General features: G+C 40.4%; 66 protein-coding genes, 1 pseudogene and 1 CRISPR repeat array (1 of these 68 running past the window's edge). Of the genes and pseudogenes, 25 read left to right on the forward strand and 42 right to left on the reverse strand.

Annotated features, from left to right (window positions below; all coding sequences use genetic code 11):
* From L8106_RS19835 to L8106_RS19900, 15 genes are all read right to left on the reverse strand, one after another.
* On the reverse strand, positions 1-277 hold a 277-nt coding region (locus L8106_RS19835; RefSeq protein ID WP_009786210.1), incomplete at its 3' end, for a DUF6943 family protein.
* An 85-nt stretch (positions 278-362) separates the two neighbouring features.
* Positions 363-605: a hypothetical protein gene (locus L8106_RS19840; RefSeq protein ID WP_009786211.1), complete on the reverse strand. Its 243-nt coding sequence runs from the start codon at positions 603-605 to the stop codon at positions 363-365.
* Positions 602-1,105 (reverse strand): SLOG family protein, encoded by a 504-nt coding sequence (locus tag L8106_RS19845; protein WP_009786212.1) that lies wholly within the window; start codon positions 1,103-1,105, stop codon positions 602-604. The genes L8106_RS19840 and L8106_RS19845 overlap by 4 nt, the downstream gene beginning before the upstream one ends.
* A gap of 97 nt (positions 1,106-1,202) precedes the next feature.
* Positions 1,203-1,742, reverse strand: coding sequence for a hypothetical protein (locus L8106_RS19850; protein ID WP_009786213.1), 540 nt, complete (start codon positions 1,740-1,742; stop codon positions 1,203-1,205).
* Positions 1,743-1,851: 109 nt separating this feature from the next.
* Positions 1,852-2,199, reverse strand: coding sequence for a hypothetical protein (locus L8106_RS19855; RefSeq protein ID WP_009786214.1), 348 nt, complete (start codon positions 2,197-2,199; stop codon positions 1,852-1,854).
* Position 2,200: 1 nt separating this feature from the next.
* A complete protein-coding gene (locus L8106_RS19860) occupies positions 2,201-2,536 on the reverse strand; it encodes a DUF5674 family protein (protein WP_009786215.1) in 336 nt (111 codons plus the stop codon).
* Positions 2,537-2,639: 103 nt separating this feature from the next.
* Complete coding sequence (locus L8106_RS32415) at positions 2,640-2,798, reverse strand: hypothetical protein (protein WP_009786216.1); 159 nt, start codon at positions 2,796-2,798, stop codon at positions 2,640-2,642.
* A gap of 83 nt (positions 2,799-2,881) precedes the next feature.
* Positions 2,882-3,334: a hypothetical protein gene (locus L8106_RS19865; protein WP_009786217.1), complete on the reverse strand. Its 453-nt coding sequence runs from the start codon at positions 3,332-3,334 to the stop codon at positions 2,882-2,884.
* Positions 3,335-3,345: 11 nt separating this feature from the next.
* Positions 3,346-3,831 (reverse strand): hypothetical protein, encoded by a 486-nt coding sequence (locus L8106_RS19870; RefSeq protein ID WP_009786218.1) that lies wholly within the window; start codon positions 3,829-3,831, stop codon positions 3,346-3,348.
* A 99-nt stretch (positions 3,832-3,930) separates the two neighbouring features.
* The gene (locus tag L8106_RS19875; protein ID WP_009786219.1) at positions 3,931-4,263 is read right to left on the reverse strand and encodes a hypothetical protein; all 333 of its coding nucleotides are present in this window, start codon (positions 4,261-4,263) and stop codon (positions 3,931-3,933) included.
* A gap of 57 nt (positions 4,264-4,320) precedes the next feature.
* Complete coding sequence (locus L8106_RS19880; protein WP_009786220.1) at positions 4,321-4,545, reverse strand: hypothetical protein; 225 nt, start codon at positions 4,543-4,545, stop codon at positions 4,321-4,323.
* A 91-nt stretch (positions 4,546-4,636) separates the two neighbouring features.
* On the reverse strand, positions 4,637-4,858 hold the full coding sequence (locus tag L8106_RS19885) for a hypothetical protein (RefSeq protein ID WP_009786221.1): 222 nt from the start codon (positions 4,856-4,858) through the stop codon (positions 4,637-4,639).
* Positions 4,859-4,969: 111 nt separating this feature from the next.
* A complete protein-coding gene (locus L8106_RS19890; RefSeq protein WP_009786222.1) occupies positions 4,970-5,206 on the reverse strand; it encodes a hypothetical protein in 237 nt (78 codons plus the stop codon).
* 110 nt (positions 5,207-5,316) lie between these two features.
* Positions 5,317-5,529 (reverse strand): hypothetical protein, encoded by a 213-nt coding sequence (locus tag L8106_RS19895; protein ID WP_156803758.1) that lies wholly within the window; start codon positions 5,527-5,529, stop codon positions 5,317-5,319.
* 176 nt (positions 5,530-5,705) lie between these two features.
* Positions 5,706-6,071, reverse strand: a complete 366-nt coding sequence (locus tag L8106_RS19900; RefSeq protein WP_009786224.1) for a hypothetical protein — start codon at positions 6,069-6,071, stop codon at positions 5,706-5,708.
* A gap of 91 nt (positions 6,072-6,162) precedes the next feature.
* On the opposite strand from L8106_RS19900, the gene L8106_RS31680 reads away from it, so the two are divergent.
* Positions 6,163-7,509: a glycosyl hydrolase 108 family protein gene (locus tag L8106_RS31680; RefSeq protein ID WP_009786225.1), complete on the forward strand. Its 1,347-nt coding sequence runs from the start codon at positions 6,163-6,165 to the stop codon at positions 7,507-7,509.
* A 64-nt stretch (positions 7,510-7,573) separates the two neighbouring features.
* On the opposite strand, the gene L8106_RS19915 is transcribed toward L8106_RS31680, so the two are convergent.
* Positions 7,574-7,867: a hypothetical protein gene (locus L8106_RS19915; protein WP_009786226.1), complete on the reverse strand. Its 294-nt coding sequence runs from the start codon at positions 7,865-7,867 to the stop codon at positions 7,574-7,576.
* A gap of 47 nt (positions 7,868-7,914) precedes the next feature.
* Here L8106_RS19915 and L8106_RS19920 point away from each other — a divergent pair, with 47 nt between their 5' ends.
* The 3 genes from L8106_RS19920 (at position 7,915) to L8106_RS29835 (ending at position 12,546) form a co-directional block, all read left to right on the forward strand.
* Positions 7,915-9,237 carry a hypothetical protein gene (locus tag L8106_RS19920; RefSeq protein ID WP_009786227.1) on the forward strand — a complete coding sequence of 441 codons (1,323 nt, stop codon included), beginning with the start codon at positions 7,915-7,917 and terminating at the stop codon, positions 9,235-9,237.
* A gap of 13 nt (positions 9,238-9,250) precedes the next feature.
* Positions 9,251-11,932: a hypothetical protein gene (locus L8106_RS33825; RefSeq protein WP_009786228.1), complete on the forward strand. Its 2,682-nt coding sequence runs from the start codon at positions 9,251-9,253 to the stop codon at positions 11,930-11,932.
* Between the two features lie 83 nt (positions 11,933-12,015).
* Positions 12,016-12,546: an HU family DNA-binding protein gene (locus L8106_RS29835; RefSeq protein WP_009786229.1), complete on the forward strand. Its 531-nt coding sequence runs from the start codon at positions 12,016-12,018 to the stop codon at positions 12,544-12,546.
* A gap of 236 nt (positions 12,547-12,782) precedes the next feature.
* Here L8106_RS29835 and L8106_RS19935 read toward each other — a convergent pair whose 3' ends face one another.
* From L8106_RS19935 to L8106_RS19975, 8 genes are all read right to left on the reverse strand, one after another.
* A complete protein-coding gene (locus L8106_RS19935) occupies positions 12,783-13,196 on the reverse strand; it encodes a DUF1257 domain-containing protein (protein ID WP_009786230.1) in 414 nt (137 codons plus the stop codon).
* A 202-nt stretch (positions 13,197-13,398) separates the two neighbouring features.
* Positions 13,399-13,599: a DUF2997 domain-containing protein gene (locus L8106_RS19945; RefSeq protein ID WP_009786232.1), complete on the reverse strand. Its 201-nt coding sequence runs from the start codon at positions 13,597-13,599 to the stop codon at positions 13,399-13,401.
* A 66-nt stretch (positions 13,600-13,665) separates the two neighbouring features.
* On the reverse strand, positions 13,666-13,914 hold the full coding sequence (locus L8106_RS19950) for a hypothetical protein (RefSeq protein ID WP_009786233.1): 249 nt from the start codon (positions 13,912-13,914) through the stop codon (positions 13,666-13,668).
* Positions 13,901-14,284 carry a hypothetical protein gene (locus tag L8106_RS19955; RefSeq protein WP_009786234.1) on the reverse strand — a complete coding sequence of 128 codons (384 nt, stop codon included), beginning with the start codon at positions 14,282-14,284 and terminating at the stop codon, positions 13,901-13,903. Before L8106_RS19955 ends, L8106_RS19950 begins: the two co-directional genes overlap by 14 nt.
* A 2-nt stretch (positions 14,285-14,286) precedes the next feature.
* Positions 14,287-14,601 (reverse strand): transcriptional regulator, encoded by a 315-nt coding sequence (locus L8106_RS19960; protein ID WP_009786235.1) that lies wholly within the window; start codon positions 14,599-14,601, stop codon positions 14,287-14,289.
* A gap of 61 nt (positions 14,602-14,662) precedes the next feature.
* A complete protein-coding gene (locus L8106_RS19965) occupies positions 14,663-16,222 on the reverse strand; it encodes an AAA family ATPase (protein ID WP_009786236.1) in 1,560 nt (519 codons plus the stop codon).
* A 58-nt stretch (positions 16,223-16,280) separates the two neighbouring features.
* Positions 16,281-17,300 (reverse strand): hypothetical protein, encoded by a 1,020-nt coding sequence (locus tag L8106_RS19970; RefSeq protein ID WP_009786237.1) that lies wholly within the window; start codon positions 17,298-17,300, stop codon positions 16,281-16,283.
* A 90-nt stretch (positions 17,301-17,390) separates the two neighbouring features.
* Positions 17,391-17,666 (reverse strand): helix-turn-helix transcriptional regulator, encoded by a 276-nt coding sequence (locus L8106_RS19975; protein ID WP_009786238.1) that lies wholly within the window; start codon positions 17,664-17,666, stop codon positions 17,391-17,393.
* Positions 17,667-17,890: 224 nt separating this feature from the next.
* Here L8106_RS19975 and L8106_RS19980 point away from each other — a divergent pair, with 224 nt between their 5' ends.
* On the forward strand, positions 17,891-18,184 hold the full coding sequence (locus L8106_RS19980) for a hypothetical protein (RefSeq protein ID WP_009786239.1): 294 nt from the start codon (positions 17,891-17,893) through the stop codon (positions 18,182-18,184).
* Between the two features lie 263 nt (positions 18,185-18,447).
* Here the strand turns inward: L8106_RS19980 and L8106_RS31685 are convergent, their stop codons facing one another.
* Positions 18,448-18,672 (reverse strand): hypothetical protein, encoded by a 225-nt coding sequence (locus L8106_RS31685; protein WP_009786240.1) that lies wholly within the window; start codon positions 18,670-18,672, stop codon positions 18,448-18,450.
* Between the two features lie 966 nt (positions 18,673-19,638).
* Here L8106_RS31685 and L8106_RS19985 point away from each other — a divergent pair.
* The gene (locus L8106_RS19985; RefSeq protein ID WP_009786242.1) at positions 19,639-22,602 is read left to right on the forward strand and encodes a DUF3987 domain-containing protein; all 2,964 of its coding nucleotides are present in this window, start codon (positions 19,639-19,641) and stop codon (positions 22,600-22,602) included.
* Between the two features lie 61 nt (positions 22,603-22,663).
* Positions 22,664-23,776: a hypothetical protein gene (locus L8106_RS19990; RefSeq protein WP_009786243.1), complete on the forward strand. Its 1,113-nt coding sequence runs from the start codon at positions 22,664-22,666 to the stop codon at positions 23,774-23,776.
* Between the two features lie 14 nt (positions 23,777-23,790).
* Here the strand turns inward: L8106_RS19990 and L8106_RS19995 are convergent, their stop codons facing one another.
* Positions 23,791-24,588 carry a PD-(D/E)XK nuclease family protein gene (locus tag L8106_RS19995; protein ID WP_009786244.1) on the reverse strand — a complete coding sequence of 266 codons (798 nt, stop codon included), beginning with the start codon at positions 24,586-24,588 and terminating at the stop codon, positions 23,791-23,793.
* 412 nt (positions 24,589-25,000) lie between these two features.
* Between L8106_RS19995 and L8106_RS20000 the strand changes: the two genes are divergently transcribed.
* From L8106_RS20000 to L8106_RS20025, 6 genes are all read left to right on the forward strand, one after another.
* Positions 25,001-25,792 carry a ParA family protein gene (locus tag L8106_RS20000; RefSeq protein ID WP_009786245.1) on the forward strand — a complete coding sequence of 264 codons (792 nt, stop codon included), beginning with the start codon at positions 25,001-25,003 and terminating at the stop codon, positions 25,790-25,792.
* The gene (locus L8106_RS20005; RefSeq protein ID WP_009786246.1) at positions 25,789-26,220 is read left to right on the forward strand and encodes a hypothetical protein; all 432 of its coding nucleotides are present in this window, start codon (positions 25,789-25,791) and stop codon (positions 26,218-26,220) included. Before L8106_RS20000 ends, L8106_RS20005 begins: the two co-directional genes overlap by 4 nt.
* 136 nt (positions 26,221-26,356) lie before the next feature.
* The gene (locus L8106_RS20010; RefSeq protein ID WP_009786247.1) at positions 26,357-27,295 is read left to right on the forward strand and encodes a site-specific integrase; all 939 of its coding nucleotides are present in this window, start codon (positions 26,357-26,359) and stop codon (positions 27,293-27,295) included.
* A gap of 200 nt (positions 27,296-27,495) precedes the next feature.
* Positions 27,496-28,356, forward strand: coding sequence for a hypothetical protein (locus L8106_RS20015; RefSeq protein WP_009786248.1), 861 nt, complete (start codon positions 27,496-27,498; stop codon positions 28,354-28,356).
* A 99-nt stretch (positions 28,357-28,455) separates the two neighbouring features.
* Entirely contained in the window at positions 28,456-29,355 is a 900-nt protein-coding gene (locus L8106_RS20020) for a GIY-YIG nuclease family protein (protein ID WP_009786249.1), read from the forward strand.
* 158 nt (positions 29,356-29,513) lie between these two features.
* Positions 29,514-30,131: a hypothetical protein gene (locus tag L8106_RS20025; protein WP_232228536.1), complete on the forward strand. Its 618-nt coding sequence runs from the start codon at positions 29,514-29,516 to the stop codon at positions 30,129-30,131.
* 42 nt (positions 30,132-30,173) lie between these two features.
* Here the strand turns inward: L8106_RS20025 and L8106_RS30855 are convergent, their stop codons facing one another.
* Genes L8106_RS30855 through L8106_RS20050 form a run of 5 tightly spaced genes read right to left on the reverse strand, consistent with a single transcriptional unit; the run spans position 30,174 to position 34,161 of the window.
* On the reverse strand, positions 30,174-30,845 hold the full coding sequence (locus tag L8106_RS30855) for a thermonuclease family protein (RefSeq protein WP_009786251.1): 672 nt from the start codon (positions 30,843-30,845) through the stop codon (positions 30,174-30,176).
* 41 nt (positions 30,846-30,886) lie between these two features.
* Positions 30,887-31,222 carry a hypothetical protein gene (locus L8106_RS20035; RefSeq protein WP_009786252.1) on the reverse strand — a complete coding sequence of 112 codons (336 nt, stop codon included), beginning with the start codon at positions 31,220-31,222 and terminating at the stop codon, positions 30,887-30,889.
* A gap of 43 nt (positions 31,223-31,265) precedes the next feature.
* The gene (locus L8106_RS20040) at positions 31,266-31,733 is read right to left on the reverse strand and encodes a hypothetical protein (protein ID WP_009786253.1); all 468 of its coding nucleotides are present in this window, start codon (positions 31,731-31,733) and stop codon (positions 31,266-31,268) included.
* Positions 31,734-31,772: 39 nt separating this feature from the next.
* A complete protein-coding gene (locus L8106_RS20045) occupies positions 31,773-32,279 on the reverse strand; it encodes a hypothetical protein (protein ID WP_009786254.1) in 507 nt (168 codons plus the stop codon).
* Between the two features lie 37 nt (positions 32,280-32,316).
* Positions 32,317-34,161: a nuclease-related domain-containing DEAD/DEAH box helicase gene (locus tag L8106_RS20050; protein ID WP_009786255.1), complete on the reverse strand. Its 1,845-nt coding sequence runs from the start codon at positions 34,159-34,161 to the stop codon at positions 32,317-32,319.
* 249 nt (positions 34,162-34,410) lie between these two features.
* Between L8106_RS20050 and L8106_RS29845 the strand changes: the two genes are divergently transcribed.
* Together L8106_RS29845 and L8106_RS20060 are read left to right on the forward strand one after the other, a co-directional pair.
* Positions 34,411-34,911: a hypothetical protein gene (locus L8106_RS29845; RefSeq protein ID WP_009786256.1), complete on the forward strand. Its 501-nt coding sequence runs from the start codon at positions 34,411-34,413 to the stop codon at positions 34,909-34,911.
* Between the two features lie 168 nt (positions 34,912-35,079).
* Positions 35,080-36,144 (forward strand): MmcB family DNA repair protein, encoded by a 1,065-nt coding sequence (locus tag L8106_RS20060; RefSeq protein ID WP_009786257.1) that lies wholly within the window; start codon positions 35,080-35,082, stop codon positions 36,142-36,144.
* On the opposite strand, the pseudogene L8106_RS20065 reads toward L8106_RS20060, so the two are convergent.
* From L8106_RS20065 to L8106_RS20090, 6 genes and pseudogenes are all read right to left on the reverse strand, one after another.
* Positions 36,141-36,499 (reverse strand): annotated as a pseudogene (locus L8106_RS20065) (tyrosine-type recombinase/integrase); the annotation flags it as partial. The gene L8106_RS20060 and the pseudogene L8106_RS20065 overlap by 4 nt on opposite strands.
* 279 nt (positions 36,500-36,778) lie before the next feature.
* On the reverse strand, positions 36,779-37,162 hold the full coding sequence (locus tag L8106_RS20070) for a hypothetical protein (protein WP_232228537.1): 384 nt from the start codon (positions 37,160-37,162) through the stop codon (positions 36,779-36,781).
* 526 nt (positions 37,163-37,688) lie between these two features.
* A complete protein-coding gene (locus tag L8106_RS20075) occupies positions 37,689-38,351 on the reverse strand; it encodes a hypothetical protein (RefSeq protein ID WP_009786263.1) in 663 nt (220 codons plus the stop codon).
* A gap of 145 nt (positions 38,352-38,496) precedes the next feature.
* Positions 38,497-38,982 carry a hypothetical protein gene (locus tag L8106_RS20080; protein ID WP_009786264.1) on the reverse strand — a complete coding sequence of 162 codons (486 nt, stop codon included), beginning with the start codon at positions 38,980-38,982 and terminating at the stop codon, positions 38,497-38,499.
* Positions 38,983-39,152: 170 nt separating this feature from the next.
* The gene (locus tag L8106_RS20085) at positions 39,153-39,395 is read right to left on the reverse strand and encodes a hypothetical protein (protein ID WP_156803761.1); all 243 of its coding nucleotides are present in this window, start codon (positions 39,393-39,395) and stop codon (positions 39,153-39,155) included.
* A 40-nt stretch (positions 39,396-39,435) separates the two neighbouring features.
* Positions 39,436-39,729 (reverse strand): hypothetical protein, encoded by a 294-nt coding sequence (locus tag L8106_RS20090; protein ID WP_009786266.1) that lies wholly within the window; start codon positions 39,727-39,729, stop codon positions 39,436-39,438.
* Positions 39,730-39,941: 212 nt separating this feature from the next.
* On the opposite strand from L8106_RS20090, the gene L8106_RS20095 reads away from it, so the two are divergent.
* Together L8106_RS20095 and L8106_RS29850 are read left to right on the forward strand one after the other, a co-directional pair.
* Positions 39,942-40,391 (forward strand): Hsp20/alpha crystallin family protein, encoded by a 450-nt coding sequence (locus tag L8106_RS20095; protein ID WP_009786267.1) that lies wholly within the window; start codon positions 39,942-39,944, stop codon positions 40,389-40,391.
* Positions 40,392-40,693: 302 nt separating this feature from the next.
* Positions 40,694-41,512 carry a hypothetical protein gene (locus L8106_RS29850; protein WP_009786268.1) on the forward strand — a complete coding sequence of 273 codons (819 nt, stop codon included), beginning with the start codon at positions 40,694-40,696 and terminating at the stop codon, positions 41,510-41,512.
* A gap of 111 nt (positions 41,513-41,623) precedes the next feature.
* Here L8106_RS29850 and L8106_RS32430 read toward each other — a convergent pair whose 3' ends face one another.
* Positions 41,624-41,845 (reverse strand): hypothetical protein, encoded by a 222-nt coding sequence (locus tag L8106_RS32430; RefSeq protein WP_156803762.1) that lies wholly within the window; start codon positions 41,843-41,845, stop codon positions 41,624-41,626.
* Between the two features lie 63 nt (positions 41,846-41,908).
* A complete protein-coding gene (locus L8106_RS20105; protein WP_009786269.1) occupies positions 41,909-42,124 on the reverse strand; it encodes a hypothetical protein in 216 nt (71 codons plus the stop codon).
* Positions 42,125-42,499: 375 nt separating this feature from the next.
* Here L8106_RS20105 and L8106_RS32435 point away from each other — a divergent pair, with 375 nt between their 5' ends.
* The 8 genes from L8106_RS32435 to L8106_RS20140 all read left to right on the forward strand — a co-directional run bounded on the left by L8106_RS32435 (position 42,500) and on the right by L8106_RS20140 (position 52,403).
* Entirely contained in the window at positions 42,500-42,658 is a 159-nt protein-coding gene (locus L8106_RS32435; RefSeq protein ID WP_009786270.1) for a hypothetical protein, read from the forward strand.
* Between the two features lie 371 nt (positions 42,659-43,029).
* Positions 43,030-44,628 (forward strand): type III-B CRISPR-associated protein Cas10/Cmr2, encoded by a 1,599-nt coding sequence (locus L8106_RS20110; protein WP_009786271.1) that lies wholly within the window; start codon positions 43,030-43,032, stop codon positions 44,626-44,628.
* 62 nt (positions 44,629-44,690) lie between these two features.
* Positions 44,691-45,668 (forward strand): hypothetical protein, encoded by a 978-nt coding sequence (locus L8106_RS20115; protein ID WP_009786272.1) that lies wholly within the window; start codon positions 44,691-44,693, stop codon positions 45,666-45,668.
* 158 nt (positions 45,669-45,826) lie between these two features.
* Entirely contained in the window at positions 45,827-46,633 is an 807-nt protein-coding gene (locus L8106_RS20120) for an RAMP superfamily CRISPR-associated protein (protein ID WP_009786273.1), read from the forward strand.
* Between the two features lie 2 nt (positions 46,634-46,635).
* Positions 46,636-47,040 (forward strand): hypothetical protein, encoded by a 405-nt coding sequence (locus L8106_RS20125; protein WP_009786274.1) that lies wholly within the window; start codon positions 46,636-46,638, stop codon positions 47,038-47,040.
* The gene (locus tag L8106_RS20130) at positions 47,033-48,652 is read left to right on the forward strand and encodes a hypothetical protein (protein WP_009786275.1); all 1,620 of its coding nucleotides are present in this window, start codon (positions 47,033-47,035) and stop codon (positions 48,650-48,652) included. Before L8106_RS20125 ends, L8106_RS20130 begins: the two co-directional genes overlap by 8 nt.
* A 111-nt stretch (positions 48,653-48,763) precedes the next feature.
* Complete coding sequence (locus tag L8106_RS20135; RefSeq protein ID WP_009786276.1) at positions 48,764-50,329, forward strand: hypothetical protein; 1,566 nt, start codon at positions 48,764-48,766, stop codon at positions 50,327-50,329.
* A 4-nt stretch (positions 50,330-50,333) separates the two neighbouring features.
* Positions 50,334-52,403 carry an AAA family ATPase gene (locus tag L8106_RS20140; protein ID WP_009786277.1) on the forward strand — a complete coding sequence of 690 codons (2,070 nt, stop codon included), beginning with the start codon at positions 50,334-50,336 and terminating at the stop codon, positions 52,401-52,403.
* 78 nt (positions 52,404-52,481) lie between these two features.
* Here the strand turns inward: L8106_RS20140 and L8106_RS32440 are convergent, their stop codons facing one another.
* The 3 genes from L8106_RS32440 to cas1 form a co-directional block, all read right to left on the reverse strand.
* Positions 52,482-52,649 (reverse strand): hypothetical protein, encoded by a 168-nt coding sequence (locus L8106_RS32440; RefSeq protein WP_156803763.1) that lies wholly within the window; start codon positions 52,647-52,649, stop codon positions 52,482-52,484.
* A gap of 83 nt (positions 52,650-52,732) precedes the next feature.
* Positions 52,733-54,107: direct repeats of the CRISPR family, unit length 36 nt; unit sequence GTTTCCATTAATTCCACTATTCCGAAGAATAGCGAC.
* Positions 54,108-54,284: 177 nt separating this feature from the next.
* The gene (gene cas2 / locus L8106_RS20145) at positions 54,285-54,563 is read right to left on the reverse strand and encodes a CRISPR-associated endonuclease Cas2 (RefSeq protein ID WP_009785114.1); all 279 of its coding nucleotides are present in this window, start codon (positions 54,561-54,563) and stop codon (positions 54,285-54,287) included.
* Positions 54,564-54,566: 3 nt separating this feature from the next.
* Positions 54,567-55,454: the 3' portion of a CRISPR-associated endonuclease Cas1 gene (gene cas1 / locus L8106_RS20150; protein WP_009786280.1), read on the reverse strand. 105 nt of this gene lie beyond the right edge of the window; 888 of the gene's 993 nt are visible here — the last part of the coding sequence; its start codon lies beyond the right edge, outside the window — the gene reads right to left on this strand; its stop codon occupies positions 54,567-54,569.

Here is a 55,454-nt window from a genome sequence, read left to right on the forward strand (position 1 = left end):
CATCATTAATTCGTAAATGCTGCCAAGTAATTGCCCCACAAGAGTAAGTTTGCCAGAGTCCAGATTGCCAAATAAATTCGCAGAGATAATAGCTATATTTTGGGTCAAGATATTTTGGAGCCAACATCCCAAAACAGCCTTTCTTATATTCTCGGATAGGCTTGCCCAATTGTTCTTTTGTTCCCTTGTTAATTAACCAAAAATCCGCAGCAAGGAATGCAGAGTGAATCTTCCAAAGATACGGATGTCGTTCAAAGTGTTTAATTTCTGACTGCATCTCAATTTCCAGTAGAGAACTGAAAAAAGAGGCGGTAGATCAGAATAAAAAAGACCCCACCTTGCGATGGAGCCTGCCGAAACTTTTAGGGAATTGCCGGATAATACCGTCTGGTTTTATGACCTTTCCTTAAAGGAACCAACTGAGAATAAACCAAACGCTTTTCTTCCAAAATATAAAGTTTAGCTTTGGCCGCACCCCCATCTGGAAATTCTCCATAAATCTCGCCGATTTCATCAAGTATTTCCGGTAAGTTCATCCCTGGCTTGGATTTAACCAACATCAGAAGTTTGAATTGTTGCTCCGTCAGTTTTAGAGATTGATTCATAGGTCAAATGATAATTGTTGATGTTGGGGTTCAAAAGTAATTTCCTGAGTTTGTGGATTAAAGATGATTATCGGTAACTTTGCCTTACGTGCCATTTGAACTGTTAGAAAAGTTCCTGAGCCAGTTGTTGAATAACCATCCCAAATCGCTAAACCTAAACTTGAATGCTTGACCATAAACTGATTTCGCGCTTGCATCACTCCCGGTTTATATTTAGGATAGAGAACTTTAATTTCATTAGCATTAACCAGTAATTTTCGGTAATGAACTTGTTGGTCAATTGTCCATAGAACCGATTGATTTTTGCAAGGAATAATTGCTTGCCAATCCAAATTCATTTCACTCCAAATAGAAGCTGCTAGCTGGTCTGTACCAAGTGCCATGCCAGATAAAAAAGTTATGATTCCTCGCTCAATAGCAAGATGAGTAAGTTGTCGAATCCCTTGTTGAGTATGTCTAAGATGAATAACGCGATGTCCTGTAATAAATGCCGTATTCATTAATGTTGAGTATACTTAAAAACAACAAATTAATAAAACGGTAGACAATAAAAAAACCTCCCCAAAGGGAAGGTCTATAAACTTTAAAGCACTTAACTTACAAGATACTATTATAACCTTTCTGTTCGTTCAACTGCCAGAAAACTAAACTAAATCTTTCGGGAGATTTAATCTGTTTAACTCCATGAAGAACTTTACAGTTAAACTCAAGGATATTGCCATCTTTCAGGAGATAATCTGTTGGGTTAGGTTCGCCATAACTAAAGATAGCTTCCCCTAAATTGACTAATATCGCTTTCGGTTTTGCATAGGTATGATCTCGATGAAGCCCAATCCTTCCATCACTAACCTTACCGTCATTAAGCTTGCCTCCAAAAGTCAGCAAACCAATGTTACAACCCGGATAGATTCTCTGACTAAAGTTCCAGATTCTGTTATCAAAGTAACTTTTGGTCAGCTTACCGTTTCTGAAATCAACCTCATGGAAAAGCCAAAGTCGATAACGGCCTTTCGCATAGTTACTTGTATCAGCAACGAGTTTATCTTTCATGCTGCGACACCAATCTTTCAAAGCTTCGGGATTTTGAACTTGATTAATTCGCTTCAAGTCAGTTGGAAATCCTAACTTATGGGTCATGGCAGATTACCTCAAAATATCATTCCCTTTCTGCGGTAGTTGCCTAAAAAATAAGCCTCCAATTATTCAGAAGCTTACTTTGAATTTCTACAAGTATCCTTTGCAAATATTAAGTCAATAAACCCGACCAATCTAATACCTTATCCGACCAAATACCGGAAGCTTCCGACAATTTACGGCGCTCGTCAATATCAGTCCAAAGTTCCTTAATTCTAGATTCCCATTGAGAAAGTTGAATTTGCAATTGTACTAATTCGGCAGCTATTTCTATTTCGGCTTCTGCTGCTGTCCATTCGATAAAGAACTTGCTTTCGGTGAGTAATTGTTCGACAACAATACAGTTGGTATGGTCAAGACTGCAAGATTTTATTCGAGCCAAATTAGAAGCTAGGTTTCCCAACCGAATCGGTAAATTATCCTGCAAATATCGATGTTTTAAAGATTCCCAATTTCTCATTTTATTTATTAGCTAGTAAACCTTTAATAATTTTAGCAACCGAATCCTGAATTAGGGGGTCTTGAATGATCATCGAACGATTATTTTGACAGGGGCGGATATTAATTAAAGATTCATGTTCGATTCGTTGACTTGTCGGATACCAGTTAGCGCCCCAAATATTGACTTGTTGGCATCCGTATTCTAATAATACCTTTTCACAATCGGCGTGTAGTTCTCCACCACCCGCTAAAATGCCCCGTTCAATATCCACCGCAACTTTAATATAGCTGCCAAAAGTTTCTAACATTTCTTCAGTTTGTGTGTCCGTTGCAGGTTTGGTGATTAAGTAAATCATGGTTTCAGTAAAGAATGAGAACAGCAATTTATCTGGGTAATTTATCCGTTTTCAAATTAAAAAATCCCTGGTTTCCCAGAGATTTATTCGCACTCAGAACTCTCTAAAATTCAAAGTATTCTAAATCACCGTATTCATCCCTTTGTGGTTCATTTAGTGATTCACTTGTTGGTTCACATTCAGCTTCAAGTTCTTCCCATTCATCAGGAGAATTATCGGGAACTAAGCGCAAAATTCCATTAACTTCTACCCAATTATCCATTGCATTTCCCAAGAAACATCATGCTCGGAAAACGGTAGAAAAAAAATAAAGCCTAGAGTTTTCCCTAGACTTTCTTGAATTAACTAACCCAGAACAACTCGAACTTTATCTTTCATTTGCTCGATATTGCGTTTGGTTCCGCGAGACTTACCATCCCAAATAGCAAGTGCATAGTCAGCCTGGGAGTGCATGGCAATATCCCGCTTTGTATAGCCGCCGAGAACGTTAACAGTCTTCCACCCGCCGATATTATTTCTCAAGACACGGGAATAGAAAACTGTAACTTTCTGATAATTACAACTATACAAATAAGCTTGAACTAAACTATCAATTCCATAAGCATCCCCAATCAGGATTTCAGAATTGAGTTTGATAAGTTTATTAAGCCGAGACTTCATTTCAGCATTAAGAGATTGAATAGAACGAGAGCCAGAAATTACAACTTTCATCTTCTTAATTTTAGAAACATCTTCCCCTGAGAGCGGTAGTTTATGATGATGGGTAAAAAAATAAGCCTCAAATAGAGACTTATTCATTTAATTTATACTTAATCGCCAGGCATATTATACTTGCTCAAAAACTGGTTACGGCCTTGGAGGTCATAGTCATATTTCTTGAGTTCAATGAGTAAATATTTAACAAAATTGATTGCTCTCAAGATTACCTCAGCGTGTTGTTGATAGCCTTCTTCATATACAATTATGGTTGGGACATCGAGTTGGTTATCCTGTAGTGCAAAATTATATAATTCAAGTGCTATCTGTTTATGAGCGGGGAGTTTTGGAGAAATAGAACTATACCAATCCCAGGGGCGAATTTTCACTCCTTCCCAAATAAGTTGCCGGAGTTCTTGGGCGGTTTTATTCCATTTAAAGAAGTTATACTCCTTTACTTTCTCTGAACGATGCTTCCCAATCATAAGATAGCGATAACCAACAATATCGTCATCCTCGGGAAATTCATTCATATTCCAATAGTCAATCATGTCTTCGGAATAAATATGAATGGTTGTGCTTAGGAGATTATTTTCCATTTGCTCGATAGCCTAAAAACATCACTTCCCTTTGCGGTAGCTTTCCCTTAACTATCTATAAAAAAAGAAACCCCTATTTCTAGGAGTTTCCGTGTTCAATTAGTACATAGGCTCGTCAGTTTCAGCAGTTTCTTGGTATTGCTGATTGCCTGATGCACCGGAATTCTGAGATTTACTTTGGTAGTATTTCTCGCGAATTGCCATCAACTCTTTCTCAGTATACTCAAGTTCTTGAATGAACTCTTTCAACTGAGGAAGTGTCATCTCGTGGACTTCATGTTCAGACCATTCTTCATCAAAAAGCTTGTAGAGTTTAAGCCCTTTGAGTTCGCTATCCTTATTCTCCGATTTCCAAGCAGACCAAGCCAGGATACGGAGAGCATCAACCAGAGTAGTTTTCTGTTTGGTTGATTTGGAAGGAATAGTAATCATAGAAAAAGTCCAAAAAACATCATTTTCTTTTTGCGGTAGCCGTCTCAGAAGTAATTGTTATTTAAGTTCAATTTCCCATACTGAATATCGAGCAAAACAAATTGTTAAACCCGGAAAATAGACTAACACTCCATCTGAGAATATTCCAAATACAATCCCCGTCATTCCCCGATAATTAATCTTTCCTGTTGAGTCTAATCCAATAATTCGGACTTTCGCACGTTTCTTGAACTTAGGGTAAAGCGGTAACTCCAATTGAGTAAATTCAGGTTGCTTTCTCATGTTTAGTTTCCTAATAAAAAAAGCCCCCGCTTGGAGGCTCAATGTTAGGCTATTTAAATTAAAAACTATGCAACATTCTGTTCGATAATATTCAATCAATCGCCAAAATAAGGAAAACCTTCATTTGTTCAAGATTTTCTAAGCCACGCTCAGTTAGAGAACTGCTAAGATTACTCAGTTCATTAACCTTCTCAATTGCATATTCATAATTATTATCATTGTCAGGATTAATATTCAAGATTTCACAGAACTTATGAAAGTGTAAGTTCCATTGCAAAGTATTGATAATTGTCACTAACTCAGAAGTTTCCATGATAATTTCCCTCAAAAAAGAACTAAAATCTAGAAACGGTAGTAAATAAAAAAGCCCCTATTTAGAGGCTCAATGTTAGGCTATTTTTTATCCATTATCTCCAAGAAGCAACTACGCAACATTTTGATTGTTAGTGTGATAATATTCAATCAACTTTTCAATGTTATCATTACCGAGTTTGTTCATAGATTTAGTGACCTCGCTGAACGCATTAAACTTCTGGACTGCGTAGTTATATGTGCCACTATTTTCTTCACCAACTTCAATTTCTAGAAGCTCGCAAAATTGGTAGAAATCCAAGTTCCATTGCAAACTATTAATGATTGTTACAAACTCATAAGTTTCCATGATAATATTTTCCCAAAAAATCAACTAAAACATTAAAACGGTAGGAAATAAAAATCCTTAAAGAAATCTTATTACTACTCTATAAAAATAAAGAATAAGCACTAAATAAATTATTTTAAAATCAAATTTGGATAACAGCCCGATTTTAAGACTTGAGACTGAGTTAAATACCCTTTCTTAAAAGCTTGTTCAATTCCCCTTGAGATTACTAACCAATCCAAAGCTATCATTAAATAAGGCACTGTACTATTGCTAGAACGCTCTCCAAAATCATATTCCCAAACTCTGGGTTTAACCAATGCAACAGCAAAACCAATATTCAATAGCACCTACAACCCAAATAAGCTCTAGCTTCCCTGTTCTTGCATCCGCCTTCACCCACTTAATCACAACGTCCTTCTCTGGCAAGAATTCACTCCTTTCATAAGATATCAATCATAAAAAAATAGCCAATAACATTATCTGCTATTGTTGCAAATAACGCTATTGACTTGCTATGTTATCTCAGAGCTTTAATTAATTCTCGAACCGATTGAGAGCTTAGTTCTCTGACCTTGAACTCAAGTTTAAAGTTGGGGTTACGCTTTGCAGGGCGAAGTTCTTCGCAGTGACCATCAAGGGTTTGGGTAATATTCTTGAGTTGGGAATATTCTGTTTTAGACTTACAGCCAATGTAGGTAATAAAGCTCGTAAATCCTGACTCATCTTCCGGGATTTCAGACCAGCCCCATTGATTGCTGAAAGTTCCGCAGATTACCACCCGCTTACTGAGTTGGATAACTTGGTAATTTCCATGTGGACTAGACTTTAGAACTTTCCCTTCAATTCCTGCAAAAGTAACTGTCATGTTAGGATAATTACTCATGGATAATTTCTCAGAAACATCATTCTCAGACTAGCGGTAGAGAGGTTACTGTAGAATTATCTCTACCCTTTTTTCTTTCACCTTTTTCATCATGTCAAGTCACAATTATCTAACTACAGCTTTAAAGTTTACTTTGAAATGGGAGGGAGGCTTATCCAACCATCCGGCTGACCTGGGAGGATTAACAAACTATGGAATTACGCAGCAAACCTACTCTGTTTGGAAAGGTAGAAAGCAGAATTGTGTTTCCCAGATTTCCCTCGAAGAAGCCAAACAACTTTACTGGGAGGAATACTGGCTAAAAGCAGGATGCGACCAATTAATACTACCCTTAGCGATTGTTCACTTTGATACGGCGGTGAATTTTGGCGTTAGAGGAAGTATCCAATTTTTGCAAGAAGCGATTGGTGGATTAACAATAGATGGTATTTTCGGGCCGAATACTCAAGCTGCTTTAGTCGAGAAAAATACCTTTGAAACTGCTGAATTGATTGTCAAGAATCGAATAAAATATCGACATAAACGAGTTCAACAAAATTCATCTCAGCGTGTATTCCTAGAAGGTTGGCTGAATCGAGATAATGATTTACTGAGTTTTATCTCAAACTTAAATTTTGCAAGTTCAAACTCTACATCAAACTCAATACCAAACTCTATTAAAATGCTAACCCTCAGAACCATTCAACCCACCATTCTGAAACTTAAACCTATTCAATCTACTGAGTTAGAAAACTCTGAAAAACTATCAGTTAAAGAACGAGTATTTTCTATTAATTCCTACGAATCTATCAGGAGGCATATTAGAGTTAGCGTTGATGAAGACAAAGACCCTTTTAAAGGTAAACCAATCTGGTATGTATTCGATGAGCATTGTGAAATCTATGATAAAGATATAAGAATTTATCCAAAAGTTTATCCCACACAGTTTAAACTAGAGGTTCCTTTCAAGCCTCAGACTGATAATGAATTTAATCCCACAGGGTCGTGTAATGTGACATCAATTGCAATGTGTTTAGAATACTTTAATGCACCCAGAAAATCTGAATATTCACACATAACGCAATTTGAAGATGAGCTTTATAAGTATGCTCTAGATAACAACTATTCTCGGCACATTCCCTATGATTTAGCCCAAATTGTTAGAGACTATGGTTGCCAAGACAGGTTTAGTGATATTGCTTTGATGTTTGAAGTGAGAGAATGGATAGCCTCTGGAAATCCAGTTGTTATTCATGGGTATCTTACAAGCTATGGTCATATCATCGTTGGGGTTGGATATGATGAAACTGGCTTGATTGTACACGACCCCTATGGTGAATGGTTTAAGAGTGGGTATCGAACTGACTTGAGTGGCGCTTTCCTGCACTATTCCTATGGGCTTATTGAAAAAGCTTGCATTCCTGATGGTAACTTCTGGGTTCACTTTATTTCTAGATAAATTAAAATAGCAAAGGCTCATACTCACCCCTGCTATTTGCTTATCTGCACTATGTTTTCTAAGACTATAAATGAGCTAAGATTTGCCCAATTTTGTTATAGTCTTCATCTCGGTTATTGTCATAATTTCCATAACCTTCACCGCAGTAATACATGACTCCAAATTCACTAAAATCACCAGGCATGAAAATAATGCAGTGATGGCGATATAGCTGAAACAACTTCCCCAGATGAGGTTTAATGTATTTCTGATTATAATCAAGTTTTTCAGAAAAAGCTTTCAACCGTTGAGAAGCAGTAAGCCGGGGTTTATTATCCGATTTTACCTTAGACCCAAACTTGGGTGGAATCCGAATCATTATTTAACACCAATGAATGACAGTCAAAATTTTATAGCGGTAGAAAAATGAGATTAACTTACAATTACTTAAAATCTAGAATTAGAAATAATAAATGGCTAGGGAAAGATTCGCTTTTAATTAACTCTGAAACTTTAAGCTTAGTCAAAGGTCAACTTGATAATATTCCTGCTATTAATCTTCTAAAGAATGCAGTTAGTGGAGTTGGATTAACTCTATTTTCGGAGCTTATAGAAGAAGCCATTGCTATTACAGATATTGGTGTGGCAAGTAGTCTATTAACGCTAGAAAGTTGTTATGCCATTAATAGAGCATTTAATAGCAAAACTCACAATCCTAATAGCTATGGAAATGAATTATTAGTGAGATACTCAACAATTCCTTCTTCTCAAGATTTATATCAATCTATTCTTGAAAGCTGGAATGAAACCTTAAATATTCCTCAAGCTCATGCTCAGGTTAATGAAATCAGAACTCAAGTTGGAAATATTCAGCCTACAATTAATCAAAAAATATCAAGTTTAGAATCCTCCTTTGGGGAAAATTATATTACCTCTCAAATCAATCAAATCACCTCTCAAATTAATAATACACTTAATCCAAAAATCAAGGGTAGACTAAGAACTCAAGTCAGTAGACTGAGGAGAACTCTAACTGAAATCGGAGAGCCTGCAAATATTCCAAATGAACCTTTTAATATCACTAATATAGATTATATACCACCGAATTTATCACCCAGAACTGTAGATATTATAAATTTATTTAATCAGCTTGCGAGTTGGTTTTTATCGCTATTTTCCTTCTCTGAACCTGTGGTTAATATTCTCAAATATGCCGTGAGTTCAGTGGTTTGCAAAGCCGTTAATCTCGTAGGAGCAAAAGCTTGTCGGTACTTGGCAGCAGGAGGGTTAAAGGCAGCCCCTCAGCTTATCCCCTCTGTTGCGAGTTCAAGCGGAACTTTATTTTCTGGAGCCTGGGCTTTTCTATCTGCTTATGCTCCTTATATTGCCGTTGTTGGGATATTAATTTTAGCAGCACTGAAGTGGAGTAAAGAAACTGAATTGGGAGACTTTATTTATGTTTTGGGTATGCAGCCGGAAAGAGAACCAGACCTCGCCTTTGCCAGAGTGACCGAGTTTAAGGAAGCGCAAACTAGAGCTTATATTCTTCAGCTTGCCAATAAAATGATAGATGAAACGAGGAAAAATTATGATAACCTCTATGCTTTTGTTTTAGATAGTGATAATCAAGTTAACATCTGTCTAAACTTAAAAAACCTATCAGTGCCAATGCCGATTACTGATAAAACAATTATTACAACAATCTGGGAAAGTTTCAAACCATTTCTCGATGAATTTGATGAGGATTAAGGAGAATTTGAGAATGCCTATTATTTTTGAAAATATTCGATATTCTGACAGTGGTTCTGAAGGCAAAATTAACACTGTTGCAACCTTTAGTATCTGGAAATGCAAAGAAAAACGTTGGAGCAAAGCCCCCTCTGTAGTTCTGCGAAATACCATGCTTGCAGCCCTTCATCCTACCAAAGAATTCTGCATTGGAGAGATTGAAAAAAACGAGAAAAATTCCAGGGTTTTAGATGCTTTCAAACCTCGTAGAATGAGTCATCCCTTCTTCCTTGATTTAGCATCAAACTCTAGAACACATGGAAGATTTACCTTTACCCAAAAGTCTACAATTGGCAAGAATTACTACGGTGAAGATTGGAAAAGAATTATCTACGGCAGCATTTTACACACAGGCTGCAACCGAATGTTTTACCGTGAAATGAAGTACATTATCGTCGATGATGAACATAGAACTCATACGGGAAACCCACAGGATGACCCGATTAATAAAACTCACTGGGATACCGGAGATTCTCACGCAAAAGCAAGTATTACTCTGATGAATCTTCTAGAAGCCTTCCCCGATATTGAAGGAGAAATCCCGTTCGACCCCACTGACCCCGAAGAAATAGACCCCGACTTCGGACTAGAACCAGATGAAAAAGTTAAGCCGCTTTCTCCTCCCATTGCTTTGCAGTTTAGAGCTAGCCTCAGAAATGAATGGGTTGCAAAGGGTACTATTGCCCACAATCCTGCTCTTGATAACACAGAATATGACCTTGTTATTCCCCTATCTTCACTCAAAGGAAATAAACCCAGTTTAGGCAATCATGAGGGAAAAATTCTCATTGGCGTTGTCCACGAAGCTGAAGAACGACGGGCAAAACCAGGGTGGATGCTCTGGCAATGGTTTGATTTCCAAACCCTAGAACAAGATGGCATTATCAGCAGACTAGAGGAGAAATGTCAGAATCTAGCATCGGCATTTAATTCGATTCAAAACCTTGCTGAAATTATGCGAGTAGATTTACAAGAAGCTCAACAGGAACTCGCTGATTTAGAGGATAATCCAGACTCAGAGGCAGAATATGCTAACATTGCCGTTCGAGTGATTCAGGCTGATAGAAATGGTTTATTACTATTACATCCCTACATTGTCAAAAAGGTAAAAGAACGCTGTCAGCAAATGTGGAAAAATCTCGCCAAAGCTGCTGGGGTAAGATTCTATTCTGTGATGTGCCAACCTGACCAATACTTTGAGATTTATCAACTTAAAACATCCTCTGGCATGAAATATAATCCCAAAGCTTTCTGCTCAAAGTCTTTTAAAAAGGGAGATTATATCGTATTTTGTAATCCCATGCGGCACTGGGGCGATGTCCAAGTTTGGAAGAATAAACACGAAGGGGCATTTCGGAAGAATCTAGGAGTTTTAGCAGCAACTCGTGAGCTTTTACTAGAACTAGGACGAGACACGGATGGAGACTTTGTGCAGCTTATTAATACTGATACTTACCCAGGTTTGGCAAATGCGATCGCCAAGTTTCCTTCTCCTCCCTCTGTGACAAAATTCCCAAAGGTGCCATTAGTGGGGAGTTTTCAGCAAATCGCAATTAATTCCATGAATGACTTAACAGGAGTTGTAGCATCTCTACTGGGTAGAGCTAGAGCAATGGGGGCTGAAAATATTGTGTTGAAGATACCCGGTGAAAGTGAGATGAGAATCATTGATTTTCTATCCCAGGAACTTCAGATTGCGGTTGATAGTTTGAAATCTGCTTATCCGAATAATGAAAAAGGGTTAGATGTAGTTAAAGATTTCCTCAATGAAATTGGGGCTGATATTAAATGGCTAGCTGACCTAAAATCCGATGAGTGCTATAGAGATAGACCTTGTTTAATTAATCCAGAACTCACTGATACTGTTACTCGAATTATTAAGTTAGTAAATTCCCATTGGCGCTCACCGAATCTCAAGGAAGATTCTACCCCTCAGAGTTACCAAAATGTTTTATTCAGTACAGTAGAAGTAGACCCATTTCAATTGCAGGCTGCAACCCAACATCGGGATGAATATCGGTCTGAGATGGGCAAAGCGATTCAATATCGGGAACTCAATGATGGGGATGATCGGTTGATTAAACAAGTAGCAGAAAATGCGCGAATGAGACGAGATGAACTGCTCACAACTCCCAAAATAAATGGTGAACTCTACACTGGAGAATCTTGGGCCGCAGCCTATTGGAGAGCTTCTCATACTGCCCACACGGGAACGGCTGGTTTAGTATTTCTACTATTCCCTGATGAAATTATCGCTCAATTAAACAATGTGAAACTGCCAGAAGCTTTAGTGATTAATTGCTACGCCGTGCAATACGGTTCATGGGCAACTCCAAGACGCGCACCCTGGAGAGGTCAAGAGGTCGATGTGAGATGCTATATGCCCACAATTACGGGGAAAAAATATTTAGCCCTGGAGATGAAATGGGATGAGGCTAAAACTCAAATTGGCTTTCATCACCTCGGATTGATTGGGGATAAATCGGCTGCTTATGTTCTGCCAGGGTGGACAAAACGAATGAAAATCTATAGCACAGCCTTTGAGAATGATAGATATCCAAGAAATCATTCAGCCACAGATAAAACAACAAGAATTCATCTCTTTGACCTATCCATGAGCGAAGAACAAATTAAAGATTTTCTGGATACTAAATAATCTATATTGACGTTAGTTATTGAAAAAGATTACAATCAGTTTGCACAGGAAAACATACAATCAACAGATTACCACTGAAATCAATGGATACCAGTTACATTCAGAAGTCTACTGGCTTCTCAGAAGGAATTGTCAATGCTGTAATTGATTCTTTTATCAAGTTCATTCAGCTAGAACTTCGTTCCGGTAATGAGGTAAAAATTCCTGACTTCGGCGTATTTTACTCTAAAGAACTGCCTGAACGACAATCCCGCAATCCGCGCACGGGAGAATCTATTATTGCTAAACCTAAGACCAAACCCAAGTTTAGATTCTATGATAGCTTCGAGAAAATGATTCAGGATAATCCCCAAGTTTTTAATCAACCTGATTCTCAACCCTTACCTAGCCTAAAACAAACTGCACCACCACCTGTTCCACCCATTCCTCCCGTTCCTCCCGTTCCTTCTAAGACTTGGCATATTGCTTCATCGGATGGCAAAACGGAAAAAGCTTTACAGTCTGAACTCAAAGACAAAATTACTCCCGATACTCTCGTTTGGTCTGAGGGTATGGAAGGCTGGAAAGCAGCCAAAGATGTTGCGGAGTTAAGTTATTTGCTTCAAGCTGCTTAGTCTGAATTCTTTGCTCTTAGTTCTAGATTCCCTGCTTCCCTCCAGGGATTTTTTATTGCATAAAATTCTTAGTTTAAATTACAAAAATTAAATTACAAAAAAAACCAGAATTCTAGGTTTCAAAGTTTATTTGATTTTAGCAGCATTTTTAAAATAAAAAAGACCCCGAATGGAGTCTGAACTTTTATTGGATTCTGATGATCTACAAGCTATCTATTTCAAAGATTATGCTATCATCATGCCCACTTCCCCGCAATAATCTTTACCTGCCCATTTTCTTCGATTTGAGACTCGATATCAAACCCCTGAGACTGAAGACTATAAAGGGTATTTTCACGCGCATACCAGGGTAAAAGCTTCTGCATGAACTCTTTCGCATCATACTTGCTACCATCACGGGTTAGAAACTCATACTCTCCCGTTTCTGTTACCTTAAACCCAAAATCATACCCTCCCTGAAAGTTCTGCTTTCTCCTGATAACAAACTCTGCTATCTTGCTATTACCAAATGGGTCTTGAATAGCGTTATTGTATTCGAGATATGCTCCGGTGAGAATGCCATCTAGTTCGTCAGATATCATGGCTTGGAGAACTTGGTCAAGAACAACTGAATTCTTGATAGTAGTCTTGATGTGAGTTAGGTGTGACATGATTTTCCTCTCTATTTAAGAAATAAATTCCAATATCCTGAACTCAGGTAAAACCAAAGGTAGCGATTAAAGCGTTTATTATACTGACCTAAGACTACCTTTTTCCAACAGTCAAAAGCGTTTTTTGCAATTCTAAAACCATCTACAAAGTCGTAGTATGAATTCCAAAATCGCCAATAGCAGTCCCAGTAAATAGATTCTATCATTCGCTTATCCACAGTTTTTCATCCTCTACTAAAACAGATTCTTGATAATATTCGCTTAAGATTTCCTGAGACTTTACTTGCCCCAGTTCTTGTTCGAGTTCTTCGGTAACGGCAGTACAGTTAGAACCAGAAGCGATTACTTTCTCAGAAATGGTTGCATCTGGGTTGATGGTTAATTCAATCTTGTAGTATTGCATGGTTGTTTATGTTAAGGTTAAATAATCCCCCAACTAATCACTTGTTCTGGCTAAGGGATTGTAGTGTTATTTCCGCAGTTTAGAGAGTCTTTCTCTGCACCAGTTCATTGCTTTTTGATTCAATGCTAACTGCTCAGATTTAGTTTTACCCAGAGTTGGGTATTTTGGATTTTCTTTGTTGATAATGACCAGAGCTTTAATTAATCCTCTCCTTTCCCCTTTCAAATAGCTGTTACTGGGATTTAAGCTTAGGCTTCTCTCAATTTCTTGAAGCTGAGAAGTAATCTTCATCTTAACATTTTCAAGTTTGTTCATTGTTTTCTTCGGTAAGTTCAGTAACTAACCTTTTCCAGTGAATAACCACACCTTTAAACTCTCCAAAATAATCAAAGAAATCTTCAGAATTCTCAAAGCCATCTAATTGAGCAAAATGTTCTATTTCAGTCGCAGAGAGAGTTGTATTATCAAGATAAACTTCTTTTCTCAGATGATTTATTGAGATTGATTGAACTTTAGTACACTCTGCATCAAACAGTTTTTCAGACTCTTTTGGACTTCTCTGTTTCCAATAGATTTGGAGTTTACATCCTACTTTGATTGGACTTTTTCGAGGAGTTCTTACAGTCTGTGTTTTCTCGGCAGATAGAAGTTTATTTTTAAACAGGGAAAAACTTAGAGCAACCATAATTAATGCTCCTTATGTTCTTTGACATAGATAGGGAATATTCCTCCGCTTAAATCCAATTGTTCAACTTCGGTTTGCTGACGTATGGTTTCAAGCCAGCCAATATCTAGGCTAAAGATTTCAGCAACGGCTTTAACTAAAGCATCGTATTCAGGAAGCTTAATATCAACGTGATTATTTTCCAGTTTAGAAAGTAAGTAATGGTCAATATCAATTGAATAGTTTGACTTCAGAAGTTCACAAAGTTCACGTTGTAAATATCCTGAATTTTTCCTTGCACTAGACAATACCCTTCCAAAAGTAATTTTACATTCCATGTTTTAATCTCCTGAATCGTTAGAAAACTAAATCAAAGAAACGGTAGAACTAATTAACTTATTAATCAACTTCTAGTTCTTTTTCTAATTCTTTTCTTTTAACAGCAGGTAAACTCTCTTTTAATGTCAGTGGAATACTCGCAGGTTTAGCACCCGAACGAACCGCCCAGGATTTCAACACTTCGATTTGAGGTTGGGCAATCTTAGCAAGGGGAATGCAGTCAGCAATCGCATCAAGTAAGTCTCCCTGTGTAAATTCTTCTTGTCTAGCAAATCCCTGTTGCATAGCTTCATAGATAGTCTGTTCAATCTCAGCGCCGGAGAAATCGAGAGAGCGACTAGCCAATAGGTGAAAATCAAATTCATTATTTTTAAATCTCTCAGGTCGCAGTCGGTGGAGGTGAACCTGAAAAATTTGCTCTCGTTCGGGCTGACTGGGTAATCCTATCCAGAATATTTCATCTAGTCTTCCTTTTCGGATTAATTCAGCCGGAAGTGCTTCAACATTATTCGCCGTTGCCACAATGAACACGGGGGAGGTTTTTTCAGCAAGCCAAGTAATAAACGTCCCAAATACCCGATTCGATGTTCCCGAATCCCCCCGGCTATAATTCTGTGAAAATGCCTTATCAATTTCATCAATCCACAACACACAAGGGGAAACAGCCTCAGCTAATTTAATGACCTGCCTGACCCGACTTTCACTTTCGCCCACAATCCCACCAAATAACCGCCCCACATCCAACCTCAACAAGGGAAGCTTCCATTCGGCTGCTATGGTCTTAGCACTTAGAGATTTCCCAGTACCCTGAATGCCTGCCAGCAATACTCCCTTTGGGTTGGGCAATCCATATTCACGGGCAGCATCGGTGAAGTTGCGCGATCGCATTGTTACCCAAGCTTTCAGATTCTCTAACCCACCAACCAACTCTAATCCTGACTCATGGGGGATAAACTCCAGAATTCCAGTCTCACGAATAGTTTGCCGCTTTTCTTCAATGATGGCAGCAATCGCATTCTCATTAACATGACCAGACTGTGCAAGACATTTAGCCAAAACTCGGCTAATCCGACACCGAGTTAGACCCTGGCAGGCTTTTAGCAGTTGTTCTCGATGTTCTGCTGATACTTTTAACTTTTTGCCAACGAGCTTGTTCACTAATTCTGATATTTCATCAAGGGTTGGCAGTGCAAAGTCAATAACTGTTGTTTCTTCCCTGAGTTCAAGGGGTAAACGCAACTGGTCAGAGAGGAGAACTAAACAACGGCGGTCGCGGCTCATTTCCCGTGCTAGGTTCTTAATTTCCCGAACGATGGGTAACTGAGCAGGGCTAATACCATTACTACCGGGGGCGATGAGAGTTGCTACATCCTTGAGAATAAATAGGGCGCTTTGATTACCCGGAGCATTTTTAATTCGAGTAAGCGCATTCATAAGATTGCCTTTATCAGAGCCTTCCTTTTCAAGCCAACCCCGGCTGAAATCCCAAAAATAAATCTGCGCTTTTCGCTTCGTTGCAATCTCAAGTAATGCTTCCTCGGCAATTTCTTCTTCAGGAGAAACAATATAGAGCAAAGGGTACCGAGCAGCGAGTATGAGTTCGAGTTCTTGATGATTCATGATTGTCTGGCCTATTAAATTTCCCCATGACAGATCAGTTGCGATGGGGATAAGTAAATTATTTGGCAACGGTCACTTTGCCGTTCTTTCTAGCAGATTTAGTTTCAGGTTTGGTTTCAGGTTTAGCTTCAGGTTTAGTTTCATCATCAAATCTATCAACCTCAAGCATGAAAGTAGATTTTTGTTTAGCCTGCAAGTTAGTAATGGTTTGGTTCGCTTCTTTAAGTTGTGTTTTTAGTTGCTCTAGCTGATGCTCCAAAACTTGCTTTTCACCAACCGCCGTCTGTAGGGATTGAACCTGAGAATGCAATCCTGAAATTTCACGTTCCCTTGCCTCAAGTTGTCCATTCAGTCTAGAAATTTCACCTGTTCGTTCAGACTCTTTAGATTCTAGTTCAGCAAAACCCTGGAGTTTATTATTGGCTTGGAGAAGTTGACTTTCGAGTTCATTACGTTCTTGATGCAAAGCATCTAATCGCTGCTTGAACTGTTCACTATCTGCCAACTGCTGCTTATTCAGGTTCATGTAGGCTTCCCTGAGTTCAACCTTCTGCCGCTCATACTCGTTTTTGTAAAAGTCCAACTCAAGCTGCAATTGGGGAAAATCCTTAAGCTGCTGCTTCATCAAGTCGTTTTCATCAGTCAGCAACTTCATCCGAGCGCCCGCTACCGATGTATCCGCTTTTTGATAAGCCAGTCTGTAAGTGGCGATCGCCATCTGTTTTGTAACGGCGAGGTACTCCTCTGGAATCTCAGTTTCCTCCAAGAGTCCATCATCAGATACCTCCAAAATTGCCGAAACGAGGTCTTTATCATTCTTGCCTTGCTTGAGGTTTGACAGGTTTTCACTGCGCCATTCCTTTAATAAATTGCAAATGGTATCCGCACTGCCCCCAATGCCGTAGATGTGCTTCAAAGCAGACTGAACTGAACGAGTCACAATGCCCACCCGATTCTTTTGCAGAACTGAACAAGCTACGTCAACCATCTCCCGGTCAACGCTGCTGTATTGCCTGGATTGGTCAATATTGAACCCTGCTAGGTCAAGGGTTGTGAATGTCGTTGGTAGCTTTCCCATCGTTGGAATCCTTTTACTGTAAAGTTGACTTTACACCATTATAGGCAAAAACTGTAAAGTTGGCTTTACATTGATAAAAAAATCAATAAATCATTCATTTTCCGATGCTTGGTCAGGAGATTGCTCGGAAGATTCTTGGAAAGCCATTGCCAACTCAGTGAGACTACAACCCAAAATTTCAAGCACTATAAGAGTTTCAGCAGGTGAGAGTCTGGGAATAGAGCGTCCCCGAACCCAAGAATTTACAGATTGGCGAGACAGTTTTCGACCTGAAACTTCAGCCCAAGCCGTTCCTACCATTTCTGCAAATTGCTCTTGGCTCAAACCCCTGCGTTCTAACAACTGTAGAAATTTTTCTTTTACCATGTTCTCATACTCATAGTGTAAAGTTAACTTGTCACTAATTGTGTAAATCCAACTTTACATCTGAGTCTCCTAATAAATAATTAAGGCAGATTTTTTTCTACTCTGACTAATAAATACATAAAAAAGGGACTCAAATAAATAAAAAATGGACTTAAGGGCTTTTAATAAATTCTTAGGTCGCTGGTCTAGGAAATCTTGATGTAATTTATTTCAAATAAAAATTGATGAAAGAAAGCATTAATCTAGCTTTACAAAAGCAGCAAAATCCTAAATCTCAGAGCTTATCTACTAAAATTAATCAATGGATAGAAACAGAAAATCTAGACCAATGTATCTGCGGGTCAAGCTATTGCATCCCTGGGCTAGACGCTTCCTATTGCTCGAACTGTAAATGGATGCCCCATCGACCAGAAAAAATTAGACGGATTTTAGCTGAAAATAAGTTGAATTCCCAACTCGCTCATCTCACTCATTCACAGCTTCAATTTCTCCTGCTCTCTCTGAAAATTAAATTGTAAAGATTATGTTACATTTAACTTTAGATAGAATAAACCCCAACGGGAATAAGCTTTATGAAAGCCACGGGGATTCTACACTCAGTTCTGCACTATTTTCACCATCAAAGATGTAATAGTGTATTACTAAGCCGGGAATATTAATACTAAGAAATTACTGCCTTTTTATAGGCAAATCAAACCCTAGTGCAATTAGTGGTATGAAAAGACACTGGATATAAACCAAGTTAATAGTTTATTTATTTATTGAAAAATTAGCTTGAATCTTATTTCTCTCCGGGTGAAGGTGCTAATAAGCCAGAAATAGCCCCAATTGCATTGGAACCAATGACGATTAATAGCTCAGGAATAGGCTTATTCAAGATGCTTAACATCAACCCGCCCATTAAACAAATAATAATAGAACCTGAAAGGCTACTGACAACTAGCCTGTAGCAAAAGCTGTCAAATTTATGATGATTTTCTGAATTATTACTTCCTGGATTACTCATCTTTTACTCCCCCATGCACTTCCTAAATACCCTAAGTTCGGCTTGCTTGAAATTAGCCCTATTTTATCCCTTCCTACACTCTACATCCCAATCCAATACTTAAACTACAAAATCAGAATCCGTTATTTGATATTAAGATAACAGATAGCGCAATCTTGCTATTTGATATGCTCATCTCACAAGCTGAAAAATGAACTGCTCGTAAACTGGTGCAGAATGGATTTAGCAAAAGTTCAAAACCATCTTACTCAATGATTTTCTGGCTTCAATGATTTACTCATTTTTAACCGCAATATCTCTATTATTATACTATTCGGGACTTTCAGCTATTTTTACTTCTTTAAATATCAACTTTTCTTTATAAGAACTCCCCATAACACTTCTTTTCAATTGGGGTAAGGGGCATGACCCCCCAGTGAAGGTTTTATTAAGTTTTGCGGAGTTTGGAGGGAAGAAAAACTAAAAATTCAGAATTTTTCTTGATAAAATTTGCATTGTTATATTATGATCCTAAAATCGTAGTTGGTCTTCATGCCAATTTAAGTATTTTGACTTAGCACCAAGACCAGTACGCATCAAGCAAACATTATAGAAATAGGCAAAAAAAAACCTGGCTTCAAACTGTAAGCTTTGTCTAGAAGCAAAAACAGCGAAGGCCAGAAACGAAAATACTAATAAAAAATGTATGAATAACATAACACACCAGACCGCGCCTGAGAAGTCTCCTACCACTACAAATCATTCCCTCAACGCTCCAACATCTGCTCTTAACCCTTACCCACTGAGCGATGTAGCCAATTTTGTTGAGTCAAAAATTCAAGCAAATCTTAACAATGGAGGCAGCATTTAATGTTTACCTCCAACAAATTCAACATCAACGACCACCTCGACAAGCTCACTCCAGCCAAAGAAAAAGGGAAATATATCTGCCCAGCCTGCAATAGCCATAACCTATCCATCAACTCCATGACAGGGAAATACAACTGTTGGAACTGTGGGGATACCCAGAAAATCAAGGATATCCTCACGGCTAATTCTCAAGACCCACCCGCCAAGAAAGCTCCCCGCCAGAAAAAGACCAGCTATTTCAGCTATCCCGACCGTCAAGGGAACCCGTTAATCCGCGTGGTCAGAATCGATGATGGCCAGGGCAAGAAGCAAATCTATCAGCAGCACTGGAACGGTCAAAAGTGGGTTACAGGATACGGCTCGATTAAAACCTCCGATATTCCTCTGTATCGCTACTCTGAGGTGATGAATGCGATCGCCAACGGTCAGCAAATTGTTTTAGCCGAGGGAGAGTCAACGGTCGATGCCTTCTGGGAAAAGGGAATCCCGGCAACAACGACAATTGGAGGAACGGGCAAAACAGTTATCAAGGTCAAGGATAAAGAAACCGGACAGTATAACTTAAAACGCAATGACAACGCCTTTAAAACCATAAAACCCGCCCTGGCGGATCTAGTCGCAGCTTCCATAATTCTGGCACCCGACTGTGACCAGCCCGGATGTCTGCACATGGAGATGATGGGCAAGGTCTTGAATGTAGCGGGTTGGTTGTACGCTTTCCCGGATTCATTTCAATGGTCAAGATTGCCTGATAAAGGGGGTTTAGACTTCGTGGACTGGATTCACGACTATCCCCAACTGACGACCGAAGAAATCTTTAGTGCTATCCAATGCTCACCAAAGCATCTATTTAAGGGAACCAAAGTGTCTGGATCACAACCCAACCAAAAATCCTTACTGAATTCCCTATTTAATAAAGACGAATATTCGCAGGCGGTTATCAAACTTCTTGGTTACAGTTTATCTGAATCCCAACTGGACTTAGAAATCCAAGCCATCGCCCAAAAGTTCAACCGCAGCGATTCTCAGGTCTGGCGACTGTACCACAAGCTCTCCAGCGAAGCCGAGAAAGCCGAAAACCTCGTTGATATTGCCCGTGAATTAAACGCTTTGCTAGAAAGTGGCAAGGCTACTATCAAGCTTGAGGATTATTTACCCGGTAACTTAATCAAAATCAAAGAAATTTATCAACGCTTATGTTTGCGTCCAGAAATTGGTCTAATGCAGTTTATCTCTACTTGTTCGGGCTTATTACCTGTCGGAACAAAAATTGACCTGTGCGACTACACCAACTTTGACCAGCCCATGGGCATTTACTTCACCGTCTGCGCCGAACCCTCCCAACGCAAAACACCGGGTCAGAAAATTATTACCACCAAGCCCCTGCGTATCCTCCAGAAAGAAGCTGATGACCAATATAAAGAGGAACTGCGAGAATACAAACTCGAACTCGCTGAATGGGAAAAGAACAGTCAAAAGAACGGCGAAGCTCCCCCCATCGAACCCACCCGCCGCATCTATTTCATCAACTCCGCCACCCAAGCCGGACTGCGAAACCTCTTGCAAAAACAGCAACAACATGGACTGGTGATGCTCTATGACGAATTTGCTACCGACTTCCGCAACCGCTCCAAAAAATACAACGCTGGACTCACCGAAGATTTGCTCTCTTACTACGACGGGAGTGGAAAGCGCGAAGCTCTGGCTGATGGGTTTAGCGGTGATTTTGATGAAGTCTTAATCTCAGTTCAAGGTGCTATTCAGCCGGGAGTTGTCGAAGAATTTCTCAACGGAGATAACGACCCGAACGGCTATTGGGCCAGACTGAATATTATCAACCAACCCACCCAACCCTGTTTGATTCCCGAAGACCCTAGCCAACGGGGGCCAAAAATTGATCTAACTCCATTATTGGTAAACCACTACAAAAAAATTGCAAGCCTTCCTAAACTGCATCTGAAGCTGAATAGTCAGGCTGAAAACCTATTCGTGAAAATTTACAACAAATGCGAACGTTTTGCAGCCGAAGCAAAAACTCAAAGTATTGCAACGCAGTGGGGTAAACTCAGTGGAAAAATTGGCCGACTCGCCGCACTCATCCACATTACCGAACAGATTCATTCCAATGGCAAGGTAGAGGACTTAGAGATTAGTTCCCAGACTTTATTCAAAGCTACCAATTTGGCATACTTCCTGCTTAACGAAGCCATTAATCTTTATGCTGACAATTCTCAAGATAATCTGGCTTCCCATCTCAAAAAAATCCTCGAAGTCACTGAACGGGTAAAAGAACCTCTCTCTGCCGGGAAAATAAAAAACCTCATCTGGCCCTTCAAAAAAGCAAAAACTTCTCTCGATGCCATCCGCTCCTATTTTGAGGATTTAGTCAAACTGGGCTATGGGAAAATAGTAGGTTCGGGCATTGGTCGAAAATTTCAACTCTGCCGCAAAGTAGAGAACGTAGAGAGTAGTGGAGAAAGTAGTTCACTCCTCTACCCGCCCAATATCCCCTCTAGTATGGATTCTAACTCCAAAGTAGAGAGCATAGAGGAAGTAGAGAAAATCTCACCCAATCAAGTGCAGAACGACCTCTCTATTCCTGATATCCAGGGCAATGCAGCCACAACACCTATTCCAGAAACGAACGAAAATCAAGAAAATCCTCTACTTTCTCTATTTTCTCTACCCAATGACTCAAACTCCAATGAAATCAAGCACTCTGAAGATAGTGAACTCTCTACTTTATCCTCTACTTCTCCCCCAAAATCCTCTACTTCTCCCCCAAAATCCTCTACTTCTCCCCCAATGGCACCCATAACAGAGTCTCAATCCTCTACTGAATCCTCTACTGAATCTCCCAAACTCTCTACTCCATCCTCTACTCCATCCTCTACTGAACCCAACCATCCTGTTCAACCATCCGAGATTAAAGTTGGAGATCGCGTGCAGTATAAAAATATGAAAGGCGAGATGATTGGCGGGAAGGTTCTAAACTTAAACTTTTTGGACAAAGTTCTAACGCTACTGTTAGACTCTGGTATTCAGAAGCAGATTTACATTGAACAAGCCTTTCCGTTGTGACCTACCCTGATAGAAGGGGTGTCTTTTGGAACTGGGCTGTATTGTGTATCTAGGTATCAAAATGTCGAAAAATTCATCGGTTGGTCAAGTCGAGAAACTCAAGAAGTTAATTCAAACAGCAACCAATCCTAAGCAAAAGGCGATGTATCAGGACTTGCTTGCCAAACTTCAAGATACCTTACCCCCAGAGTCATTAAGCGAACCTACCCCAGAGCCAGTAAAACCTAAGCGAACGATTAAACCTAAAACTTCTGCACCCGTTGAAGCGGTGGAACCTGTTGAGGATAAAACACCTGCACCCACCGTACCCGATAGCCAACCGGAAACTGAATCTCAACCGGAAACTGAATCTGAAAATAAACCTTACTTTCAAGGTATTGGCATTATTAAAGGGGAAGTAATTCTCACTGAGGAACGTTCAGTTATCAAACTCGGAGAACAGGAGTACCGACTGTTTTATATTCCCAACCGTCGCAAGAAAGCTTATGAAGCGCTAAAAAGAGAAATTGAAGTAACGGGCAATACCACTCTTAGATTGATTGTTTATCCTAAAATCCTACACTTACCCCAAAAAGACCAGCCCCACAAGGTCAGCTTTCAATTGGTAGGGTTTATTGGGTCAAAAGCTAAACCCAGTGAACTGAATACTGAATTAAAAGATTTTGAATTTAAGTTCTCAGGACTCTGGCAATTTATTCCCGTTTGCCGCACTCCCTGCATTTCTATCTTTCGCAACTTCAATAAAGAAAGACTAACCTGGATAAAAGAAGCAAACCCTGCCAAAAAAGTTAAGTTTATGAAATCTTCTCATGTTCCTGTACTCTGGAGAGATTCGCCTGCTAAACCCTTTCGATTTAATCCTAAACTAGAAAAAGAAGAACAGGGTAAACGTTACTTTGTGCAGATAAAAGCTAAATTTCTGCCCGGTCGGGATGTATTTGGATTCGCTGAACAACTCTCTGAACCTACTGAAGAAGTCCCAGGATTCTTGAAAGCGTCTAAAAAACTGAAAGCTGAAGCTCTCAAGGAAATTCAACAGCAAAAGTCTGAAGAAAACCCTAGCGTAGAAGCTACACCGCCACAAACAAAACCTAACTCCAAACCGCCTAAATCTAAACCTAAAAAGCAGAAAACATTACAACCTCAAACCATAACTTCAGATAAAACTGAATGAGTTTAAATAAATATTTAATCTAATCCTAAACTCAGTTGTAAAGGACGCTGGTTCTTAGCAGTTTCAGGTAAAGGTTCGGGAGATTCGCTCATCGCTGGACAATAGCGAGTATAACTGCATTGTTTACAATGTTCTCCGGTCACAGGTTCCCAGTCTTCATCTTCTCGAAGCTTTATCGCCAGCTTACCAATAATTAATTCGGCTTGCTGTTTATGGTAAGGAGTCGCTTGAAATGTTACTAATTCTCCCGGTATTATATAAATTAAACTCAACTGTTTTAAACTTTTTTGATAACGTTGTTCGAGCGCCAGGTAATATAACCCCAACTGTAAATCAATCCCATCAGGTTCAAAAGTCGGAACTTTACGAGATGTTTTATAATCAATTAATTCCAACCCCTCATCTAGATAATCCAAGCGGTCATAGCGCCCCGTCACTTTAAAATCCAAATTGCAAAAATTTAACTGAGCTTTAATTTTTCCTTCAACTGCTACAGGCTTCCTCAACACAGGTAAAGTCTTGATAAACTGATAATAATATCCCTCAAGAATTTCTAGTCCTTGAGCCGATAACTCCGGCGTTAACTCCCCCGATACCCGCTCCCAACAGAAACGAATCCAACTAATATTAGGGATAGGTGACTCATAGCTCCAGTCTCCATAAATTTTAGCTAAAGCAGCATGAAGCACTTTCCCCAACAGTTGAGACTTAAAGAATAAGTTGGGCTTGATTCCCCGCTCATACTTAAAATAATACGCTTGAGGACAACGCTGATAGTCAAGCAACTTCGTTGCAGATAGGGGATAATTCATTTTGGAAAAAAGAAGCAATCACAGGCTCTAGGACTTAATGATATAGCAGCTACGACCCTTTGACCTTGAAACTCAACGACCCACACCTGACGCCCAAAACTTTAATAAGACTTTTTTGAAATAATATCCTAGTATTAAATTACACTTAGATAAAACTGCACTTTTACACTTATACACTTTTATACTCTTGTAACTTGACCTTAAATACTTACACCAACAATCCATGAGAGCTTTGTATTGCTTGGTTTTCAGCAACGTGTGAGAAAACAGTCCCCTGTTAAAACTGTCAAACTGTATTTATGCACTTTTATAAATTTGTACATTAATAAATTTATTTTAATGTAAACTTGCAAAAGTATAGTAGTTCAGGTTTAATAAAGGAATAAAATACTCAACTGAACTTTTATTGCAAATGCAAACCATTAGTTCAATTTCTTTAGCGGGGGGGCAAGGGAAAACAACGGTTGTATTGTTTCTCTCCCGGTGGCTGGCAACTTTGGGTCACACAGTATTAGTTATTGATGCTGACCCTCAATCGAGTCTGACCACCTTTTTAGGATTCCAAGTTGAACCCGATAGTCCTACGCTGCTGGAAGTTCTCAAACGTCAGGTGGACACAGCCGACGGTGTTTATGAAACTCGCCATAAAAACCTATTTTTGATTCCCTCCGATGATGCCCTCGACGCAGTTCAGGACTATTTAGCAGGAAGTGGAACCGGAGCATTAGCCTTGCAGCGAAGATTGAAGCCCGTTGAGAAGTTGTTTGATTATTGCATCGTGGACGCACCGCCGCAGCGATCGCAAATTTGTTTGACCGTCATGGGGGCATCAGATGGCATGGTGATTCCGGTAGAAGCTTCCGTCAAAGGATTACAGTCCCTCATCCGTACCTTGGAACTTGTTGACGAACTCAAGCAAGAAGATAGTGAATTTGGGGGACAAATTCTCGGTGTGATTCCCTTTCGCGATCGCTGGGTCGGCCGACAACGCACCAAAGAAAGTCAGAGCAACATTAAAACGATGGAGCAAATCACCTCGGAATGGTTCGGTCAAAGCCTGGTGCTGCCTTCGATTCGAGAATCCGAGAAATTTAAACAAGCCATTAACCAGGGAAAAACCTTGCATGAAATGGGTCAAAGTGACCTCGCCTTTGCCATTGAAGTCTTATCCCAAAAAATCAACGCCTTAGAGGAAAATCGATGAGCGAATCCCAAGACATCAGATCAATCTTGACATCAAAATCTCGTGCGAAAGTCAATCCCCGTGATACGTCCTTGCGTTCGATGCAGCAGAAAGAACAGTCTGAACCTCTAGAAACTGAAGAATTTGTTGATTCTCAATCCTCTCCAGACTCAGAATTACAACAATTACAAAATGAACTGGATACTTTACCTGAAATTGGGAAACGGTTGGCTATTCACTTAGAAAAAGGAGTTCGGGGCGACTTATTGCGACTGTGTGATGAAGCCGAAATCACCCCTGAAACCTTTATTGAAGCAGCAGTTGCCATGTTGCAGAACAATCCCGGACTGAAAGAGAAAGTCCTAGAAGATGCCATAACCAGACTTCAAAAGCGCAAACGAGCCGGAGTCATTCGTCGAACCATTGCTATGGTGCAGAAATACATTTAGTTACACCTATTAAGTTGAACTTTCCAACATTAAATTCCCTGCAAGGGGACTGAAACCTTTATTCCTTCTGAAACTTAATAAAAAACAGCATTCTATGAGATAATTACTTTCTAGAATCTTTCTTCTAAATAAATCAATGCGGCACGTCCTAACTGCCACGCTTGCTTTGACTGAACCCTTACCCTTGACCCAACATCCGGCGGCGGTATATTTACAAGGTTTGGGGGAAGGTTCTCGTCGGACGATGCGGGGGGCGCTCAATACCATTGCAGCCATACTCACCAATGGAGAATGTGATGCGAATACTCTGAACTGGGCGGCATTACGCTATCAACACACGGCGGCTATCCAAGCGGCATTACTAAATCGCTATTCCACCTCCACAGCACAGAAGATGATGGCAGCGCTACGGCGGGTATTGGAGGAGGCACGGAAGCTGCAACTCATGGATGCGGAAAGTTACAGTACAGCGGTGGATTTACTCTCCATTAAAGTCTATGTAAATTTAAGAGGTCGAGCGCTCAGTCAGTCGGAAATTTCGGCTCTCATTAACGTTTGCCAAGCTGACCCAACGAGCCAGGGTGTGCGGGATAGGGCATTAATTGCGATTTTGCGAGGGTCGGGACTGCGACGGGCGGAAGTGGTGAAGCTCCGAGTCAAAGATTTTAACCCCGTAACTGGGGCATTGAAGATTTTGCAAAGCAAGGGCCGCAAGGACAGGACGGTGTATTTGCCGGAAAATGCGATCGCCTGGGTTGAGAATTGGCTAGACGTTCGGGGACGTTCACCAGGGCCATTACTCTGTCCCATTCGCAAGGGGGGAAAAATTGAGCGACGGTACATGACCCCGCAGGCAGTATTTTTCATTATGAAGAAACGAGCGTTGGAAGCGGGGGTAGAGTCCTTTTCTCCCCATGATTTTCGCCGCACCTTTTGCTCTGACCTACTAGATGCGGGGGTGGATATTGTCACGGTGCAGAAGTTGGCGGGCCATGCCAATCCCATGACTACTGCGAACTATGATAGACGGGGCGAGGAAACGAAGCGGAAAGCGGTTCAGAAGTTGGGATTTTAGCAACCAATCCGGGATATCAGAAAAGTGAATTTGCTGAAATTGCCTCTATGCACAATGGTTTACAGATGTTAGTCTGTTTGTTTTAGTAATTTGACAGTGGAGAAACTAGAACCAACTTTCATCCAGATTAAAAACTCCGAGATGTAGTTGGGAATATGCGCTCGTTATGAAGGTTAAAATGGAAAGAAACGGGTAGGGAGATGGAGAGTTTAGCAGATTTATCCGGAACGGTGGGAAAGGGGAATTTTCTGAATAGTTATCCGGGAATGGCGAGTCTAATTTCCTACGATTTAAAGTATCTTGCCGTCAATCAACAATTAGCTGACTTTTTCAATAAACCCATTGATTATTTTGTGGGTAAACCCATTAACTGCAAAAATGATAACCTTAGAGAAAATATTGAACAATTTATTAATCAGGATTATGAAGTTAAGACCTGGGAAGTAAGATTTGATTATCCTAAATTTGTATTTGCAATTTCAGCCAAAAAACTCCCTGAAGGAATTGTTCTATCTTCAGTTGATATCACTAATGTTAAAATCTCCGAGGAAAGGAATCTAGCCCTCATCAAATCAATCCCCCAAGTTCTCAGACAGTCCGACCCCCGCAGGTCGAATAATAATCTTGAGGACTTAATCGAAAAGCTGACCGAAGATCCTCTGTTTTCTAATAGTGGCATCCAGGAACTCTCCCAATCTCAGATTGAGAAATTAATTAAGCTCGAAGTCGAAATTCGGGAGGCTGGAATTCGTCTAAAAAATGTTGAAAAGCTCCTCTATATGTCTGATAATTCGATAATTGCTAGACTTAGGGAACTGGAATTTAGACAAAAACAAGATGAAGATTCACGAGAAAATATAGACTCAGATTTGTTTAGCTTGAGGGTCATCGGGCGAGTCATTAGCCAAACACCGGGGGGAATTAAAACTTGGTTATTCTTAATGACCACTGCAATTGTTGTTGCTATATTTTCAATTGATTTGTCTATCCGATTTTCGGGCATCGATAAACTGAAAAACCTTCAGCAAATGCACCAAACGATTGAGGATGTTAATAAATAGGGTGTTGATTTTTAATACCACTTCCCATCTTAAATCGCTACACTGTAAGTATTCGGTCAATGAAATCGGGGCGCATCGGCAAATCTAGGAGGTTTTACGATGTGGCTAAAATATGGCGCTGACCCCAACGGTTGTTTGAAATTGGTTGATGATGTTGCTCAAGGAAAAACGAACTTAACCTGTCTTTATTGCGGTGGCCAACTGACGGCTAAAAAAGGGCGTATAAAATCCCACCACTTCGCCCACACCGGGGAAACTTGCAAACCTGTTGTTAGCCGATACAACACAGCGCAAATTCCTGGCTTACCAATGTACGACCGCTTCAATATCCAATTGCCAGGTCGGGAACTTGAACAACTGAAAGTTCTCTGGAAAGAATACGGTTCTCAAGAAATCTTAATTCCCCGAGACTTGATTAATCTCCGGTGGAAATTTTGGGGACTGGTGCAGTTGGTTAATGATTCCTACAAATTCGGAGACTTGGGGAAGATTCCGATGGGAGCTTTGGAACTGGGAGAGTTCAATCAAATTCAGGAGCCGCTGCTATTGAAAACTTGGGAGAAATATAGAGGAGCGGCTGAACGAGCAACCCTGGCCAATTATTCAAACGTTCAAGAATGCCAAGCCGATTTGAGAATTTATGAAACCCAACTTCGGCGGATTATAGTGAATTCTCTTTATTTTCTGGAAGTAAAAGCGGATGGTGAAACTCTTTATAAAATTGGGATTACCCAAAGAACAATTGATGAACGAATCTCAGAAATTCATCAGGACTTGAAAACCCATTATACCAACATCACCATTAACTTACTCGGATTCTGGGAACATCGAGGAAATGTGGAATTATATTTTAAACATCGTTATCGGGAGTTTAACTATCGGCTTGGGAAGCTGACCGAGTATTTCCGTTTTCCTGATGTGAAAGTTGTGCTGAACGATTTGCACCAAATGGAATCGAAGGTGTTATCTGAAGCCGAGTTAGAACTAATTAGTGATTGAAAGACGCGCCCGATACTTGTCTAACAAATGTCACTCGTAAATGTGACTGTTAAAATTTTTATGCCGCTGTTAAGCTGATGTTAAGAGAGTGCAGTTTTCAGTTTAGTCAAATCGAAATGAAGTATTTAACAATAAAGTTTTTGATGGGTAGTCTGTTGATGTCAACACTATTTGTAAGTTTAAGCACAAATGTTAATCCCTTAATTAGTTTGGCGGAAACTAAGCGAACTGCAACGGAAGAAAAAAAATCCAACGGCAATCGAACTTTAATCGAAAATTCCGAAAATGCGGAAACTCCAGAACAAGACTTGGAAGAACCCCCGAGACTACAGCAATTTATACCTCCCGAACCCGACGACGAATTAAATTTAACAGCGGACATTTGCAAATTTTCTCAAAATCAAGGACAATGCTATCAGGAAGTAGCGAATATAAGCCTGGAAAGATTTAAAATCCAGAATGAATACGACCTTTGGCAACTCAATCATCGGCGGTTAGTTTTTCAATCATATTTAGTTATTGACTTATTTGTTCTGGTTTTGGTTAAGTTAATTGTTGGGTTGGGATTGTATCTATCTTATTTAAAGTTCAGAGAAAAAGAAACGACCGAAACTAAACTCAGCTTTGCCAAGGGAAACTTAGAAATTAATTCCAACGTTATTGGGTTGATTATCTTAATCGTGTCTGTCGCATTTTTCTACCTGTATCTCGTTCACGTCTATCCAATCAAAGTTGTGGCAGATAGTTGGGAAAAAACTGAAGCTTTACCCCGATAAGATTCTATTCTGATTTTGAAAATAGAGTAAAAACTTTAACACCTAACCTTCACATCCAACCCCGTCGTTGTCGCCATCAAACCCGTGTGGATCATCGCCGACAACTCGAATATTGCTGTAGGGGACATCGCCGCAGTTTAAATCAGCCGACTGAATGGGAATACAAATATCAGGATAGGAAGCTTCACACTGGTTGCGGGGAGGTTGCGTTGATGCGGTGCAGTTGCCCTTACGGAACTCCGAGGGTAAGCAATTCGTTTGGCTCCAGAATCCGAGTGCCATATCTTTGGCAAACGCTTCAGCTTGTAGTAAATCCTGGCGACTGCCGGGGCAATTGCTGAGATATTCTTGATAAACAACGGCTTGACCTTCGGCGAGCATCTGCAAGTTGACGTTGAGGTTTCCGCCTTTATTATCCTTACCAAACACCACAGCCACCACCCGATTGTATTGGTCACGGGCTACAGGGACGACTTGAACCGTCGAGCCAATTGGAATTAGTTGTCTGAGCTTCTGGGTAGATTCAGTTCCTCCAGTTTGTTGAGATTCGGGCGCATCGATGCAAGCCAGGCGAATGGTCGTATTTTGTCCTTGAGCAACAACAGTTAGAGTATCGCCATCGGTAATCGCAGTTACTTTGGCATCTACTGGATTGGCGGAGGCAGAATTGCGAACGATTAGTGTGATTATTAAAGCAAGAAATAATCGTTTCATGGCTGTTAATTTACCAAGTTTTTTGTTCGTTGAAATAGAAGCTAACAGCCAATGGAATCCTTTAAAATCAATTTCAGTTCCTTAGAAATCGGCAAGTTATCAATCTCCCGGCACAAATTTAACTTGTTTTCCCCTTTAGAAAGTCGCTCTTTATAAACCCCTGTCAATACAGCTTCTAAACCGTATTTTGTCAGGGCATCGGAGGCGAGTCCGATAATTCCAAGCAATACAATTCCCCCGATCATCCCGCCCGGCCCCAACATCGCGAGTGCGGCGGTAATGGCTGCTGCCCCCGTCAAACCTGTCGTTGCCATTGCAATCAGGAGAACAACGGCGGGAAAACCCACCCCGGCTAATTTTTTAACGATTTCATCCATGATTTTTATTTGGGATAATTGGTTATGTTGAGTCAGTCAGAAATTAAGGAAACCAACTCGTTTTGCGAATTAGAATACACTCATAACCTGCCCGTTCGGTGATGCTGTCGATAGCTCGACGACAACTTATAGTTTGCCAACCTTCCCCACCATATTCATTCATGGATTCTTCAAAAGTAGAGTCGGAAGGAGAGGCAATTTGATATTCGTAACTGGTTGGCTTCAATATCCCAAATGCTAAGATTGCGGTAACAATCACAAACAGGGGAAAACTCGGGCTTTTAACAAATTGTCCCCACAGTTTTTTGACCGTTTCCTTATCAGCTTTGGGGAATCTATTATCCAACTCCCCGACTTTATGATTAAGCTTTTTAAGTTCGTTGCGAATACCGACAAGTTCAACCCAACTCGAAGTTTCAGAGGGAGTTTCTTGTATTTGTCCAGATTTTGTAGCGGTTTTCGATGGAGTAGAAGTAGGTTTAGGCGGGGGTGGTAAGTGGGTTTTGTTCATGGTTTTTTACTTGATGATATGGAGAGTCAAATACTTGGGTTAAACTAAACGATAAACTACGGCACCGTCCCGTTCGCGGTTATCAATTCTTATCACATCTTCCCGCAGCAATCCGTCCAAAATTACCCGAACTTCTTGGGGATTTAGCCCGGTTTCTAATACACAATCGGCAATCGTCATCTCCCCTTCTTTCCGAGCCAGTTTGATTAGCTGAACCTGAACATCTTGGGCGGGATTGTTTTTGGTTTTCCCTACGGGTTTGCCCTTTAATTGTTTAGCTTTGTGAACAGCACGGGTATTTTCAACTGTTGCAGCAATGACATATAAACCTCCAATTCCATCGGTAAAGTCTTCATCATCTTCTAGGGAGGGGTCTGCTATAAAACAGAGTACGAGTACCCCAATTGTAATCCCAAATCCTTTTAGCAATGCTCTATAACGTCCGGTGTAAATATAGCCAATGGGTAGCAGAAAAAATGTTAATACTCCCGTTGCCCAGGTGCTTTTTTCGGCTAGTTTTTGAGCTTCAGTATTAGAGATATCCATGAGAAATTCTCCTAAAATAAGTTAACAAATTAAGACCCTAAGCCACGTCAAAATGCTGGCATTCTTGCAAACCTTTGAGAAAGTCAAACCGACCCGACCCGAACAAATGCAAAATCTCCTGGGCGCGAGTCATGCTCACGTAAAGTTCCCGCTTGCCTTCAGCTTCATCCCCCACACCAAACTGCTGAACCCAGGGGATAATCACAGCTTTGAATTCCAGTCCTAATGCAGACTTACTGGTAATCAATCTAATGCCGGGGTGATGCCGACTATAGTTTTTCTTATTTTGATTTACCCAATAACAGCCTAGTCCTAACTCGTCCAATTGTTGAGTGAGATAGCCAAACGGTTCGGCTTCACAACGAGCCAGGTAACGGTAAATCACAGCAATATCTTTCGATTCGTAACCCTCGGAAACTAGCTGTTGAATTTGTGCGATCGCATTTTCCACTTCTGCCATTCGGTCAGCGACCAGGTGAAGTACAGGTTTCTTGCCATGTCGGAGGGCAGCTTCCGGTTTGACCAATGGGAAAGCTTCATCATCATCCTCGTCCTCGGTGGAGAGGGACTGCACCATATCCCAAGCGGCTGATAAAATTTCGGAGGTATTGCGATAATTGCGGTTAAGTTTGCGTACTCGCCCCTGAGCTTTTATCCCAACGGATTTCCAGGTAAACTTCTGACGCTGGTAGAGACTTTGACTTTTATCTGAGACAATGAGCAAGTCACCATTTTCCGGGTCTTTGAGAGCCGCAGCACAGCATTTGAACCAGGCAGGATAGAAGGTGTGAGCTTCATCGACCAAAAGGGAATCCCATTTTCCCCCCGGTGGCATTAATGCTAGAACTTCCAAAAGGCGATCGCCAATTATCTCGTCATACTCATTGCTTTCGTAATTCTTGGGATTGGGTAAACTGCCAAGGATAGATTTAGCCCAATCGTGAAAGTGGAGAACTTCAATCCGTTCTTGATAAAGGGGGTTGTTTTCTTCTTCAATCAGAGAACGTAAGTAGGCAGCCAAAGTGATATTGAAACAGAGGATGAGAACTTTTTGATTAAATACTCCCCCTGCGAGAGTTTTAGCTCGACTCAGCAGAATTAATGTTTTGCCTGACCCTGCCACCCCGCAGAATAATCGATGACCGCTTCCCAATGAACGGGCCAACTGTTCTTGTTTGTGGTCTAGAGTTTTGATAATGGTTGCGTTTGGCTTTGGGTTGATTGCCTGATGAACACTCGTAAGTGTGGCGGGTTCGAGCTTGACTTGCACTTCCGGGTGGATGACTCCCTTGATGGTGCTGAGTTGGTCATCTTCGAGTCCCCCGAACTTAAAGCGGACGGTAAACATGGACTCCAAACGCTTTATTAACTCCCGTTCTCCGATGCCGTTCCATTCTTCTAGTTCATCTTTATAGGCAGTCTGGGACTTCTCCAGTAAAGGATATATATTCTCGTCGGTGGCTTCAGCTTCGGTCATGTTGGTCATAACGACGCCAACGCCCATGGGGAATGCCAGCTTACCTTGATATTCGCCTTCATCCTGAGTGAGAATTGAATAATCCTTGAGTTTGTTCATTAAAGCGTCAAGATATCCCTTGCCCTGTCTGAGCGGAGATTGACATTTCTCCACCCGCCCATCGGTGCAAACTTCAAAGATTTGATGGTCAGCTTTTAATATCTGGTTTGCACTCCAACCCTTGACTTCAAGAATCAAGATGCCAAAATCAGGGCTGAGGATAATAAAATCTGGGTATAAGCCCTTAACATTGGGTTCGTAATAGATGAAAAAATCATCGGGTAGTTCATCCCGCAAAACTTTAAATAACCGCTTCTCCCCCTGACTTGCCGTTGAAGGCGCAGCTTCGGGAATCATTAACGCCATACTTGCTCCCCTGAATAATGAGAATTAAAGATAATAAATTCCTGGCTGAGAAAGTCAATTATCTGTTACTCTCCAATATCCCTAGACTAAACCCAGAATCCCCCTCACTGCATCCGTGATAACACTGAACTTTTCTAGCTTATTTGCACTGTGGAAAATACCGACAATTTTTTTTGATATATTATTCACCTAGCTCAAACATAAAACGGGTAGCATACTAAAAGCATACCTCAATCAATTCAAGCCTCTGTGGTTACAAAAAATATTAGAGCCGTTACCTACCTTCCGCCCAAATACCACCAAAAACTCAAAGACTATGCCAAACAACAAAATTTAACCGAAAGTGCCGCATTAGTTGAAATCGTCAAACAGTTTTTTGATGGAGATTCCCCACAGAATAATTCACCGGATAGAACAATAATTGAAGAAATAGTCAAAGAACAATTAGCAGGAACGGAAGCAGAAATTGTAACCCTTAAAGCCCAAATTGAACAAATGCAGCAACTTCTGATGGGGGTAATGTCGGGGAAAACAGCCGCTCGAAAAACTCGTTCGACCCCTTCTTTTGTTAAACCCAAACTGCAACCGTTGAAAGCCGGAGAGTTGGCCAATAGACTGGGAGTAACTCCCGAGACTGTGGAGAAAGAAGCCAGCCGGGGTAACGAACACTTCCTCGCTTGGAGTAAAAGTAAAGATATCGGACGAGTCTCCTGGGAAAAACGGGGCGAACTTTATTATCCTATACGATAGCGGAAAAGTTAGACTTTTACAGCAACTCAAAGAACGCTTCAACTTGAAGTCATTGTTGGCCAATTACCTGAGTTTTCACTTGTGGACTGTTGAATTTACTCACCCCGTCTACAATCATCAATGTTGGCTATAGTCTAGTCAACTAGATTATTTTTAACCATTGGATCTATGATTTCCATAGAACAACTCACCCAGGCTGAACAACAAATCCAGTCCCTGCTGACTCAGAACGAATCCAACTGGAAGACAATTGCCAAGATTGCCATTGTGGTTCAGCAACAAAAATTATTCAAACAAGCTGAACTCAATTCCTTCACCGCTTGGGTTAATGCTGTAGCCAAAAAATGCGAACGCCAACCCTCTCTCATCTGGCGGTATATCAAAGCCGCTAAATATTATCTGAAAAGCGTTGACTCCGACGACATCGAACAGGTTGATGAAGCCAAAGCACCACCGGAGGCACTGGAGAAATTGGAGAAAGTGGAACGGAACGCACCCCAACCCGTATTTGAGAAGCTGCGGGAGAAAGTGTTGGCGGGAGAGGCAACGGTTAAGGAATGTCGAAAAATTGAGCAAGAATATCGGCCCGAAGGAGAACAGTTGAGACGCGGACGGCCACCCAAAGGACAGGAGGGAACTTATCAACATTTGGGTTCCGGTGAAGCTTCAGCCCTAACAACCCAAGTTATTGATGTAACGGCCATTGAGGTTGAACAGTTGCCCCGAAATCAAGTAGCCGTGACCATTGCGCGATCGCTAACAAATAGTCTAGTTGACTGGACTATGCAGTGTTCGGGGATGAAATACCCGCCGTATCACCACCAAGAACACACGGAGGTTCGGGTTAGCGTTGACAAAAAGAGACTGAGACTAGACTTTTTAGCCGTTGTTCGCTGGAGTTACAAACGTCCTAAAGATGTTTTCGGAGTTGAAATCAAAAGCTGTTTGGCTGACTTTGAAGCGGATAATAAATGGGAAAATTATCTCAACTTCTGCCATTACTTCTGTTTTGCCATTCCCCAATCGGACGAGGAATTAAGAGAAACCATTGAAACTCAAACCGATGCGGGGATTTTGTTGGTAGATTTTACCTCCGAGATTGAAGAAAATTTGAGTTATCCCGTCGCCGTTTATCGTTCGCCTCAAAGTAGGAGCGGAAGTTCGGTTAGTTTGGTTTATGAAACTCTCTACGAAAGAATATTGGGCTGGTCGGGTTCGGATAATCAACTTTAAAACCCCAATTTCTGAACTGCTTTCCGCTTGGTTTCCTCACCCCGTCGGTCATATTTTGCAGTCGTTACCGGGGAGGAATGACCCGCCAACTTTTGAACCGTGACAATATCAACCCCCGCATCCAATAGGTCTGAGCAAAACGTTCGTCTAAAATCATGGGGACTGAACGATTCAACCCCCGCAGCTTCCGCTCGTTTCTGCACTATCAACAGCACGGCTTGGGGAGTCATGTAACGAATTTCAATTTGTCCCCCCTTGCGAATAGGACACAACAGCGCCCCCGGTGAACGTCCTCTCACAGTTAACCAATTTTCAACCCAGGCGATCTCGCATTATCGGGCAAATACACCGTTCTATAGCTTTCCAAATCTAAATCCCACTTCCCCCGAAACTGAGCCGGGATGGTTTGTTGCTGAGGAGCCGCCGTTGCAGTGCCAGTGGTAAGCATTAAGATAAGTGTCAATAGTTTAATCATTTGATGGGTTCTTCAATATCTGGGCTTGTAATTGTTAATCGTCTGTCTCTAAAACTGTTCTACAATTCTCAGACTACCGCCGCTACAACTATAATTTATGGCTTAAATGTTGTGTTCAAAAATACAGGGGTCTTGGGTGTGAGCCATGTTGAACTCAGTCTAAAGTGCTGGGTCAATTCCTGAGTACCAAGCACAAACTACACCCTTCTCTATCATCTCAAAATCTTCCGGTTTGACTACCGCAAGACAAATACCACCCGGACATTTGGGATTATAAACTTCTTCAAACCAAGTGTGCCAAATACCATTCTGGCGACCACACTCTTGACTTAATGTCATTTCTCGCCCTTGTTCCATCTGCAATTCTTCCCACTGACAACTTTCGTCCAACCAGTTACCACCTCGTTGTTGACACCAACTTTGATGTGTGCGAATCATTGCTGTATTAGTAGATTGAGCCTCCGTCCTTTCTGCTATGCAGATAGACAGTCCAATAACAGCTACCAAACATAGGATAGAACGTTGTATGGAATTGCGATTCATAGGGATTTTGTCGAAAAACTTTACTCTCTCTTTCAGTGCCTAAAATTAACAGTCAGTAAAAATCGCTGCGATCGCATTCAACCTGCACCCTCAATCCGTGATAATCTTCTAGAGTCTAGAGTCTAGAGTTTTTACTGAAGGGGATGATACAAGTTTCCCCGCTTCTCCCAGGTCACTCTGCCGATGTCCTTGCTTTGACTCCAAGCCCGAGATGGATGTGGGTACTTAATAATGAAGTTTAGAAATTCTTCATTATGAAAACAAAAAAGTTTCGGAGCCTCAGCCTGATGCTCCTCGCGTCCACAGGGTTCTTAATTGAGGTTGAAGCCTCAGATTTCAAAGTCAAGATTGTCAAGGAACAAAGTCCGTTAACCGAGGCAGTTGACTTATTGGACAACTTATTTAATTAAACGGACTGGGGTGTATTCCATTACTTTTGGGGCAGCACCCCGTTCTGAATCTTATTCTCGCAGAACAAAGTGTGGTGTTGTTAGTGGTGATCGCCTGACAATACCGAACTTAAACATTAATCAAAATAGTTCTGAAAGACATACCAACCATCCCCTAAATAATACATTGATTGGTCGCCGTTATTACTACCCGGAGCAAAACTATATTCAATCGCTTTAAGTTGATTGGGTTGGCGAGAATTATCACGAATAAATCCTTGATAAGCTCCTATTCCTTCAATAATTAATGAGATTTTAGTAGGGTCTAGTTGATAGCCAGCAATTACTTTAAAGTTGCTAATGCCTTGCTCTAATTCAATTAGCTTTTCAGGTTCTTCCTCTAATTGATTTGCCAATTGTTCAAGAGTAGGCTTATGAAGCGCAAAGTTTATTTTTAAGGGAATCTGGGTAATCCAGAAAGTATATAATAGCCCTAATAACACGGGAGCCATCAAGAACTTAACCCGATTTGTTTTTTGATTAATTTTATTGAATGAGCTAATAAACCAAATTATCCAACCCCAAATCACTATCACCCAAATACTCATCCAAGACATCAAGCCAAAATGAATAAACAACAGAAAGAGTGTGATCTGCAATAAAATATTTGAAGTTCCGTTAAAGTTAGCAGGAATTGATTGTAATCCAGGATTTGTGCAGCAATATAAGCTAATCAAAAAAGCTATAACCGCTAATCCATTGAGACAAAATCCAGGAGTAAGAACGAATCTAGAACGCATAGGATATAAAGTTGTTGTAATATTTTAGCAACGCGCGATACACCTAACGGCACGTTCCGCGATCACATCCATTATTCCTGTAGAACAATGTGTGTGGCTCGTGAAACTGTTACAGAGTGCCAACTCTCACTATTCCCGCAGAACATTATTCTTGAGTTGCCAACTCCTCAGCCATTTCCAACCCTTCTTGATAGAAACATTCGTGAACTTCAGGGGAAACAACGGCTAATCCTTCTATTATCAACAGTGCGCTGGCAAGTTCTTCGCCCTCACCCAACCGAACAAACACTTCACTTAACCAACCCTCAGTGTTCTGTTTGACGGTAAGCACAGGCACTTGATTATTTGAGTTATTAATCAATTGTTGGAGATAGGTTTCAGCCTGTTGTTCCTCACCGGGGATAATTTCAATACCACAGAGTTGAAGCTGGCGGTTTTTCCAACCCCGTGATGCTTTTAGGGTTGTCCCGTCTATGACTTCCTTAATCTCCCACTGTTCACTCACCGGAACATCACCAGGGCTAACCATAACTGTTTGATATTGGGACTGGGGACGGAAGAAAACGGCTGCTATGGCAACGCCCAAAACGGCAACGGCAACCAAACCCTGAATAATCGTTTGTTGTTTCATGGCGATCGCGGAGCGTGGACTTGTCCATATCGCATACCCTACTCTATTACAGAATAGGCTGACCCCGTTCGTTGTGGTAGTGGTCGGGTTTGTTCTGCGGGAATAACAATAACCCCCCAACGTTGTGTTAGGAGGTTGAAGGGTGCGTTAGGATTGGGCGACTATTGCGTTTAGTTATTTAAAGGTGTTGGTTTTTCCTTGTACAAGTTAACAACAAGACTTCTTGGATTTTTAAACCAGTCAGCCGAAATCTCTTTGATTATGGGTTCTCCTTTGTCTGTTTTTTCTACAGGGATTTTATCGTGATATTTGTTGTCTACATCAGAAGACATGAGGTAAAGATTTTCATCTGTAAGTAGCAACCACGCATTTTCGGGATAACTCATTCCGTGTGCCTCATTGATTTTTTCCATATTCCTAATATGCTTAAATTCGTTCATAGTGAACAGTCACTTATTCGTGTGACACCCATTCCTCCACAAAAACCAACTCCCCATCAACATACTTTGTCCCTGGCGGCGCCCAATTTTCTTCGGGGTCACGATGCCAGGGATTATTAATGATGCCATTCTGCTCAACGGGTTCACCCAATCCAAGAAAGTCTTTGTAGAGTATGGCTTCGGTTTCAGGGTCACGTTCAAAGTCATCGCAGGTTTTATTCTCCGGCCCGGTGGGATGAACGGCACAAACTAAGTGGAAATCCCAGGCGTAGTAACGGCAGGTGAAACAATCATCAATTCGGGGCATAGTTTCATAGAGTTAAAGTCTCAAATTCTAGTTTGCCCTAATTGCGTGTTCGGTTGTCTGGAAAAGCTTTTAATTAACAGGTTTTTCGGGTGAGGAAAATAATCTATTGCAGTTCGGTTCTCTCCAATTTCATATACTAATCTGCTGTTGCATCATAGTGAATGTAATCAATAGTTATTCATTTATTCGACACTTCAAGGAGAACAATTAATATGATGTTAGCTTACAACCCCTTTGCTGAACTCGACAAAATGCAACGCGAATTTGACCGGGTTTTAAATTCAGAAGTAACATCCCGTTGGACTCCGGCTATCGAACTGCAAGAAACTCCCGACAGCTACATCCTCAGAGCGTTTCTCCCCGGTTTGGATAGTGAAGCACTTAACATTGAAGCGGCTAAGAAAGCTGTTGCAATTTCGGGTAAAACCCACCGTTCCGAGTTGGATGAAGGTCACAAATATCTTTACTCCGAATTTCCGGCTGGTGAATTTCGTCGGGTGATTAATTTGCCCGAAGCGATCGCACATACCGAAGTAAAAGCGGACTACGCCGACGGTGTTCTGACCTTAACCATGCCCAAAGCTCCCGAAACTGTTAACCGTGTGGTGAAAGTAAGTTTGACTAATGTTGAACAGCCCCAACTGAGTGAAGCGGATCAATAATTGATTCCTTTATAAGAATGAGAGCCTCGGCAGTGCCGGGGTTTTTTTGTGTTAACTATTTGGTGGAACCGGATTATAAATTAACTGCACTCGCTGTTGAGTTTTTACGTTGGGGCAGAGAGCATTTTTCTATAAAGATTTAGGAGCTTGAATCGGGGTGAGAGCTTTACATTTACTCCAGTTTTGTGAAGGAGTCTTGTAAAGATTTGATAAAGCTTTCGGAAAATTAGATCGACGGGGAGAGATGCAGTTATTTTAAAGACGGCGTGTTGAAACTCTATTGATTTTATAAGGAGTAAAAAATGAGCTTCCGTCTGAACACTACGGGAATTGTTTCTGCAATTGTCATGTTAGCCAGTTTCGGGCTTAATATCCCCAAAGCAACGGCAGAAACTTTTGACTTTAGCATCACCTACGACACCGAATTCAACTTTGTCCCCCTCGAAATTGCTTTTCCCGATGTCGTGCCGCCGGATTCGGTTAACATAGCGCCGCTGCTCGACGAGTTACCGCCAGATTTTCAAGCCGCCTTACCGGAGGATTTCCCCTCGGTAATCGAAAACCCATCTTTCATATTCATATCTGGCGGCGGTGTGAGTCAAGAATCCGATCCCCCGTTTGGATTAACTAGCTTTACCTCGGGTGGCTTTAGTCTGGGGATAACATTGGAGTCCGCTCCCAATCCCGTAACCGGAGAACCCATACCCCTCAGCCAACTGATTATTACACGAGCCAATCCAAATGACTTAAATCTGGATTTACCAACTCCGGAGTTTTCAGACATTTATTCCGGTGACGAAACCGATAATGTATTGTTGGGTTTCTCAGATACTTTTGCCATTTTTAACATTTTTAGCCCCACCGAAGGCATCGCCGACAATCGGGGGCGAGTTACTATTGTTGGCGGCGAGGGTGTATTTGAGGGTGCTGACGGTGAAGCCAGTTTTATCGAAACTAGCACGTTCAATCCCAGTAATCTCAGCGGTATTCTGGTGGGTGAAGTTCCCATAGAATTCTCCGTCGAGACTCCCCAAGCCGTCCCCGAACCCACAGCAAATGCAACTTTAATAGGTTTGGGAATTATTGGTGCTGGTATTCTGCGGCGTCGCTTTTCCAAGTAGGTTTTACCCTCATCAAGAAATCAAATGATAGTCCCATTGCCGGGGCTTTTTTATTGGCTGAATCTCCACAGTATTTCTTATTCGCGCAGAACAAAAACTTTTCTAACTGATTTAGAAACCCCATAAGAAATTATCGCTTGGAAGAAATATAGAGTCTAACTCTGAAATCGGAGTTTGTCCTATTGATATTGTTCCACCTGGAGCGGACAATGAACCCATATTAGTGCTTGATTCGGTACTCTCAAGACTCGTTTTGTCAGCAGAGAAGTTTTGTAAAACTTTAACTCCAGAGAGATTGTTGTTGTAGATAATAATGTATGCAACTGATTCCATTGTCTTAATATTGATTGAATAAGTTTACTAGGGATTGGCAAGTTTTGTGTGAGCTTTGAGGTTTTAAAACCAAGTCTGCTGAAAGCTGCTGTCGTAAAATACTGGAAATTCACTCAAGACTTCTCCAGTTTCAGAAGCCAAATCAGTAACAACTGCAATCGGCACTTTATTTCCTAGAGTATAGACTTCAGAAGCTTCAAAGGTTTCTAGAACTTCAACTTCATTGTTAACAACGGTGTGGTCGTAGGATTTTAATCGAATGCGGATTTTTTCATTCATCTGTTCAAGATATTAACAACTGAGCTTTAGTTTGGTTTAACATCTATTTGGCTTTGAGGCAAGTCCCAAAATGAGGGACAGACCCTCCGGGAATAACTGGATATTCTGGAAATTCTTACTTGATTTTCGTCATTCGCATAAAAGCTATAGTCATTTTTGGGGTTGAGGTCTAATCTAGGAGATGACGGGCTAAAACTTCAAGGGAAACCGGAAAGAATTAGATAGCTGTTGGGTTTAGGCAAAAAGGGACTACGGGTTTTGATTTAAGTTTCTTAGGAATGGTTTGGTTATTTTTTGAATTCTTGCTTTAAATATTGGATTAAAAGTTTGTGGTTTGTTTATTTGAGCTTAGAGCCAAACTGGGGAAGAATCATTATGGAAATTTTACCAATGTTTGTTGAATTTTTTCTGGTAGTGGTGTTTGCTTTTCTAATTCCTTTGTTAATCCCAGTCGCTTTTCTTGTGGGGATAGGATTGTTAGTTGTGTTGTGTACGGAAGCCATTATTCTATTTTTAAAGGCATTGGTGGGATAACGTTGAATTTTTTCGGGCAAAGTGATAGTTCAAGCATGGGAGGTTTTTTTGTTGCTAACTTGGCGAGTTGTTCAAATATTTTTTTAGAGCCATAGGTCAAGGTGGTGACTGAAACCTTGATTTTCCTTGAGTAGTACATTGAATAAACCGTAAAATTACGGAGACTGACTCAATTAATCGTACACATCAAAACTACAAAGTTCCGTAGGGTTACTGATGACTTTCTGTAAGAAAATGCTTAATCTTGAAAGTAGAGTTCTTCAAGCCGACTTGGAAAACCCACTCACGTTTCGTCATTCGCATGAAAATGCACCCAGGTTTTCAAAAGGTGAGGTAAATTAAATTTGTCTGAGCAAATATTCCATGAATTTATGTATCAATACGCAGCAATTACTTTCTCTCCCGTTCAAGGTTTTATTGAAAAAACCCGGAAGTTGAGAGATTTGTACGGAGCATCTATTATTTTATCCTATCTCAGTCAATATATTATTCAAGAGGCTCAAATTCTTTCAGGAATTGATGTGATTTCTCCGGGTTTAGTTGATACAGCTCAGGGAATGCCCAATAGAATTTTACTAAAACAAAATAATGGAAATTTCAGGCTTGAAGAACTCAATCAATGGGTTAGAGACACCTTGTTAACAGGTTGGAAAAATATCTGCAATTACTGTAAAACCTGGATTGAAACTAAAATTCCCGAATCCAACTCCAATACATTTTATCATTGGGATCGGGATTGGGATTTATGGAAAAATCACACTTGGGAAGTTTTTTCTGGAGTTGGGAATACCATTATTGCAGCAATGGAGGATTTAGAAAATAATAAACTCGGTCGGGATTGGACAGGAGTTAATTGGATTGGAGAAAGTTCAAGCATTACTGGAACCGATGCAATTGCCTGGCAGGGTTTGGGAAAGGGAACACGCAATCCTAAGCATTTAAAACACGGTGAAGAAAAGCAGGCAATTGCTGCTTTCTATGAACAGTTATCAAGAGTTCTGGAAGCAAAACCTGGGCAAAGTTCTGACACTATAGAAACCCCTGAAGGTAAATTTCTAGATCTCAATGAACGGTTAAGCATTCCTGAATTAGTCAAGCGTCTAATTACACGAGATGATATTCGTAAACCCCTTAAAAATATACCTCATTTAGAGCGGTTTACCGATTTAGTAAGAAAACCCAACTCAGAAACTGGAACACCCGGACAGTGGACAGGCTGGTTCATGGGAGATGGAGATGAGGTAGGTAAGCATCTCAAAGAGTTAGCATCAGATCCTGAAGGAGATCAAAAAATTTGTCAGTTTAGCAAGGCGATGCGAAAGTGGGGAAAAGACTTTATGAACGATTTTCCTCCAGAATTAGGGCGAATTATTTATGCAGGAGGCGATGATTTTCTGGGAGTTATCTATGGTAAAGATCCGAATCAACCGATATCCCCAAGTCAAGCTTTAGAGTGGTTAATGAAACTTCCTGATGAGTGGAAAACACATGGAGAGAAAATAACTCTGAGTGTAGGCTTTGTTTGGGCAGGTCATAGTGTTCCCCAACGAGATATTTTACAACATTGCCGTGATGCAGAAAAACGGTCAAAATCTCTCGGACGTGATCGCGTAACCTTGCGAGTTGTCTTCAACAGTGGACAATTTGTACAGTGGACTTGCCCTTGGCATTATGTATCAATTCTGCAACAATATTGTGATCGCGATGGAGGAAAAAATTGGGGTCATATTTACAACGACTTTGCCCAACTTAAAGCTCGTCATGCAATTAATTTTAATGCCGTTACTGGACAAGCAGATTATAGACTTGCCCGTTCATTAATGAATATTTACTTTAATGATGAGGGGAATTATGTGTGGGAAAAGCGCCGGGATATTGTTGATAAAAACGATCCATCATCAGTCACATATTTTAACTGGATAAATGATTTAATCAATGTGGGTTGGCAGCTTTATTCAGAAGTTGATTAATCAATAAAAACATTCACTGTCAGTCTCATCAACACTCAATAAATTTTGATAAACCTCTCAAAATGTTCAAGTATTTAATTCTCATTCAGCCCCTCGGGTTTATGTACGGTAGTTCAGGAGGCTTTCTTTCTCCAGAAAACTTAGTTGGACGTTCCCGTGCGAAGTTTCCCCCGGATGCGGCAACCCTCTCAGGACTCTTTTTCAGCACCAATAAAGTCCAATCTTTTACCACCCACGAAGATTTGAATCAAGAACTCCATGTAGCTGGCCCATTTTGGACATTAGAAAACAATTTGATGAACTTTTATGTTCCTATTCCTCGAACAAAACTTGTGACTCAAAAAGAGGTCGATGAATGGACGATCAAAGATGGTCAATGGGAGCGTAAACTGCGAGAAGAAGACTTTAAAGATAGTTTAACTTGGCAACGAGTCAATAGTTGGGATTATTCGGCAAAAGAAATTAAAATTAATGAATCTGCGGCGCCAAGTCCTTGGAAATTTGTTTCAATTCTCCATCCAAAAATGAAACTAGAGGAACGTCATGTCAAAGCTGAAGATGGTTTGTTTCTCGAATATGCAGTGCAACTACCCGATGATGTATATCTTGCTTACCTTTCAACCCATGAACTTCCCGAAGGTTGGTATCGGTTTGGAGGGGAAAATCATGTTGTAGAAATTAAAAGCATTAAACTTCCAGAAAAGCATCCGATAATTGAACGACTTAAAGACCCTATTGAACAGGCTTTTGCTTTAATTACTCCCGCAGTTTGGGGGTCTAATCGTTTGTCTTATCGTCATCCCCAACATCCCGATTTCCCAGCATCTCAACTGATGCTAACGGATAAAGCTATTCCCTTTCGTTACCGTCGGGGAGCCAGCGATAATCCTCAAGATTCTAAAGAATATCGAGTGGGAGGACAGCTAGGACGGGGACGCTATGCGGTGGGGGCGGGTAGTGTGTATGTTCTCGAAAAGCCCCTGAAGAAATCCTGGTGGGATTGGCCCGAAGAATGGTTTCCCCAAGAGGATTTAGTCTGAAAAAGTTGGGCTGTGGTTTGTGTTTACCTTTAATACCAAATCCACTTGACTAAGGTGATATTCAGAAAACTTAGAACCCTTGCCAAAAAAGGATTTTAGGATTTAAGTAACTACCCTATAATAACCGGATTTGGTATAACAATTCAAGGACTAGAATAATGTACAAAAAAGCTTACGGAATTATCGAAACTCTCGCACCCCTTCATGTCGGCGCAACCGCAGGGGAAGAAAGTGGGAATTTAAACTTAATTTTCCGCGACCAATTCACTCAAACTGGTATTGTTCCGGGAAGTTCCATTCGAGGACGTTTTCGTTCGGAAATTCGACAAGAACGGGGCGAAGAAACTGCCAATCTTTGGTATGGTGCCGAAGCCGAAGCCGGACAACCGGATAGCACCAGCGAATCATTAGTAAAATTTGAGTATGCTTCCATCGTTTGGTTGCCCGTTTTTTGTCCCGGACAACCTATTGTTTGGGTCAGTAGTCCCCGTTTGTTAAAACGCTATCAACGAATTACCGGAATTTCCGATAAACTTCCCAAGCCCTATACCGCTTCTCAAACGTTGAAATCCCTCAATGTTGAAGGGGATAATATGTTGTTTTTTAACTTCGGATTTTTAACCGTTAAAAAAACTGCAAATTTAACATCCTGGTTTCCATTGGGCGAACAGTTACCCGCCATTGTTGTCGGGGATGATGAAATTTCTATGATTCACGATATGGCATTATATCGTCAAAGTCGAGTGGCTTTGGACAAGCAGGAGAAAAAGGTTAAAAAAGGTGCGTTTTTCAATATGGAAGCTCTGCCCGAAGGAAGCTTTTTAATTTTTGCAATTGCGCTTCGCAACGTTCCTAACGGAAACACTTGGCAACCTTTTAGTGAGGGCAATAACGCCGAAGTTTATTTGGGGGGTTTAGAATCAATTGGTTTTGGTCACTGTCATATTATAATTGAAGGAGTCTAACGATGGCTTGGGAATCTTATAAACTTGATCAATATGCTCACGATTTGGTCTTAAAATATTGCGATAAAAAAGACGTTATCAATCAAGCTCATAAAATGCGAATGACAGTCGCTTACGGTTTAGAACGGTTTTGGGGTGAACAAATTCGCTTGGAAGGAGATCAAAAAGCCTATTGGAAAGATACTTGGGAAGCTTTGGTAAAAATCATGGCGAAAGCCAAAGTGAAAATTCCCAATGATGATGTCGGTAATGATACTGAAAAAATAAAAGCAATGGCGGAAAAACTTTGGAACTTTGACCAAAATCAACGTAAAGTTGCCCTCGCCGTTTTGATTCAACTTTGCGACAGTATGGTTTGGTGGACACAACGTTATAAAGGCAATAGAGGACGCAAAGAAAATGCCTAAACTTCGACAAGTTCCAATGATGTTTCGCGCTCAAATTGAAGGTCGTTGTCAAATTCAAAGACCCGGAGAACAAGCAGATGACTGGACACAAGAATGGGTTGATGGGGCGGATCGGAATGTGCCTCAATTTCGAGAAAATATCAGAACCAGAGAATATACAATCACCTGGCGATTTGTTACCAATAGTGGACAAGATGAAGGGGTAATTCGTCCGGTTATTGGTGCAAAAGGGTGTCCTTTTTATCCCGGTTCGAGTATGAAAGGTGCATTTTTGCGAGTTTGTCCGTCAGAGAAACAGCTTGAATATTGTGGGGGTAATATTGGGAATGAAACAAAACCTGGTATTCTACGATTACATGGCGGTTATCCCAAAGATAATACCTGGCGAGAGAAAAATTTAGTCGATATTGTTCATCCTCAAGAAGGTTGGCAAGTTAAAGACAAGAACGCAAAACATAGCGCTTTTATTCAAATTTCTCTCTATAAACCCCGATTGGTATTTGGGATTTCCAGTACAAAAGAACTTGATGATTCCGAATGGGAAGAAATTTGGAAAATTTGGGAAAAAGCAATTGGATATGGAATTGGTTCTCGGGTAAGTGCGGGCTACGGTCAACCTCAAATTAATGCCGATAATACCTTGTTAAGTGTTTATTTGAAGGGTCAAGGGTTGGCTTCTCAGTTAATTAACAAAACGGGTGAATTCCGCCCCAATATGTTTAAGGCGGCGCTGCGGGGTCATACGTTGCGTTTGCTCGGAGGCGTCACAGATGAGGCAGAATTTCTAACCAAACAACTTTGGGGAGGGTTTAACGGTGAAAATGGGGCTATTGTTGGACAGTTAGGCATTCGATTTCAAGGTAATTTAGAGATAGATAATTTTACTTATTCTCTGAGCAAAGATCCAATTGAAATGCCCACTTATGATTTAACACAGGGAAAACTGGACTTAGTTGGGATGCAAAATTTGTCAGAAGAAAAGCAAAAACATCTGATTATTTTTCTCAAACAACTGATTAAATTTTCTGTCATGTTTGGCGGGTTTGGTAAATCCTGGCGTCGGGTTGACCACCGTTTGTTTTACCTCGATTATTTTAGACAGGGAAATAAACCGATGATTGGTTGCCATTGGGAACTTTTAAAACTGTCTCAAAATTTACGATGTCCGGTCAATGAATTAAATGATGTTACCGAGTTTTTGAATAGCTTACATAGCCGGATAAAAAAATGGGTAAAACTGAACAAAAAGAGTCTGAAAGCCGATGGAAGCAACTGGCGAGAAGCATGGCATCCTGAGCTAGTACAAGTGTGGGGACGAATTGCTGAAAATGCTTTTGATAGCGATGCAGTTCATTGGTTTCATGGAAATTATCAGGGGAAAAAAACCATTAAAGCTTCTAATTTAACAGGTGAAGTTCGCAAAGACAATACTAAGGTTGGTCGCATCTGGCATCGAATGTATCCTCGATATATTCTGAAGGATAAAAAACTTAAGGAAACTCAAGAATATGTGGAATTACTGACGATTTTTCCCGATGATTCTGAGATAACTAAAGACTTTTTAGCATTTTTAGATAAACGCAGTGATTTTGAATTGCTTTGGCTCAATTAAAGGAACTGTCAACGATTGAATTTTGTGTTCAAAAAACGGACAATAAGTTAATACAATTTCACCTTTTCTATTCTGTTAATTCACTCTAATAAATTCAAAGGAAATAAAACCATGAATGTTTGGATTCTTACCATTGGAAACAGCGACGTTCAACTGTTAACCGAAGATAACTGGTTAACATTCTACGATAATGAGATTATGGAGCAACTAGGCTATGATATTTTTCACCCCACCTCTTCAGATAATCAACACAGAGAAACTTGGGTTGCACCTGCCAGAGTTCTGGGGATGATTTATCAACGCCATTTGGAGACAGACTTTGATGATTTATACTTTCCTTTATTGAATAACTTTCTTTCTTATTTCAATGAAAATAATAAAGAAATTCCTGATGAAATCGTTTATATAATGACGGATCAAGCTAATATTTTTCCTGATTATTTATCTAACAATAAATCTGCCTGTTGGAAAGATACCTGCACACTTCAACCTATTATAGAACATTTTCTTAAGGCTAAATTCCCAAAAGCCAAATTGAAGCCCTGTATTTTATATCCTAGAAACAATCAATCTGGAAATCCGAAAGGAATGGATGATTGGAACAGCACATTAGATGTAGTTCGCAAAAGTTTATCCCAGTTAAAATATACCAACAAATCTACCAATATTTATGTCAGTCATCAGGCGGGAACGCCAGCTATTTCTTCGGCTTTACAATTTTTAAGTCTGGCACAATATGGCAAACAAGTTAAATTTCTTGTCAGCAATGAATATGAACTTAATTCTGCCGAAATTATAAAAAGTTCTCAGTATCTACGAGGAATTAAAATCGAACAAGCTAAGAGTTTAATTCCTACCTCTCCGGGTGCGGCGAAAAAAATGTTGGATGGGTTGGATAATATTGAACCCAAACGCCTAGAAGAGTTACAAAATTTTGTTGACTTTTTTAATCTTAACCGCTCCCTCGACCTCAATCAAAGTGAATTTGAGATTGAATCCGCAACTCAACGAATTGTTGATGCTTTGGATTTAATTGGGATTTTCTTTAATCAAGAGAACTATTTACAAGGAATTACTTTGTTATCAGCCGCACAGGAAACATTTCTGAAAGTTGCGATTTTAACTAAAGTGAGTGAAATCGAAATCACCTTGTCTAATCAATCTTTTTCTGGTATAAAAGCTTTAGAATGGAATCTCGAAGGTTTATTATTGAGTTCTTGGGCAGAAACCAAAACGGTTTCAGAAAAAAATGGAATTTTAAAACAATTAAAATTTCCTGAGAATAATCCCATTACAAACGAGAATAAAAATCAATTCAAGAAAACTAATAGTAATGATAAAATGTACGACTGGCTATGTCAGCTAGAAACAAAATTTCAACCTTGGTCTATCCTCCAATGGTCTTGCTCTCGTAATAAAAAGAGAGAGAATGATCTGCGAAATCAATTAGTGCATAATTTACGAGGAATGGAGAAAACCGATGCGATTCAATATTTACTCGGATATAAACCTTCAAAATCCAAAGATGTTATAAAAGTCTATGACGAGAATTTTATGAAAGTCTATAACGAGGATGTGAAAGATCCTTTTGTTGAGGCAATCAAGCTGTTTAAACTTCCCTATACCAAAGAAAAACTTAGACAAACCTTAGAAAAATTGGCGGATTCTTTAAGTTAACAACATGAACGATTTAATACTCTGTCACTTCCTAATCGGGCTACCCGCAGCAGGAAAGTCAACTTTTGCGGGTAAACTTTCTGCCTTGACTGGATGTAAAATTATCTCAACAGATGCGATTCGCCTCTTACTTTACGGCGATGAAACCGTTCAGGGAAATTGGGATGAAATAGAGGCAGAAGTTTTTCGTCAAATTCAGGAAAGTTTGGCAATTCGGAAGCCGATTATTTATGATGCAACCAATGCTAGACGTGCGTGGCGAATGGGGTTTCTTATGAAGCTTTCCCAACAATTGACAATGGAAGTTCAGTGGATAGCTTGGTATCTGCAAACGCCTTTAGATGTTTGTTTGCAACAGAACCAACAACGACTGAGAACCGTTCCCGAACAAATTATCACCCAATTTTATCAAGCACTTCAAAGCTTTCCCCCCGTGACCGCCGAAGGGTTTGTTAAGGTTGTTTCTCTAAAAGATAGTGAGTTTGACCGCTATTTTATTCAGGAAAAAATTAATTCTTTAAGTCGCAATTGTATTAACCGCCAAAACAGGACTCAAAACTCAACGGTTCGCTTTCATTCCTATTCTCATTTATTGAATTTTGACCGTTTGCTACATCTAATTTCGCTTTTCATTCATTACCCTGGTTTGGGAAATTTACAGGATACTCATCCCGAACAACTTCAAGAAATCTTGGGAACTGTTCCTGTTTTTCCAGATAGTTTGGCAGAAATCACCGCCGTAATGAAACAAGTTCAAGGAGAAATTTATGCTAACCGAGATGCTTTGGCTTCTGATTTGCAGTGTTTACAAACTAACGGTTTAATTGGCGAAGAAGGGTTGTTAGAATTTAGACAAACCGAACCCATCAAAGTTGAACTTTCCGATTTTACCGGAATAACTCACGCTTATTCTAATCTAAAACCTTTTAAGCGCTTGATGACAACGATTCGCTTGATTCTTACCAAGCCTTTTCTTCAAAATCAGGGGGAAGGAAGTTTAAAAACTCTTGCTCAAGCTATCTGTAAAGAACTGGAAACGGAAGGGGATTGTTATAATAAACTGAGAAAAGATATTGAAAATGTTCTGAAGCCGTTTAAAATTTTGCCAGAGTTTCCGTTACGGGCGGGTTATTTTGCAGGAACTGGAATCCTATCAGTGCTTGAACTCAAACAGATATTTGCGATTTTACAATCTCAGGCGAATAGTATTCAAGATCCGATTAGCTTAGAAATTTATGAAACTTTCAAAAACCGCATGGCTTTGAGTGGTTTATTAACAGAAAGACTCTATCCAACCCGTGCTATTGCTCATCGTTCGATGATAGATGAACGATTATTGCATAAGTCTACTTTATATCACCAAATTAAACAAGTCGAAGAAGCAATCGTTCACTGTGAATTATTAGAAGTAATTCGTTTAAAGGGACGAGGGAAATTCTCTGGAGACAACGAAGGAATTTTGCAAATCTGGCCTTTGCAAATCGCCTTTTATCATTCGGCTTGGTATCTCGGATATGAACAGGAGGGGGGAACAGAAGCGGGGTTACTCCGATTTGAACGTTTAGACCGTCTAGCTTCCCCTGCACCGCAAAAACAGTCTCGTTCTTTGGAAATGCAAGAAATGGCTTTACAACGGTTACATCAGCTATTAGATGCGAGTGTGGGAATGTTTTTGGGGAATAAGGTCAGTGTCCAACGCCAATTTCTGGGATCTCAAACGGAACGAAAATCTGTTGAAGTAAAGGTCGAGTTGAGATTTGATAATACGATTTATCCTTTTATCTGTGAGGGAACAAAACGATTTGCGAAAGGAAAGCTGAAAATGTCTCCTCCTCTAGTCGGAAGTGTGACGGCTTCTAAACGGTTGTTTTCTCTCAACAGAACGAAAGATCCTCGATTTCCTAATCAACTCCAGACGATTTTTCCCTGTTGGTCTTTGAATGATGTAGATTTACAGCGATGGATTGTCGGGTTTGGAAATCATGTAAAGGTAATTCAACCTTTAGAATTAAGGGTGAAAATTCAAAATATTGGTGAACAAATTCAACAGATTTATGCGACAACTACAAACTAAAATCTGAATTTTTCTTAAATCAATTCCCCCTCTCTTTCTCAAAAAAGGGGGATTTTTTTAATGCAATTTTATCTGAACTTAATCGTCATAGGGACTTCCCCAATCTACGGGATCTTCTGTTGTTCTGCGTTTCAACTCAATACGATTTGCATAAAATCGGCGTGGAGGCGGTTCAGGCCTGGGTGCTGACGGCCAAAAAATTGACATTAATAATACTACTGCGATCGCTAATCCTACTCCGTCCAATTTTATTCTCCCTGATATTAGTTTTCTTCTATTAGGATGAACTATTTTTTGAGGACAGAGAAGACTTTTGATGCGAACAACAAGTTTTTATTTACTCCATTTTCTGAAAATAGCGACACCGAGGGCAAACAGTTAATTCTATTTATTTGTTGTCTCAGTTTCCATTAATTCCACTATTCCGAAGAATAGCGACTTGACAGGAATGGGAACGTTAGACAAAAAGGATTCTCAATTGTTTCCATTAATTCCACTATTCCGAAGAATAGCGACCAGCCTTGAACTGTTCAAGTTGAGATTGGTACATCTTGTTTCCATTAATTCCACTATTCCGAAGAATAGCGACATGAACTTTCGTTACTTAATCTAAAGATTACTGCTCTATCAGTAGGTTTCCATTAATTCCACTATTCCGAAGAATAGCGACTGAAGCCGTTGGAGATGCCGTTGGTTCTCCAATTCTGTTTCCATTAATTCCACTATTCCGAAGAATAGCGACAAAATGGTCGTTTATCGAATAAATAACCAAGAACAGTTGGTTTCCATTAATTCCACTATTCCGAAGAATAGCGACTGACTTGGCAACGCATAGACTCGTTAGAAGCCTTGTTTCCATTAATTCCACTATTCCGAAGAATAGCGACCAGGGAAAAGAAATGGAAGAAGATTTACAGGAGGAGTTTCCATTAATTCCACTATTCCGAAGAATAGCGACACCCCTAGAACTCACGATAGGACGAATTATGTCTATGTTTCCATTAATTCCACTATTCCGAAGAATAGCGACCGGACTCCGATAGTCGAGATAGGTTTCTCCGTAATGGAGTGTTTCCATTAATTCCACTATTCCGAAGAATAGCGACATACCAAAAGCTTGTTGCATTGATTGACGCAACAGTGTTTCCATTAATTCCACTATTCCGAAGAATAGCGACTACAAGGCAATAAAATTCTCGTTATTGCCGATGAGTTGCTATGTTTCCATTAATTCCACTATTCCGAAGAATAGCGACTTGCTATCAGCAATCGTAGGGGCTGCTGACAACGTTTCCATTAATTCCACTATTCCGAAGAATAGCGACTTGAAGTTTCGGGTGAAAATGTTGGGGATGAAATCCGTTTCCATTAATTCCACTATTCCGAAGAATAGCGACATGCAAGCGGAGTTTCGAGAACGTCCACTAATCTCGTTTCCATTAATTCCACTATTCCGAAGAATAGCGACACGAATTTAATGATTGACACTTGACAATCGGCACTTAAAGATAGTTTCCATTAATTCCACTATTCCGAAGAATAGCGACATACATTTCGATGATCACTTTATTTTTTATGGCGGGAGCCTTCTTCCGTTTCCATTAATTCCACTATTCCGAAGAATAGCGACGCTTTAGGTGAGAAGCCGATCAAGGGCTACTCTCGCAAGTTTCCATTAATTCCACTATTCCGAAGAATAGCGACTCCTCTCTATTAAAACCCTTATCCAGTCGGATGTCTAGAGGAGGTTTGCGAGGCTCACCAAAATCGAGCCAATTTTTGTCTCACCCGAACGGGATAAAATCGCTGAAACTAATACGGAGTATACTATCGAGGCTCCCAACGAAATCTCGTCAATACAGCCATTTTTCCTGAGCCTCGCTAAACAATTATTGAACGGGGAGCTTCAGCAACAGGTTGACCTACGCCCCAAGCTTCAACTTGATTCCAAGTGTGTCCAGACAGGGGATAGAAGCGAATGCGGTCTTCCTGCAAATTCACCCGAAGTTTCATCCGTTTTCGCAACTCATTGTATTTATGGGGAGTTAGAACGCATTCAAAAACCGAGTATTGAACTCGCTTTCCATAACCTTCGAGCAGATTAGAAACCCGTCTTCGGCGTTGGTTACTGGGAATGTCATAAGCTACAACATACAGCATAATTTAACGGTTCAGGTAAGGTTGATATTGATTAGCCGAATCGTAAACAAACCGCTTAAAGACTTTAACTTGTTGGTTAATTAAATCCCAACGAGGTTGAGAATCTCCCGAATTACTAGACACTTTTTCTTCCATCCGCAATACAAAAGCCTTTAAATATTTGACTCGTCCTGAATTATTGAGATAACAGCCACCGTTGCGATATTCAAAATCGGCTTCAGCATTAACTATTTTTCGGTTAATCAAATACAACACAAGAGAATCAACAATCGGTGCGCGAAATTCTTCTATCAAATCCGAAGCCAAAGCTGCATGGCGTTCACTAGCTTGATGCAAACACCCAAAGTAAGGATCGAGTCCCTGAAGTTCAATCAAACTATAGATGTGATTCCATAGGACTTGATACCCAAAACTTAATAAAGCGTTGGTCGGATTTCCGGGTGGACGTTTAGAGCGTTCGGTGAATACAAATTCTGAATTGCTGATAGAAGTTCCAAAGGCCTTAAAATACACAGCCGCTCCCGCTCCTTCTAAGCCCATCAATCGTTCCCAAGTTTCGGAGTTTCTTGCCTTCTCTGTCAAGTAATTTAAACTCTTAATCGCTAAATCAAGAATTTCAGAAGGTTTACGGCGATATTGACGTTGCAAAAGGGTTCGAGAATTCTTCAGTTTAGCTTGCACAATCTGACGGGCAACTAAGAGTTTATGTTTGGCAGAAAGTTGTTGTTGATGACGACTAAGATAGCGATAACCCTGCTGAACCGGAAGAATGCGCCCATAGCAGCGACCCGTTTTTGAGAGATAGCCAATGGGAATATTACGCTTAAGACAAGCTTGAATTGCCTGAGTAGTAACTTGAGATTTACCAAATATTAAAACCTGTTCGACTAG

The organism is Lyngbya sp. PCC 8106, assembly GCF_000169095.1.
In the GTDB taxonomy this organism is placed as follows: domain Bacteria; phylum Cyanobacteriota; class Cyanobacteriia; order Cyanobacteriales; family Microcoleaceae; genus Capilliphycus.

Bases quoted from the DNA above. Each gene is read 5' to 3' on its own strand.
- L8106_RS32435 (WP_009786270.1), top strand. From the start codon at position 42,500: ATGGAAATTTTACCAATGTTTGTTGAATTTTTTCTGGTAGTGGTGTTT.
- L8106_RS19865 (WP_009786217.1), bottom strand. From the start codon at position 3,334: ATGAATAAGTCTCTATTTGAGGCTTATTTTTTTACCCATCATCATAAA.
- L8106_RS20130 (WP_009786275.1), top strand. From the start codon at position 47,033: ATGCCTAAACTTCGACAAGTTCCAATGATGTTTCGCGCTCAAATTGAA.
- L8106_RS20135 (WP_009786276.1), top strand. From the start codon at position 48,764: ATGAATGTTTGGATTCTTACCATTGGAAACAGCGACGTTCAACTGTTA.
- L8106_RS20040 (WP_009786253.1), bottom strand. From the start codon at position 31,733: ATGAACAAAACCCACTTACCACCCCCGCCTAAACCTACTTCTACTCCA.
- L8106_RS33825 (WP_009786228.1), top strand. From the start codon at position 9,251: ATGCCTATTATTTTTGAAAATATTCGATATTCTGACAGTGGTTCTGAA.
- L8106_RS31685 (WP_009786240.1), bottom strand. From the start codon at position 18,672: ATGAGTAATCCAGGAAGTAATAATTCAGAAAATCATCATAAATTTGAC.
- L8106_RS19885 (WP_009786221.1), bottom strand. From the start codon at position 4,858: ATGGAAACTTCTGAGTTAGTGACAATTATCAATACTTTGCAATGGAAC.
- L8106_RS29835 (WP_009786229.1), top strand. From the start codon at position 12,016: ATGGATACCAGTTACATTCAGAAGTCTACTGGCTTCTCAGAAGGAATT.
- L8106_RS20120 (WP_009786273.1), top strand. From the start codon at position 45,827: ATGTACAAAAAAGCTTACGGAATTATCGAAACTCTCGCACCCCTTCAT.
- L8106_RS20025 (WP_232228536.1), top strand. From the start codon at position 29,514: ATGTCAACACTATTTGTAAGTTTAAGCACAAATGTTAATCCCTTAATT.
- L8106_RS20085 (WP_156803761.1), bottom strand. From the start codon at position 39,395: ATGGAAAAAATCAATGAGGCACACGGAATGAGTTATCCCGAAAATGCG.
- L8106_RS19840 (WP_009786211.1), bottom strand. From the start codon at position 605: ATGAATCAATCTCTAAAACTGACGGAGCAACAATTCAAACTTCTGATG.
- L8106_RS20070 (WP_232228537.1), bottom strand. From the start codon at position 37,162: ATGAATCGCAATTCCATACAACGTTCTATCCTATGTTTGGTAGCTGTT.
- L8106_RS19945 (WP_009786232.1), bottom strand. From the start codon at position 13,599: ATGCAATACTACAAGATTGAATTAACCATCAACCCAGATGCAACCATT.
- L8106_RS20090 (WP_009786266.1), bottom strand. From the start codon at position 39,729: ATGCCCCGAATTGATGATTGTTTCACCTGCCGTTACTACGCCTGGGAT.
- L8106_RS19875 (WP_009786219.1), bottom strand. From the start codon at position 4,263: ATGATTACTATTCCTTCCAAATCAACCAAACAGAAAACTACTCTGGTT.
- L8106_RS20000 (WP_009786245.1), top strand. From the start codon at position 25,001: ATGCAAACCATTAGTTCAATTTCTTTAGCGGGGGGGCAAGGGAAAACA.
- L8106_RS30855 (WP_009786251.1), bottom strand. From the start codon at position 30,845: ATGAAACGATTATTTCTTGCTTTAATAATCACACTAATCGTTCGCAAT.
- L8106_RS19950 (WP_009786233.1), bottom strand. From the start codon at position 13,914: ATGAACAAACTTGAAAATGTTAAGATGAAGATTACTTCTCAGCTTCAA.
- L8106_RS19980 (WP_009786239.1), top strand. From the start codon at position 17,891: ATGAAAGAAAGCATTAATCTAGCTTTACAAAAGCAGCAAAATCCTAAA.
- L8106_RS20125 (WP_009786274.1), top strand. From the start codon at position 46,636: ATGGCTTGGGAATCTTATAAACTTGATCAATATGCTCACGATTTGGTC.
- L8106_RS19880 (WP_009786220.1), bottom strand. From the start codon at position 4,545: ATGAGAAAGCAACCTGAATTTACTCAATTGGAGTTACCGCTTTACCCT.
- L8106_RS19960 (WP_009786235.1), bottom strand. From the start codon at position 14,601: ATGGAATGTAAAATTACTTTTGGAAGGGTATTGTCTAGTGCAAGGAAA.
- L8106_RS20035 (WP_009786252.1), bottom strand. From the start codon at position 31,222: ATGGATGAAATCGTTAAAAAATTAGCCGGGGTGGGTTTTCCCGCCGTT.
- L8106_RS19995 (WP_009786244.1), bottom strand. From the start codon at position 24,588: ATGAATTATCCCCTATCTGCAACGAAGTTGCTTGACTATCAGCGTTGT.
- L8106_RS20105 (WP_009786269.1), bottom strand. From the start codon at position 42,124: ATGAATGAAAAAATCCGCATTCGATTAAAATCCTACGACCACACCGTT.
- L8106_RS20075 (WP_009786263.1), bottom strand. From the start codon at position 38,351: ATGCGTTCTAGATTCGTTCTTACTCCTGGATTTTGTCTCAATGGATTA.
- L8106_RS19870 (WP_009786218.1), bottom strand. From the start codon at position 3,831: ATGGAAAATAATCTCCTAAGCACAACCATTCATATTTATTCCGAAGAC.
- L8106_RS19955 (WP_009786234.1), bottom strand. From the start codon at position 14,284: ATGGTTGCTCTAAGTTTTTCCCTGTTTAAAAATAAACTTCTATCTGCC.
- L8106_RS19970 (WP_009786237.1), bottom strand. From the start codon at position 17,300: ATGGGAAAGCTACCAACGACATTCACAACCCTTGACCTAGCAGGGTTC.
- L8106_RS19965 (WP_009786236.1), bottom strand. From the start codon at position 16,222: ATGAATCATCAAGAACTCGAACTCATACTCGCTGCTCGGTACCCTTTG.
- L8106_RS29850 (WP_009786268.1), top strand. From the start codon at position 40,694: ATGAGCTTCCGTCTGAACACTACGGGAATTGTTTCTGCAATTGTCATG.
- L8106_RS20020 (WP_009786249.1), top strand. From the start codon at position 28,456: ATGTGGCTAAAATATGGCGCTGACCCCAACGGTTGTTTGAAATTGGTT.
- L8106_RS20080 (WP_009786264.1), bottom strand. From the start codon at position 38,982: ATGAAACAACAAACGATTATTCAGGGTTTGGTTGCCGTTGCCGTTTTG.
- L8106_RS19890 (WP_009786222.1), bottom strand. From the start codon at position 5,206: ATGGAAACTTATGAGTTTGTAACAATCATTAATAGTTTGCAATGGAAC.
- L8106_RS19975 (WP_009786238.1), bottom strand. From the start codon at position 17,666: ATGGTAAAAGAAAAATTTCTACAGTTGTTAGAACGCAGGGGTTTGAGC.
- L8106_RS31680 (WP_009786225.1), top strand. From the start codon at position 6,163: ATGTCAAGTCACAATTATCTAACTACAGCTTTAAAGTTTACTTTGAAA.
- L8106_RS20095 (WP_009786267.1), top strand. From the start codon at position 39,942: ATGATGTTAGCTTACAACCCCTTTGCTGAACTCGACAAAATGCAACGC.
- L8106_RS20050 (WP_009786255.1), bottom strand. From the start codon at position 34,161: ATGGCGTTAATGATTCCCGAAGCTGCGCCTTCAACGGCAAGTCAGGGG.
- L8106_RS19850 (WP_009786213.1), bottom strand. From the start codon at position 1,742: ATGACCCATAAGTTAGGATTTCCAACTGACTTGAAGCGAATTAATCAA.
- L8106_RS19900 (WP_009786224.1), bottom strand. From the start codon at position 6,071: ATGAGTAATTATCCTAACATGACAGTTACTTTTGCAGGAATTGAAGGG.
- L8106_RS19915 (WP_009786226.1), bottom strand. From the start codon at position 7,867: ATGATTCGGATTCCACCCAAGTTTGGGTCTAAGGTAAAATCGGATAAT.
- L8106_RS19985 (WP_009786242.1), top strand. From the start codon at position 19,639: ATGACAGGGAAATACAACTGTTGGAACTGTGGGGATACCCAGAAAATC.
- L8106_RS19855 (WP_009786214.1), bottom strand. From the start codon at position 2,199: ATGAGAAATTGGGAATCTTTAAAACATCGATATTTGCAGGATAATTTA.
- L8106_RS20060 (WP_009786257.1), top strand. From the start codon at position 35,080: ATGATTTCCATAGAACAACTCACCCAGGCTGAACAACAAATCCAGTCC.
- L8106_RS32415 (WP_009786216.1), bottom strand. From the start codon at position 2,798: ATGGATAATTGGGTAGAAGTTAATGGAATTTTGCGCTTAGTTCCCGAT.
- L8106_RS19845 (WP_009786212.1), bottom strand. From the start codon at position 1,105: ATGAATACGGCATTTATTACAGGACATCGCGTTATTCATCTTAGACAT.
- L8106_RS20005 (WP_009786246.1), top strand. From the start codon at position 25,789: ATGAGCGAATCCCAAGACATCAGATCAATCTTGACATCAAAATCTCGT.
- L8106_RS20010 (WP_009786247.1), top strand. From the start codon at position 26,357: ATGCGGCACGTCCTAACTGCCACGCTTGCTTTGACTGAACCCTTACCC.
- L8106_RS20110 (WP_009786271.1), top strand. From the start codon at position 43,030: ATGTATCAATACGCAGCAATTACTTTCTCTCCCGTTCAAGGTTTTATT.
- L8106_RS19935 (WP_009786230.1), bottom strand. From the start codon at position 13,196: ATGTCACACCTAACTCACATCAAGACTACTATCAAGAATTCAGTTGTT.
- cas2 (WP_009785114.1), bottom strand. From the start codon at position 54,563: ATGCTGTATGTTGTAGCTTATGACATTCCCAGTAACCAACGCCGAAGA.
- L8106_RS20015 (WP_009786248.1), top strand. From the start codon at position 27,496: ATGGAGAGTTTAGCAGATTTATCCGGAACGGTGGGAAAGGGGAATTTT.
- L8106_RS19860 (WP_009786215.1), bottom strand. From the start codon at position 2,536: ATGATTTACTTAATCACCAAACCTGCAACGGACACACAAACTGAAGAA.
- L8106_RS32430 (WP_156803762.1), bottom strand. From the start codon at position 41,845: ATGGAATCAGTTGCATACATTATTATCTACAACAACAATCTCTCTGGA.
- L8106_RS20140 (WP_009786277.1), top strand. From the start codon at position 50,334: ATGAACGATTTAATACTCTGTCACTTCCTAATCGGGCTACCCGCAGCA.
- L8106_RS19990 (WP_009786243.1), top strand. From the start codon at position 22,664: ATGTCGAAAAATTCATCGGTTGGTCAAGTCGAGAAACTCAAGAAGTTA.
- L8106_RS20045 (WP_009786254.1), bottom strand. From the start codon at position 32,279: ATGGATATCTCTAATACTGAAGCTCAAAAACTAGCCGAAAAAAGCACC.
- L8106_RS19920 (WP_009786227.1), top strand. From the start codon at position 7,915: ATGAGATTAACTTACAATTACTTAAAATCTAGAATTAGAAATAATAAA.
- L8106_RS20115 (WP_009786272.1), top strand. From the start codon at position 44,691: ATGTTCAAGTATTTAATTCTCATTCAGCCCCTCGGGTTTATGTACGGT.